Annotated in this window: 64 protein-coding genes; 21 read left to right on the top strand and 43 right to left on the bottom strand. The window is 31.6% G+C overall.

Features of this window, described 5'->3' with window-relative positions; all coding sequences use genetic code 11:
- Positions 1 to 140 precede the first annotated feature (140 nt).
- The 3 genes from CD111_RS06480 to CD111_RS06470 are packed head-to-tail and all read right to left on the bottom strand — an operon-like array spanning position 141 to position 2,293.
- Positions 141 to 383, bottom strand: a complete 243-nt coding sequence (locus CD111_RS06480) for a hypothetical protein (protein WP_095085902.1) — start codon at positions 381 to 383, stop codon at positions 141 to 143.
- A 10-nt stretch (positions 384 to 393) separates the two neighbouring features.
- The gene (trhA, locus tag CD111_RS06475) at positions 394 to 1,092 is read right to left on the bottom strand and encodes a PAQR family membrane homeostasis protein TrhA (protein ID WP_095085899.1); all 699 of its coding nucleotides are present in this window, start codon (positions 1,090 to 1,092) and stop codon (positions 394 to 396) included.
- Positions 1,093 to 1,105: 13 nt separating this feature from the next.
- On the bottom strand, positions 1,106 to 2,293 hold the full coding sequence (locus CD111_RS06470) for a UTP--glucose-1-phosphate uridylyltransferase (RefSeq protein ID WP_095085896.1): 1,188 nt from the start codon (positions 2,291 to 2,293) through the stop codon (positions 1,106 to 1,108).
- Between the two features lie 180 nt (positions 2,294 to 2,473).
- Here CD111_RS06470 and CD111_RS12625 point away from each other — a divergent pair, with 180 nt between their 5' ends.
- Complete coding sequence (locus CD111_RS12625) at positions 2,474 to 2,626, top strand: hypothetical protein (RefSeq protein ID WP_169711986.1); 153 nt, start codon at positions 2,474 to 2,476, stop codon at positions 2,624 to 2,626.
- A 209-nt stretch (positions 2,627 to 2,835) separates the two neighbouring features.
- Here CD111_RS12625 and CD111_RS06465 read toward each other — a convergent pair whose 3' ends face one another.
- Complete coding sequence (locus tag CD111_RS06465) at positions 2,836 to 3,327, bottom strand: metal-dependent hydrolase (RefSeq protein WP_095085893.1); 492 nt, start codon at positions 3,325 to 3,327, stop codon at positions 2,836 to 2,838.
- A 277-nt stretch (positions 3,328 to 3,604) separates the two neighbouring features.
- Positions 3,605 to 4,276, bottom strand: coding sequence for a hypothetical protein (locus CD111_RS06460; protein ID WP_095085891.1), 672 nt, complete (start codon positions 4,274 to 4,276; stop codon positions 3,605 to 3,607).
- 157 nt (positions 4,277 to 4,433) lie between these two features.
- Here CD111_RS06460 and hutG point away from each other — a divergent pair, with 157 nt between their 5' ends.
- Positions 4,434 to 5,423: a formimidoylglutamase gene (gene hutG / locus CD111_RS06455; protein WP_095085888.1), complete on the top strand. Its 990-nt coding sequence runs from the start codon at positions 4,434 to 4,436 to the stop codon at positions 5,421 to 5,423.
- Entirely contained in the window at positions 5,424 to 6,329 is a 906-nt protein-coding gene (gene rarD, locus CD111_RS06450; RefSeq protein WP_095085885.1) for an EamA family transporter RarD, read from the top strand.
- Between the two features lie 134 nt (positions 6,330 to 6,463).
- Here the strand turns inward: rarD and argF are convergent, their stop codons facing one another.
- Positions 6,464 to 7,465, bottom strand: coding sequence for an ornithine carbamoyltransferase (gene argF / locus CD111_RS06445; protein WP_095085882.1), 1,002 nt, complete (start codon positions 7,463 to 7,465; stop codon positions 6,464 to 6,466).
- 224 nt (positions 7,466 to 7,689) lie between these two features.
- Here argF and CD111_RS06440 point away from each other — a divergent pair, with 224 nt between their 5' ends.
- The 3 genes from CD111_RS06440 to CD111_RS06430 all read left to right on the top strand — a co-directional run bounded on the left by CD111_RS06440 (position 7,690) and on the right by CD111_RS06430 (position 9,156).
- Positions 7,690 to 7,950, top strand: coding sequence for a SunI/YnzG family protein (locus tag CD111_RS06440; protein ID WP_095085879.1), 261 nt, complete (start codon positions 7,690 to 7,692; stop codon positions 7,948 to 7,950).
- Between the two features lie 153 nt (positions 7,951 to 8,103).
- Entirely contained in the window at positions 8,104 to 8,826 is a 723-nt protein-coding gene (locus CD111_RS06435) for an SDR family NAD(P)-dependent oxidoreductase (protein ID WP_095085876.1), read from the top strand.
- A gap of 12 nt (positions 8,827 to 8,838) precedes the next feature.
- Positions 8,839 to 9,156, top strand: a complete 318-nt coding sequence (locus CD111_RS06430) for a heme oxygenase (RefSeq protein WP_095085873.1) — start codon at positions 8,839 to 8,841, stop codon at positions 9,154 to 9,156.
- A 109-nt stretch (positions 9,157 to 9,265) separates the two neighbouring features.
- Here the strand turns inward: CD111_RS06430 and CD111_RS06425 are convergent, their stop codons facing one another.
- Positions 9,266 to 10,624: a YjiH family protein gene (locus CD111_RS06425; protein WP_095085870.1), complete on the bottom strand. Its 1,359-nt coding sequence runs from the start codon at positions 10,622 to 10,624 to the stop codon at positions 9,266 to 9,268.
- A 360-nt stretch (positions 10,625 to 10,984) separates the two neighbouring features.
- Here CD111_RS06425 and CD111_RS06420 point away from each other — a divergent pair, with 360 nt between their 5' ends.
- The gene (locus tag CD111_RS06420) at positions 10,985 to 12,136 is read left to right on the top strand and encodes an MFS transporter (protein ID WP_095085867.1); all 1,152 of its coding nucleotides are present in this window, start codon (positions 10,985 to 10,987) and stop codon (positions 12,134 to 12,136) included.
- A gap of 247 nt (positions 12,137 to 12,383) precedes the next feature.
- Here CD111_RS06420 and CD111_RS06415 read toward each other — a convergent pair whose 3' ends face one another.
- The 10 genes from CD111_RS06415 to CD111_RS06370 all read right to left on the bottom strand — a co-directional run bounded on the left by CD111_RS06415 (position 12,384) and on the right by CD111_RS06370 (position 22,744).
- A complete protein-coding gene (locus tag CD111_RS06415; protein WP_095085864.1) occupies positions 12,384 to 12,890 on the bottom strand; it encodes an Asp23/Gls24 family envelope stress response protein in 507 nt (168 codons plus the stop codon).
- Positions 12,891 to 12,961: 71 nt separating this feature from the next.
- Positions 12,962 to 13,186 carry a DUF2273 domain-containing protein gene (locus CD111_RS06410; protein WP_095085861.1) on the bottom strand — a complete coding sequence of 75 codons (225 nt, stop codon included), beginning with the start codon at positions 13,184 to 13,186 and terminating at the stop codon, positions 12,962 to 12,964.
- A gap of 25 nt (positions 13,187 to 13,211) precedes the next feature.
- The gene (gene amaP, locus CD111_RS06405) at positions 13,212 to 13,751 is read right to left on the bottom strand and encodes an alkaline shock response membrane anchor protein AmaP (protein ID WP_188350559.1); all 540 of its coding nucleotides are present in this window, start codon (positions 13,749 to 13,751) and stop codon (positions 13,212 to 13,214) included.
- Between the two features lie 166 nt (positions 13,752 to 13,917).
- Positions 13,918 to 14,934 carry a FecCD family ABC transporter permease gene (locus tag CD111_RS06400; protein WP_095085855.1) on the bottom strand — a complete coding sequence of 339 codons (1,017 nt, stop codon included), beginning with the start codon at positions 14,932 to 14,934 and terminating at the stop codon, positions 13,918 to 13,920.
- A complete protein-coding gene (locus CD111_RS06395; RefSeq protein ID WP_095085852.1) occupies positions 14,931 to 15,935 on the bottom strand; it encodes a FecCD family ABC transporter permease in 1,005 nt (334 codons plus the stop codon). The genes CD111_RS06400 and CD111_RS06395 overlap by 4 nt, the downstream gene beginning before the upstream one ends.
- A 13-nt stretch (positions 15,936 to 15,948) precedes the next feature.
- Positions 15,949 to 16,752: an ABC transporter ATP-binding protein gene (locus tag CD111_RS06390; protein WP_095085849.1), complete on the bottom strand. Its 804-nt coding sequence runs from the start codon at positions 16,750 to 16,752 to the stop codon at positions 15,949 to 15,951.
- A 286-nt stretch (positions 16,753 to 17,038) separates the two neighbouring features.
- Complete coding sequence (locus CD111_RS06385; RefSeq protein WP_095085846.1) at positions 17,039 to 17,875, bottom strand: YitT family protein; 837 nt, start codon at positions 17,873 to 17,875, stop codon at positions 17,039 to 17,041.
- A 231-nt stretch (positions 17,876 to 18,106) separates the two neighbouring features.
- A complete protein-coding gene (locus tag CD111_RS06380; protein ID WP_095085843.1) occupies positions 18,107 to 19,069 on the bottom strand; it encodes an L-lactate dehydrogenase in 963 nt (320 codons plus the stop codon).
- Positions 19,070 to 19,087: 18 nt separating this feature from the next.
- Positions 19,088 to 20,686, bottom strand: coding sequence for an L-lactate permease (locus CD111_RS06375; RefSeq protein ID WP_095085840.1), 1,599 nt, complete (start codon positions 20,684 to 20,686; stop codon positions 19,088 to 19,090).
- A gap of 336 nt (positions 20,687 to 21,022) precedes the next feature.
- Complete coding sequence (locus CD111_RS06370; protein ID WP_095085837.1) at positions 21,023 to 22,744, bottom strand: ABC transporter ATP-binding protein; 1,722 nt, start codon at positions 22,742 to 22,744, stop codon at positions 21,023 to 21,025.
- Positions 22,745 to 22,927: 183 nt separating this feature from the next.
- On the opposite strand from CD111_RS06370, the gene pbp4 reads away from it, so the two are divergent.
- On the top strand, positions 22,928 to 24,301 hold the full coding sequence (pbp4, locus tag CD111_RS06365) for a penicillin-binding protein PBP4 (protein ID WP_095085834.1): 1,374 nt from the start codon (positions 22,928 to 22,930) through the stop codon (positions 24,299 to 24,301).
- An 80-nt stretch (positions 24,302 to 24,381) separates the two neighbouring features.
- A complete protein-coding gene (locus CD111_RS06360; protein ID WP_095085831.1) occupies positions 24,382 to 25,131 on the top strand; it encodes a M50 family metallopeptidase in 750 nt (249 codons plus the stop codon).
- A gap of 61 nt (positions 25,132 to 25,192) precedes the next feature.
- Here the strand turns inward: CD111_RS06360 and CD111_RS06355 are convergent, their stop codons facing one another.
- Positions 25,193 to 25,840 carry a metal-dependent transcriptional regulator gene (locus CD111_RS06355; RefSeq protein ID WP_095085829.1) on the bottom strand — a complete coding sequence of 216 codons (648 nt, stop codon included), beginning with the start codon at positions 25,838 to 25,840 and terminating at the stop codon, positions 25,193 to 25,195.
- A gap of 144 nt (positions 25,841 to 25,984) precedes the next feature.
- On the opposite strand from CD111_RS06355, the gene CD111_RS06350 reads away from it, so the two are divergent.
- Genes CD111_RS06350 through mntC form a run of 3 tightly spaced genes read left to right on the top strand, consistent with a single transcriptional unit; the run spans position 25,985 to position 28,442 of the window.
- Positions 25,985 to 26,701, top strand: a complete 717-nt coding sequence (locus CD111_RS06350) for a metal ABC transporter ATP-binding protein (RefSeq protein ID WP_095085826.1) — start codon at positions 25,985 to 25,987, stop codon at positions 26,699 to 26,701.
- Positions 26,694 to 27,515, top strand: a complete 822-nt coding sequence (locus tag CD111_RS06345; protein ID WP_095085821.1) for a metal ABC transporter permease — start codon at positions 26,694 to 26,696, stop codon at positions 27,513 to 27,515. The genes CD111_RS06350 and CD111_RS06345 overlap by 8 nt, the downstream gene beginning before the upstream one ends.
- 9 nt (positions 27,516 to 27,524) lie before the next feature.
- Positions 27,525 to 28,442, top strand: a complete 918-nt coding sequence (gene mntC, locus CD111_RS06340; protein WP_095085816.1) for a manganese ABC transporter substrate-binding lipoprotein MntC — start codon at positions 27,525 to 27,527, stop codon at positions 28,440 to 28,442.
- Positions 28,443 to 28,546: 104 nt separating this feature from the next.
- Here mntC and CD111_RS06335 read toward each other — a convergent pair whose 3' ends face one another.
- From CD111_RS06335 to CD111_RS06300, 8 genes are read right to left on the bottom strand one after another with little or no spacing between them, the layout of a single operon-like run.
- The gene (locus CD111_RS06335; protein WP_095085813.1) at positions 28,547 to 29,029 is read right to left on the bottom strand and encodes a Na+/H+ antiporter subunit G; all 483 of its coding nucleotides are present in this window, start codon (positions 29,027 to 29,029) and stop codon (positions 28,547 to 28,549) included.
- Positions 29,007 to 29,303, bottom strand: coding sequence for a monovalent cation/H+ antiporter complex subunit F (locus tag CD111_RS06330; RefSeq protein ID WP_095085810.1), 297 nt, complete (start codon positions 29,301 to 29,303; stop codon positions 29,007 to 29,009). Before CD111_RS06330 ends, CD111_RS06335 begins: the two co-directional genes overlap by 23 nt.
- Positions 29,300 to 29,782, bottom strand: a complete 483-nt coding sequence (locus CD111_RS06325; RefSeq protein ID WP_095085805.1) for a Na+/H+ antiporter subunit E — start codon at positions 29,780 to 29,782, stop codon at positions 29,300 to 29,302. Before CD111_RS06325 ends, CD111_RS06330 begins: the two co-directional genes overlap by 4 nt.
- Entirely contained in the window at positions 29,782 to 31,284 is a 1,503-nt protein-coding gene (locus CD111_RS06320) for a Na+/H+ antiporter subunit D (protein WP_095085800.1), read from the bottom strand. Before CD111_RS06320 ends, CD111_RS06325 begins: the two co-directional genes overlap by 1 nt.
- The gene (locus CD111_RS06315; RefSeq protein ID WP_095085796.1) at positions 31,277 to 31,624 is read right to left on the bottom strand and encodes a Na(+)/H(+) antiporter subunit C; all 348 of its coding nucleotides are present in this window, start codon (positions 31,622 to 31,624) and stop codon (positions 31,277 to 31,279) included. The genes CD111_RS06320 and CD111_RS06315 overlap by 8 nt, the downstream gene beginning before the upstream one ends.
- Positions 31,621 to 32,046, bottom strand: a complete 426-nt coding sequence (locus CD111_RS06310) for a monovalent cation/H+ antiporter subunit B (RefSeq protein ID WP_095085792.1) — start codon at positions 32,044 to 32,046, stop codon at positions 31,621 to 31,623. The genes CD111_RS06315 and CD111_RS06310 overlap by 4 nt, the downstream gene beginning before the upstream one ends.
- The gene (locus tag CD111_RS06305; protein WP_095085787.1) at positions 32,033 to 34,432 is read right to left on the bottom strand and encodes a DUF4040 family protein; all 2,400 of its coding nucleotides are present in this window, start codon (positions 34,430 to 34,432) and stop codon (positions 32,033 to 32,035) included. The genes CD111_RS06310 and CD111_RS06305 overlap by 14 nt, the downstream gene beginning before the upstream one ends.
- Positions 34,433 to 34,451: 19 nt before the next feature.
- Positions 34,452 to 35,003 carry a tyrosine-type recombinase/integrase gene (locus CD111_RS06300; RefSeq protein ID WP_095085784.1) on the bottom strand — a complete coding sequence of 184 codons (552 nt, stop codon included), beginning with the start codon at positions 35,001 to 35,003 and terminating at the stop codon, positions 34,452 to 34,454.
- 133 nt (positions 35,004 to 35,136) lie between these two features.
- On the opposite strand from CD111_RS06300, the gene CD111_RS06295 reads away from it, so the two are divergent.
- Both CD111_RS06295 and CD111_RS06290 read left to right on the top strand, forming a co-directional pair.
- On the top strand, positions 35,137 to 35,346 hold the full coding sequence (locus CD111_RS06295) for a DUF1659 domain-containing protein (RefSeq protein WP_095085781.1): 210 nt from the start codon (positions 35,137 to 35,139) through the stop codon (positions 35,344 to 35,346).
- A 31-nt stretch (positions 35,347 to 35,377) separates the two neighbouring features.
- Positions 35,378 to 35,593 carry a DUF2922 domain-containing protein gene (locus CD111_RS06290; protein ID WP_095085777.1) on the top strand — a complete coding sequence of 72 codons (216 nt, stop codon included), beginning with the start codon at positions 35,378 to 35,380 and terminating at the stop codon, positions 35,591 to 35,593.
- A 246-nt stretch (positions 35,594 to 35,839) separates the two neighbouring features.
- Here the strand turns inward: CD111_RS06290 and CD111_RS06285 are convergent, their stop codons facing one another.
- A complete protein-coding gene (locus CD111_RS06285) occupies positions 35,840 to 36,169 on the bottom strand; it encodes a MarR family transcriptional regulator (RefSeq protein WP_095085773.1) in 330 nt (109 codons plus the stop codon).
- A gap of 263 nt (positions 36,170 to 36,432) precedes the next feature.
- Between CD111_RS06285 and CD111_RS06280 the strand changes: the two genes are divergently transcribed.
- Entirely contained in the window at positions 36,433 to 38,613 is a 2,181-nt protein-coding gene (locus tag CD111_RS06280; RefSeq protein WP_095085769.1) for an AraC family transcriptional regulator, read from the top strand.
- Between the two features lie 456 nt (positions 38,614 to 39,069).
- On the opposite strand, the gene CD111_RS06275 is transcribed toward CD111_RS06280, so the two are convergent.
- From CD111_RS06275 to panD, 9 genes are all read right to left on the bottom strand, one after another.
- Positions 39,070 to 40,032: an LCP family protein gene (locus CD111_RS06275; RefSeq protein ID WP_095085766.1), complete on the bottom strand. Its 963-nt coding sequence runs from the start codon at positions 40,030 to 40,032 to the stop codon at positions 39,070 to 39,072.
- A gap of 246 nt (positions 40,033 to 40,278) precedes the next feature.
- Positions 40,279 to 40,581 carry a hypothetical protein gene (locus CD111_RS06270; protein WP_095085763.1) on the bottom strand — a complete coding sequence of 101 codons (303 nt, stop codon included), beginning with the start codon at positions 40,579 to 40,581 and terminating at the stop codon, positions 40,279 to 40,281.
- Positions 40,582 to 40,846: 265 nt separating this feature from the next.
- Positions 40,847 to 41,701, bottom strand: coding sequence for a MurR/RpiR family transcriptional regulator (locus CD111_RS06265; protein WP_095085759.1), 855 nt, complete (start codon positions 41,699 to 41,701; stop codon positions 40,847 to 40,849).
- A 1-nt stretch (position 41,702) separates the two neighbouring features.
- Positions 41,703 to 43,139, bottom strand: coding sequence for a PTS transporter subunit EIIC (locus CD111_RS06260; RefSeq protein WP_095085756.1), 1,437 nt, complete (start codon positions 43,137 to 43,139; stop codon positions 41,703 to 41,705).
- A 17-nt stretch (positions 43,140 to 43,156) separates the two neighbouring features.
- A complete protein-coding gene (gene murQ / locus CD111_RS06255; RefSeq protein WP_095085752.1) occupies positions 43,157 to 44,041 on the bottom strand; it encodes an N-acetylmuramic acid 6-phosphate etherase in 885 nt (294 codons plus the stop codon).
- Positions 44,042 to 45,091, bottom strand: a complete 1,050-nt coding sequence (locus tag CD111_RS06250) for a MupG family TIM beta-alpha barrel fold protein (RefSeq protein ID WP_095085750.1) — start codon at positions 45,089 to 45,091, stop codon at positions 44,042 to 44,044.
- A gap of 349 nt (positions 45,092 to 45,440) precedes the next feature.
- On the bottom strand, positions 45,441 to 46,157 hold the full coding sequence (locus CD111_RS06245; RefSeq protein WP_095085747.1) for an ADP-ribosyltransferase: 717 nt from the start codon (positions 46,155 to 46,157) through the stop codon (positions 45,441 to 45,443).
- 275 nt (positions 46,158 to 46,432) lie between these two features.
- The gene (locus CD111_RS06240) at positions 46,433 to 46,795 is read right to left on the bottom strand and encodes a DUF1304 domain-containing protein (protein WP_095085745.1); all 363 of its coding nucleotides are present in this window, start codon (positions 46,793 to 46,795) and stop codon (positions 46,433 to 46,435) included.
- Positions 46,796 to 46,807: 12 nt separating this feature from the next.
- Positions 46,808 to 47,191 (bottom strand): aspartate 1-decarboxylase, encoded by a 384-nt coding sequence (gene panD, locus CD111_RS06235; protein WP_095085742.1) that lies wholly within the window; start codon positions 47,189 to 47,191, stop codon positions 46,808 to 46,810.
- Between the two features lie 181 nt (positions 47,192 to 47,372).
- Between panD and CD111_RS06230 the strand changes: the two genes are divergently transcribed.
- Positions 47,373 to 48,206, top strand: coding sequence for an aldo/keto reductase (locus CD111_RS06230; RefSeq protein WP_095085739.1), 834 nt, complete (start codon positions 47,373 to 47,375; stop codon positions 48,204 to 48,206).
- Between the two features lie 61 nt (positions 48,207 to 48,267).
- Here the strand turns inward: CD111_RS06230 and CD111_RS06225 are convergent, their stop codons facing one another.
- From CD111_RS06225 to CD111_RS06210, 4 genes are all read right to left on the bottom strand, one after another.
- Positions 48,268 to 49,149 (bottom strand): 5'-nucleotidase, lipoprotein e(P4) family, encoded by an 882-nt coding sequence (locus CD111_RS06225; protein ID WP_095085736.1) that lies wholly within the window; start codon positions 49,147 to 49,149, stop codon positions 48,268 to 48,270.
- 157 nt (positions 49,150 to 49,306) lie between these two features.
- Positions 49,307 to 50,857: an L-glutamate gamma-semialdehyde dehydrogenase gene (pruA, locus tag CD111_RS06220; protein WP_095085733.1), complete on the bottom strand. Its 1,551-nt coding sequence runs from the start codon at positions 50,855 to 50,857 to the stop codon at positions 49,307 to 49,309.
- 234 nt (positions 50,858 to 51,091) lie between these two features.
- Entirely contained in the window at positions 51,092 to 51,292 is a 201-nt protein-coding gene (locus CD111_RS06215; protein WP_095085730.1) for a cold-shock protein, read from the bottom strand.
- A 197-nt stretch (positions 51,293 to 51,489) separates the two neighbouring features.
- Positions 51,490 to 52,176 (bottom strand): 2,3-diphosphoglycerate-dependent phosphoglycerate mutase, encoded by a 687-nt coding sequence (locus tag CD111_RS06210; RefSeq protein ID WP_095085728.1) that lies wholly within the window; start codon positions 52,174 to 52,176, stop codon positions 51,490 to 51,492.
- 152 nt (positions 52,177 to 52,328) lie between these two features.
- Here CD111_RS06210 and CD111_RS06205 point away from each other — a divergent pair, with 152 nt between their 5' ends.
- From CD111_RS06205 to CD111_RS06190, 4 genes are all read left to right on the top strand, one after another.
- Positions 52,329 to 52,715: a CidA/LrgA family protein gene (locus tag CD111_RS06205; protein WP_095085725.1), complete on the top strand. Its 387-nt coding sequence runs from the start codon at positions 52,329 to 52,331 to the stop codon at positions 52,713 to 52,715.
- Positions 52,712 to 53,392: an LrgB family protein gene (locus tag CD111_RS06200; protein WP_095085724.1), complete on the top strand. Its 681-nt coding sequence runs from the start codon at positions 52,712 to 52,714 to the stop codon at positions 53,390 to 53,392. Before CD111_RS06205 ends, CD111_RS06200 begins: the two co-directional genes overlap by 4 nt.
- Before the next feature lie 78 nt (positions 53,393 to 53,470).
- Entirely contained in the window at positions 53,471 to 53,872 is a 402-nt protein-coding gene (locus CD111_RS06195) for an SRPBCC family protein (protein WP_095085721.1), read from the top strand.
- Positions 53,873 to 53,892: 20 nt separating this feature from the next.
- On the top strand, positions 53,893 to 54,447 hold the full coding sequence (locus tag CD111_RS06190; RefSeq protein ID WP_095085719.1) for a DUF4256 domain-containing protein: 555 nt from the start codon (positions 53,893 to 53,895) through the stop codon (positions 54,445 to 54,447).
- A gap of 479 nt (positions 54,448 to 54,926) precedes the next feature.
- Here CD111_RS06190 and CD111_RS06185 read toward each other — a convergent pair whose 3' ends face one another.
- The 3 genes from CD111_RS06185 to CD111_RS12845 form a co-directional block, all read right to left on the bottom strand.
- Entirely contained in the window at positions 54,927 to 55,268 is a 342-nt protein-coding gene (locus CD111_RS06185; protein ID WP_095085716.1) for a hypothetical protein, read from the bottom strand.
- Positions 55,269 to 55,545: 277 nt separating this feature from the next.
- Positions 55,546 to 55,980 (bottom strand): (deoxy)nucleoside triphosphate pyrophosphohydrolase, encoded by a 435-nt coding sequence (locus tag CD111_RS06180; protein ID WP_268234634.1) that lies wholly within the window; start codon positions 55,978 to 55,980, stop codon positions 55,546 to 55,548.
- On the bottom strand, positions 55,928 to 56,923 hold the full coding sequence (locus tag CD111_RS12845; RefSeq protein ID WP_095085710.1) for an HNH endonuclease: 996 nt from the start codon (positions 56,921 to 56,923) through the stop codon (positions 55,928 to 55,930). Before CD111_RS12845 ends, CD111_RS06180 begins: the two co-directional genes overlap by 53 nt.
- Before the next feature lie 248 nt (positions 56,924 to 57,171).
- Between CD111_RS12845 and isaB the strand changes: the two genes are divergently transcribed.
- Positions 57,172 to 57,671 (top strand): immunodominant staphylococcal antigen IsaB family protein (isaB, locus tag CD111_RS06170; protein WP_103268491.1); only part of this gene is annotated, 500 nt, incomplete at its 3' end.

The following is a 57,671-nucleotide window of genomic DNA, read 5'->3' as shown; positions in this document are numbered from 1 at the left end:
CTTATCTTTACCCTATTTACTAAAAAGTAATGTTATAAATAAGTTAAATTAAAGAGAACGTTTCATTCATAAAAAATACCAACAAAGTCAGTGACCTTGTTGGCGTTTATAGGACGTATTATTTTTAGTATATTTAATATTTATTTCAACCTTCTATGCTCTCCATTTTTCAAGTGTTCATTGAATGTTTGTTGATCATTTCTTTGTTTATGTCTTCTTAGTAAAATCAAAATATAGATTAAGCACAGTCCAAATATTAAAGAAACAATGCCCATAAATTGCAAGCCACCTTGTTTACCTTCACCAAAAACAAAGTAATAAAAGAAATAACCTTGAATTAAAATAAGAACAACTAGAACCATATTATATAATCGATAGTTCATATGCTACCTCCTACATAAAGTACATAATTGCGAGAAAATGGAATATAGAAGCAATCAAAATAAAGAAATGCCAAATCATATGAAAATATTTTCTATCTTTTTGAGCATAGAACCATGCTCCAACTGTATAGCTGATACCACCTAATAATATAAATACCATAAATATAATTGAAGCTTTATTAAATATTGATGGTAACATCAATACACACATCCACCCCATGATGAGATACATAGCTAAACTTAATTTATGATTAACATTTTTAGCTGTAGATTTATAAATGATACCCCAAATTGTAATTCCCCATTGGACAGCCATTATAACCCAGCCTAACCAGCCGCCTACTAACGATAAGGCAATTGGCGTGTATGTCCCACAAATTGCTATATAAATCATACTATGATCAATAATTCTCAATATATATTTCTGAGGTGAAGATGACGACATCGAGTGATAAATTGCTGATGATAAAAACATAAGCATAATACTAATTATATATATTGAAACACTTGTCGATTTAAGCGCACCATCTTGTATATAACTTTCAACTGCTGCATACGGTAAGAAGAATAACAAGATAAACGCTGGTATACCATGAGACACAGCATTACCCACTTCTTCTCCAAAAGATAGTGGCATAATATCTTTGAACGCTTCTTTTACTTTTTCTGATTTTCCTTGATGTGATTGTGCATTTTTAATTTGATCCATTCAAGTACCTCTTTTATAATAAATGATTAATTTCTAAATCTCTTTTAGCTGTTTCAATACTATCTTGTCCTTCTTTATTCTTTAATGGACTGAACTCTTTATTTCTATCTACTTGTAAAGTCGAGAATGATTGAGCATATTGGAAAATATCAAAATAGAATAATTCAAATTTCAATGATTCTACTTCAACAACACTAAAATCTTCATCAAGTTGTTTTAATTTTTTAATTGCTAAATGATATGGCAATGCTTTCGAAGCTGATTCGATTAGAAAGTCAACTTTGAATACATGGATGCCAATATTTGCATTTTGAAGTCGATCTACATCTTCAGAGGATAACTCTGAATATTCTAGAACTTGTTTCTTACCATCTATAGAAACAAGTCTGCCCACTTTTTCACCTGGATGTGCTTGGATTGACTTCGTTGTTACATCCGCATTGTGTTCCACTGTGTATCCTACAAATTCAGGATCCAAAACTTTCACTAAAGCATTATCAATATTATTAAGGAATAAATATTCAATGCCCAGTTCTTTAATTTCTGATAATATTTTATTATTTTCTAGTGATTTAAACACACCACCATTTCCATTTGGTGTATGCATAATATGTTTGTCTGTATCTAAGATCAACTTACCTTCTGTAGTTAGTGCTACGATGTGATCTTGCTTAAAGAAATGAATATATGATTCATCATAATCAAAATAATTTTTTTCTAAGAAATAAGCAAGCGTATCTTTATGGTTTACATCACTAGTCATAATGTACCAATGAATTGGTGTTCCTGTTTCTTCAACTAGTTGTCGAAGCTGTTCAGCTTGACGTTCAAATAAACTTTTATCATTAAAAGTAAACGTCCCTTTCGGACCTTTATGACCTAATCTAGTTCCTTGGCCACCTGCCATGAGCAATACTGCAAATTTACCTTCTTTAATCGCATTAATGCCTAGAGATTTATATTCTTTTAAAGTTTTGTCATCTAAATTTTCTTTTTTATCATAATTGACTTGCTCAACATCTTCTGCCACTTCAATTGGTTTTCTATTCAAATATACTTCTTTATACAAAGCATCAATTTCATCTAAATCTAATCTATTTATATCCAATTCTAATTGTTCTTTTTCACTTTGACTCATCAATTTACAATACTCTAATAAGTGTTCTTGACCATGATTTTTCAAAATTGTTTCGTCCAACATTATAATACCTCCGAATATTTGTTTCATTCTCATTATACGACTTTAGCATGATTTGTCTAAAAATATCACAAAAATAATTAAATTTAAATGATTATTAATAATTTTAAAGGGTAAAAGTAATAATGTGTTGATTAAAAGCACAAATATTCCTATTTCTAATAGGCCAAGGAGGATTTTATTATGAGTTTAGGAGACAAATTTAACGACGCAAAAGACAAAGCAGTAGAAAAAGGTAAGGATCACGTAAACGAAAATAAAGACGAGTATACTGAAAAAGGTAAAGATTTCGCTAAAGACAAAGGCGAAGATTTAAAAGGTAAATTCGGTAAATAATAACGAAGCTGAACAAAAGCGTTTTTGACTTCGTACAAAAATGATGACACCCTTAAAATCGTAAGATTTGATAAGGGTGTCTATTTTTGATTAGAAGTAAGTTTAGAATAGCAGAATAACGAGATTGAATAAAAGTGAAAATGCGGACCACATAATCATTTATCTGGACCGCATTTCACGTTTATAAATAAATTATGTCCAAATTATATTTATATAAACATGGAATATATGTCTTTCCACCAAATCACAATTGTGATAACAGTAAAAGCAGTGGACAAACTTAAATCAACTACTCCCCCTGTTTTAAATACAATTGGTAATTTCACAGATTTATTTATAGGATAAAACAATTTAACGCCTCTAGGTGTTAACATATCTAAAACGATATGAGAAAGCATCCCCAACAAAATTGAGACAAGATATGGCTCTGGCGCACTGATTGAATTTAAACCTAAATATATAAGAAATAAAAACAGTATCGAATGTGTAAACGTCCGATGTCCAAAAATCAATCGAATAATAAAGCTTATTGGAAATATTTTCTTCCCAAGATTACTTTTGAAATGGCATATATCTGGCACTAAACTTGAAACGCCACATAAACTGATTATTGTAAATGTCGTAAAAATGTCCTCTCCATAATAAATACTTAATGATGACCCGATGAATATACCGCAAGCTAGATGTGTTTTCCCAGTCATATAAGGTGTGCCTCTTTTCTTATTTTTAATTATTTTTATTTTACCACAAAAGACGAACATAGACACGAACATATTGTGACATCAACGTGATTAAAGTCACGCGAACAAACCTCAGATGACAAAAATGTGAAAGTAATCACAAAAGTATTGATTTGTTTAACACACCTGTTAAAATGACATTGTAAGTCATATTAAACATAACCCTATACCATTGTTGAAATAACCCCCTTATTTCACACTAAAAAGCGTTCGTCTATTTTAGACGAACGCTTTTTGGTTAACTTGCTTCTTTATTTATATTTTGCTGAGCCTTATCATTGTATTGTTCATTTTTAGAAGGTTGATTTTGATTATTATTTTGTTGCGGCTCACGCTTATTATTTTGATTTTCTATTGTATTCTCCTCTGTAGAGATTTCATTTGAATTTGATTGAGTATTGTTATGAGGCGTTTCCTTAGTTGTGTTATCTTGTGTTTGATGTTGATTTTCTTCAGGCAAACTGCATCCTGTATCATCACATAAATAACCATCATGACTTAAGTTTTGCCAAGCTCTAGTAAATTCTATCGTATTCTCTACCTCATTACATTCCGTCTGTGAATTACCTTGATTCAGCAAACAATTTCTTGCTATAGTATATGTTCTCGGATCAATTTCATTCGGATCATAATTTTTATTAGGTTTAACGCTATTCACATTTTCTTCTACTGGTATTTCTTCTGATGTTTCACCTTTACTCGTTTCATTACTATTATCTTGTGATTGCTTGTTGTTTTTATTATTTGTACTTTTGCGCTCTTCTGTCGTGGTTTCAGTTGTTTTCTTCTTAGATATCTTCGATTCAGAAGAATCTTTATTCGTTTCACTTCCAGTACTCTTAGAAGTCTGATAATCACATGCTACTAGAAATAATAAGCAAATTGCTAAGAGACCATATACCTTTTTCATTGAATCACTCCTTGGCCTTTTTGCTTTATTTTTCTTTCTATTCATTAAAAGACACTTCTTTCCTATAAAAGTTAAGCAATTATTAAAACATAAGGATATCATACATGATAAACTATTATTAGTAAAAATTAATGTATTTATTGAGGAGGTATTATATATGTATAAAGATGTTCAAAAGGATGAATGGACTGGTAGAACTGATAGTGCAACTTTGCGATCAGCGTTTAGATTCCATCAAGTTGTAGATACAATAGATTTTAAAAAACAAAACATACAACCTAAACAAGAATTTGATAATCAAATAAACATGGCACTTATAGGATTTGAATGTGACGAAGGTGTTGCTAGAAATAATGGTAGAACGGGTGCTGTTGATGGTCCAAAACAATTCAGAAAATCATTAAGCCCTCTTCCTATTCATAATGAATATTTACATTTAACTGATTATGGTAATGTAGTCTGTAATCAAACAAAACTAGAAGCTGCTCAGGAAGAACTAGGAGATAAATTGTCACAAATTTTATTACATAATCAATTCACTGTCATTATAGGTGGTGGTCACGAAGTCCTTTATGGTCACTATCTTGGTGTTCGAAAAGCAAACAAGAATAAAAAAATCGGCATTATAAATATAGACGCTCATTTTGATATGCGTGATTATGACGAAAAACCTTCTTCAGGAACAATGTTCAAACAAATATTAGATCAAGATGACCAAGTAGGTTATTTTGTATTAGGTATACAGAAAAATGGAAATACTAAAGCACTTTTTGATAGAGCGGATCAATATGGTGTACATTATATTATGGAAGATCAACTAAGAAGCCATTTGTCGATTGAAACCATTACATCAATTAATGCCTTTATTGAAGAATACGATGAAATTCTAATAACACTTTGCACCGATTCTATTGATGTGAGTTATGCTCCAGCTGTAAGTGCACCTTGCATTATGGGACTACAACCTCACATTGTTCAGACAATTTTACAACTTGTCACTCAATCAAATAAAAGTGCTAGTTTAAGTATTGCCGAATTATCACCAAGATTTGATATTGATAATCGGACATCAAGACTTTTAGCTAACCTTGCATCAAATGTTTATCACGATCAAGCCGAAGTCATACAATCACAGATGGAGTTTTAAATGATACAAGAAACTAAAAAAGGCATAATTTATGCATCATTAGCATATGTACTTTGGGGTGTGCTCCCACTTTATTGGAACATCGTAAATGAAATAGGACCATTTGAAATACTTGCTCATCGTATTATTTGGTCTGCAGTTTTTATGCTGCTGCTACTTACTTTCACAGGGCAATTGACAATGTTTAAAAATGCGACGATTAAACTCTTTAAAAATAAAAAAATGTTTATAGCTATTATTGCTGCTGCTTATATCATAACGATCAATTGGGGTACATTTATATGGGCAGTAAATAATCACCATGTCCTTCAAGCAAGCCTCGGATATTATATCAATCCGTTGATGAGTATATTCCTAGCCTTTATCTTTTTAGGGGAAAGATTTTCAAAATTACAATGGATTGCGATATTCCTCGCATTTGTAGGCGTTATGTATATGACATTACAAGTTGGCGTATTCCCTTATACATCCATCCTATTAGCCTCATCCTTTGCACTTTATGGATTAATTAAGAAAGTCGTGGATATTGATGCATTTAGTAGTATAACCATTGAATGTATTGTCACATTACCAGCTGCTTTGATTTATATTTATTATTTATCCGAAACAGATTCAGTCACATTTGGTATGAATGCATCAAGTGGCTGGTTATTATTATCAGGCGTTGTGACAGCCGTACCACTTATACTTTTCAGTGCTGGCGCTAGAAGGATTCCGTTATCACTTACAGGATTCATCCAATATATTGGACCTACTATTATGTTTATTTTAGGCGTATTCTTACTAAATGAACATTTTGATATACAGCAATTGATAACATTTCTATTTATTTGGGCAGGTATTATTATTTATAGCTACTCAAAATATATCGAACTTTCACATAATAGAAAAAAACTCATTAAGTAAGCTATCAGAAGTCTATATCTCAGAATCTTATTTATATGTAGTGAGTAATAAATTATCAACTTATAATAAAAAAAGTATCCTCATTTGAATGAAATTAAATGAGGATACTTTTTTTATTGTACTTGTGTTTTACTTTAAAATAGTTCACCACATGTGATAGCTAATAATGCTTTTATTGTATGCATTCTATTTTCTGCTTGTTGAAATACTTTTGAATAATCTGACTTAAACACGTCATCTGTAACTTCCATGCATGTGACACCGAATTTCTCAAAACATAATTGACCCATTTCTGTGTTTAAATCATGTATTGCAGGTAAGCAATGTAGAAATAGTGTATTATTTTTACCTGTTAAATTGATTAAATGTTGGTTTACTTGGTAATCTTTTAATAACTCAAAACGCTTTTCTAACTGATCTTCCTCACCCATAGAGCACCAAACATCAGTATAGATGACATCACTTGAATAGATTCCTTCTTGAATATTATCCGTTACGACGACTTCACTCCCTGATGTTTTACTTATGGATAAAGCCATTTTTTGTACTTCTTCATCAGGTTGTAATGATTTAGGTGAAACGATATGTACATTCACACCTAAAATAGCACTTGTTACCAACAATGAATGCGCAACATTATTACGTCCATCTCCAATAAAGGTAACTGTTTTTCCTTCGTATGTTCCAAAGTGCTCTTTTATTGTTAAAAAGTCAGCGAGCATTTGTGTTGGATGCCATTCATTTGTTAAACCATTCCAAACCGGCACATTTGAATACTGTGCTAATTCCTCCACTGTTTTCTGTTCAAATCCTCTAAAAGCAATTCCATCAAACATAGATCCTAATACGACTGCAGTATCTTGTACTGATTCTTTCTTACCTAGTTGCAAATCATTTTTTCCAAGATACGATACATGTGCGCCCATTTTTGTAGCTGCTACAGTAAATGCTGAACGCGTTCTAGTAGATTGTTTTTCAAATAGTAATGCAAGATGTTTACCATTTAAGTAACGATGTGGTAGTTGATGACGCTCTTTAAATTTTAACTCTTCCGATAACTCAATGATGGATTCTAATTCATTCTTAGTAAAGTCTACTTCTTTTAAAAAGCTTTTCTGAGATAAATCTTTTAGTATAGATAACTTCGTCCCAACGAAACCAACTCCTTAATTTTTATAATCATAATACTACTACACAACAAAACTTTTGTAAATAGTTATACAATATATTGCATAAAAATACCGACATAAATAGTATGACACATTTAGTTTAAAAATATAACACATTTTTCATTTTATCGGTTGAAAACGGATTCATAATACGTTATGATGTACCTATCAAACAAAAGGATGTGTTAGATATGGCAATGAGAGTTTCTAAAGATGATAATCAAGTTCATATTCAATGGAGAGTAGCTGACATTACAATTCCAAATAATGAAATTAAAGACATTAGAGAAGATCAAGAAATTCACGCGTTAGCTAATGAAGATCAAGACAACATCGTAAGAATCGGATCAACATTTGGTAAAACAAACCGTGTAATAATTGATACAAATGACAAAGAATACATTATTTATACACATGCTGACAAAAAAGTTTATAACGAGTTAACTAAATAAATTTATTAAGTAAATTATGTTAATAATAAAGTACACCTGACACTTAGAATATTGTGGCAGGTGTATTTTTATTTCTTTACTGATTATCGATTTAAATGATTATGCTACATTTTCATAGCATGCTAAGATGTAAGAGAAGGAGTGATGTCATATATGTTAAGGGAATTAACTGGTTTAAATGCAATCATTACAGGTGGTTCAAAAGGAATTGGCAAATCTATTGCTATTGCATTAGCTCAAGAAGGCGTTAATGTAGCAATTGCAAGTCGAAGTCTTGATTTATTAGAAGAAACAGCAAATGAATTAAAACAATATAACGTTAAAGTTTTTTATAAAGACACGAATATCGCACATCAACAAGATGTTCAAAAATTCATAGAAGATTCTTATCATGCACTAGGTTCAATTGATATTGTTATTAATAATGCTGGCATTATGAAAAATAATCCTTTTCTAGATGTTAGTGAATCTGAATTTGATCAATTATTTGAAACGAATGTGAAAGGTATTTACTATGTCTTACAGGAATCACTACCTTATTTAGTTAAACAAAATAGTGGTGATGTCATTAATATTGCTTCAATGTCAGGACTTAAAGCAAATGCAAATAGTAGTATTTATGCAGCAACTAAATATGCCGTTATTGGCATGACAGAAGGTATTATGCAAGAAATGAGAAAGCATAATATACGTGTTTCTTACTTAACACCTTCTGCAGTGCTAACAGACTTAATTGGAGAAACACCATTAGAGGAAGATACAATGACACATCCTGAAGATGTCGCTGATGTCGTGATTGCACAACTTAAATTACAACCAAGAACATTTATGAAAACTGCTCAAATTTGGGCAACAAATCCAACACCAAAACAATAGGAGTGAATCAATATGTATATCGTTACAAATAGAATTAAAATGAAAAAAGGTTTTGCCGAGAAATTTGCACCAATGTTCACTAAAGGTGGCGCTTTACAAGAGATGAAAGGTTTTATTAAAGTAGAAACTTGGAATATACAAGACATCGAAGACAATGACGAATTACATGTTAACATGTGGTGGGAAACTTTAGAAGACTTTGAAGTATGGAAAAATAGTGATGCTTTCAAACAAGCGCATAATAGAGGCGATTCTAGTAAAGATCAAGGTGAATCACCAATGTTAGGTTCAGAAATTGTTGTTGCTAAAGTTGAAACAACTACTGAATAATATACATTCATAGTAATTATATAATATAAAACAGTCATGCTACGACTACTCTTTATGAGTAAGTGCGAGGCATGACTGTTTTTGTATGTAGATCATAACTACAATATTGTTAGAAGAATATATGTGCCATAATCACGATTATCGGTAATGTAATGATTGTTCTAATAAAATAAATCATAAATAATTTACCCAAACTTACTGGGATTTTTGAACCTAATATTACGCCCCCTACCTCAGATAAGTAGATTAATTGTGAAATACTAAGCGCACCGACAATAAATCTTGTCATATCACTCGGTACATCGCTTATCAGTAATGAAGGTAAGAACATATCAGCAAATCCAATAAGTAAAGTTTCAGATGCTTCTTTTGCATATGGTATTTGCATAAGTTCTAGTAAAGGTACAAAAGGTGCACCTAAAATACTAAATAGTGGTGTATATTCTGCAACAATCGTTGCTAAAGTACCTATTGTCATAACGACTGGCAAAACAGCTAACCACATATCTAATACTGTTTTAATACCATTTATAAAAAATTGTTTAAGATTTGGTGATTTAACAGCTTTTTCAGTTGCTTTTTCAAAGCCCCAAGTTATTGGATTATGTGTTTTAGGAATTTTTTCATTTAAAGTTTCAGTACTTCCATTTGAATATTGATCTGGAATTTGTTTAAGCGGCCAAATTCTCGGCATCACAAATGCTGCCACTAAACATGCTAAAATAACTGAAAAATAAAATTTAAAGAAGAAATCTAATAAACCTATCGTTTGAGCAATTACGATTGCAAAAGTTATTGAAACAACTGAGAAAGTTGTTGCAATGACGGTCGCTTCTCTTCTCGTGTAGAATCCTTGCTCATACTGCTGACTTGTTATCATAACACCAACAGTACCATCACCTATAAATGATGCTAAATTGTCTACTGTAGATCTCCCAGGTAGTTTAAATAAAGGTCTCATAATTGGTGCGAACATAGGTCCTAAAAATTCAAGTAACCCAAAATCCATCAACAATGGTAAGAATAATCCTGCAAAGAAAAATACTGCTAATAATGTTGGGAGTAGATCATTGTATACCATTAAACCTGTATTTTCGTTTACTACTATTCCAGGTCCAAGATTAAAGTATATGCATACCGCAAAGATAGCACCTATTAATCTTATAACTACCCATATCCAGTTCACATTGAATAATTCGTTTGTAATAGATCGTTTAGTAGACGCGCTAAATACAGTTGAAAATATAAGCGTCATTACAGCAGAAATGACAATCAATAACATGATGATTAAACCAGCTGAATCACCTATCAAATCTAATGTTTTATTTGCTAAAAATGCTACAGGTAAACTCGTTTGAGTTTTACCTTCTTCATTCGTAACTGTTATAGGAACTAAAAATAAATAAATACCTAAAATTGATAATATAATAAACTTCAATCTACCTACTAATATACTCGTTTCTTTCATATGTATGCTCCTTTTCGCAAGACTAACTATACACAATAATTAATAATTATTCAATACTATTCTTTACTAATTATATTATATAATTTATTGTAAGCGCTGTCATTATAAATTCACAACAACAGAGATAATATTATAAATAAATAGATTAAAAATATTAATCATAAACAATTTTAACTTTTTAAATATTCTTATAACTACTGTATTTACGGATGTTCTTCAACATATCAAGCGGAATTACAATAATTTTACAGTCAATTTTTATAGGTAGAAATCTATCGTTCGTGAATTAATTTTTATCTGTATTTTTACAAATTGCACTGTTATAATCATGATTATATGAAAAAAAGAAGGAGTTATTAGATGTCAAAATCACGTTTAATTACATTTATGTTAAGTGTATTCGTTGTCGGTATGGTTGAATTAATGATTGCAGGTATACTTACATTGATGAGTGCTGATTTAAATATATCAGAAGCAATTATCGGGCAACTTGTAACTGTATATGCAATAACTTTTGCAATAAGCGGTCCTATTCTAGTCAAATTAACTAAAAACGTTTCTCCAAAAATTACTTTACTAATAAGTATGGTGTTATTTGTCATCGGGAATGGCATTATTGCAATCTCACCGAACTTTACAGTACTCGTATTAGGAAGAATTCTATCTTCAGCCGCTGCAGCAATTATTGTAGTCAAAATATTATCACTTACTGTAGTTTACTCAAAGCCAAATCAACGCGGGAAAATGATTGGCCTAGTTTATACAGGATTTAGTGCAGCAAACGTTTTGGGCGTTCCATTAGGCACTAAAATTGGTGACTTAGTAGGATGGAGAATGACATTCGTATTTATTTGTCTTGTCGGCGTTCTTGCTTTTATATTAATTATCTTTAATGTTTCTAGTGACAAATTAGATACTATCAAATCTGAAGCAGATCACAGTAGTTATAAAGTATTAAGACCACTTGAAGTCGTGAAATATTTAAGCATTACATTCCTAATCCTTGCAGCAAATTATGTCGTCGTAACTTATATCAGCCCACTACTTTCTGTATATGGGTATGACTTAAATATCGTGTCACTTGTTCTATTAGTAGCAGGTTTAGGTGCTATTTTAGGAACTTCTCTAGGTGGTTATATTACTGATGCATTAGGTAGTAAAAAATGGTTGCTTATTTCATTAAGTACCTATACTGTTTTAATGTTCGTCTTTCAATCATTTTTACCCATACTTGTTATAACACTCATCGGAGTATTTGCATGGAATATCGTACAATGGGGCTCTAACCCACCAATTCAAATAGGTATAATATCTCAATTAGAAGGTGATACAAGTGCCGCAATGAGTTGGAATATGTCTAGTTTAAACGCTGGAATAGGTGCAGGATCACTACTTGGCGGTATATTTGTTACTTACTTCGATGTTGTCTCAAGTTTGTATGTAGCAGGAACTTTAAGTTTCTTAGCATTATTAATATGTTTAACCTTAAAAAAACAACCCAAAACATCATAGCATGATGAAACAAAAGCCAAAAGTCGCGGACTTTTGGCTTTTTACATATCTTATTTGTCATCCTGGACCTCTACATGACAAGTTCGCACGCTAAGTTGCCAGACTGATGAATCTAGCAACTTAGTATATAGAAAAAAGAGCTAATCCAAAAAATTATGGATTAGCTCTTTAAATTTGAGAATGGATGATTTATATCCAAAACCCGTTATATTTGAGGGATGATAATCTCTCAATTTCTTCCTCTTACTTATTGTAATTCTTTACCACTTTTACCTTGGTCTTCCTCTTTAGATGCAGCATTTTTTTGTTCGTATTCTTTTTTGCTCATTACATCGTCAACGTGCATGTTAACTTCAACAACTTCTAAGCCAGTCATATGTTTAACTTGCTCTTTAACTAAATCAGCAACTTTTTTGAAGATTCTTGGAGCTGATTCGCCATATTCTAATACAACTTTCAAGTCAACAGCAGCTTGTTTTTCCCCAACTTCTACTGTTACACCTTGTGTTACATTGTTACCAGAAGTAAAACGATCTGTTAGGCTTGAAGCAAATCCGCCTTTCATATCTAGGATACCTCTTACTTCTCTTGCAGCGATACCAGCGATTTTTTCAACTACTTCATCTGAGAAAGATAATGTGTTTGAAAATTGTTGTTCTAGTGATTCTTGTTGTTGCGCTTCACGTGCTTGTTCATTTACTCCAGTTTGTTCGTTATAACTTGTTTTTGCTTTATTGTTGTCTACATTTGCCATAATAAATTCTCTCCCTTGTGTGTTTGTTATTTAATAGTTTTTTATATGTTTTGTATTACTAATTAAGCAGTTTAACTTATTCGGTTTAAGAAATTTAAAAACTGCTGAGTACAGTCTTTAATATACCCAAGTCCAATTCCAATTAAACATAAAACAAGAATTAAAACGGTTTTCCAAAAACCAATTGATAAGAATAAAACTGCTAAAATTAACATTGCGATAAAACCAACGATTCTCCATTTATATTCTTTAATAAAATTAATGAATTGATTAGGATCTTGATTTTCATTTGGCATGTTCGGAACCTCCTATCCTTGGATCTTATAATACTCTTGTATTACTTGTTTTTTGATCTTTGACATTAATCTCGATATTTTTAACCGGTATTTCTGAAAAATGTTCAACATTTTCTTTAATATCTGATTTGATTCGATCTGTTAATGTCTGTACCCCGTTTGTATCTGATACTACAAAGAAATCTGCTTTTATCGTTGCATAAGATTTATTTTTCTTATTATACAATTTAGCAATTACATTCGGTTGTCTTACCTCATCGTATTTTTGTATTGTACGGTAAACACATTTCTCAACTGAATTTCTTGTAATGTAAATATGTCCATCTTCATAATCTCGATGTAAGCCGGGTTTCTTATGTGTTGGTTTAAATGTTGCGAAGAACATCAATAAACCAAAGAATATTAATACACCAGCACAAGTAATCAACGTTGGTTCGAACCAACTATATTTCAATAATTTTTGTTGATAACTGGCAATCTGGCTAATATCCAAATACATAAAAAGAAGTGTGCCTACTACTACAATAATGAACAAGCCTAGGATAAAATTCTTTAACCTTCTCACTGGCAACTGCACCTCCTATGTAAAATTATATTACTATTAATAGGTATACCCCTAAAGTAAATAAAAAAACCTATCTTGTTAAATATTTATTCTAAAATAACCTTATGTACTGATTTTCATTATAAAAATTAAAAAACTCAAACATGACAATCATCATGTTTGAGTTTTAAATATGTGTTGATTTTTGCATTAAATATAAGAAATACGGTGCCCCAACAATTGCTACAATAATACCAGCTGGTAGCCCATTAGGTTCCAGCACAATTTTCCCAATCGTATCTGCAAGTACAAGTAATATTGCACCATTTAATACAGCAATTGGTAAGTAAAGTTGATGTCTCGGTCCTACAATACTTCTTGCAATATGCGGACCCATCAAGCCTACAAATCCAATACCACCTGCTACTGATACTGCTGCAGATGATAATACAACTGCTAAGAACACAAGCACGATACGCTCTTTGTTACTATTTATTCCAAAGGATACTGATATTTGTTCGTTTGTACTTAATACATTTAATACATTTGCTTTATAAAATAAAAACGGCATAACAATCACTAACCAAGGTACAAATGCAAATACGAATGGCCATTCATCACCCCAAATATTCCCAGCGAACCATCTAGCTATAAATTCCATCTGTTCTTGGTCAAATGTAGACATAATGGTTATGGAGCCACCAGAAAGGGCTGTAGATAAACCTACACCAATTAGTACCATACGTACTGGATTTATACCTTCACCTTTTTTGTAACTAAACATAAAGATAACCATGGCAGTTGCAATACCACCTATCATACTTACAATAGGTAATACATAAACAAAATCCCCAGCCTTAATTGTACCTATTACTAGGAATAGTGTAATCATAAATCCGCTTCCGGCATTTATACCTAATATGCCTGGTTCGGCTAGTGGATTCTTTGTCACACTTTGTAGTATAGCCCCACTTAATGCTAAACTCGCACCTGCTAATATTGTGATAAGCATTCTTGGCATTCTAAATTCAAATAGCACCATAGTATCTAGTTCGTTACCATTACCTATTAGTGTTTTGAAAAACTGAATAAATGACATTTTAAATTCGCCAGTTGTCATAGCAAGTCCCATCGATGCAATAAGGACTACAATCAATACAACAAATGTAATACGTTGTTTTTTTATTATTTTGGGATGTATCATAATATCTTACCATCCCTTCTCACAAGATAAAGGAAAAACGGTACACCTATAATTGAAATAACTGCTCCGATCGGTGCTTCACCTAACAATCTGGCAATCATATCCGCAAATAGTAATACAAACCCACCTAATACGGCTGACAAAGGTATAACACGTTTATAATCCGTGCCAACCATAAACCTCACAATATGAGGTACCATTAAACCAACAAAAGCAATTTGGCCGACTATTGAAACGGCGATACCCGCTAAGAACATAGTCAATATGAGACTCGTATATCTAATAACTGTGCTGTTTTGACCAAGGCCTTTTGAAAGTGTGTCACCTAAACTTAAAATTGTGAGCTGTCTACTCATCACAATTAACATGATTAAAATAACAACAACAATTGGCATTGCGATAAAAATTTGTTTCCAAGACGTGCCACTAACACCACCAACGCTCCAGAATGTTAATGTCTGATTTAATTTAAATATAAGTGCAATACCTTCACTAGCAGCTGTTAACATTGCTGAAACCGCAGCGCCGGCAAGAACGAGCCTCATAGGGCTAAAACCGCCTCTTTTAGAGGAGCCAATACTCATCACAAGTATGCCACCAATTCCAGCACCAATAAATCCAGCTAACATTAACGTGAAGTATCCAGCATTAGGTATAACGGCAAGTGTTAATGCAAGCATCATACTCGCTCCTGCATTCAAACCAAGTAAACCCGGGTCTGCTAGTCCATTTCTTGTGACACCTTGCATCACCGCACCTGAAACTGCTAAAGCCATACCTACAACAACAGCACCAATTTCTCTAGGTATTCTTATTTCTCTTAATATATTATGCGCTTCTATTTTGGGGTTATAGTTAAATATCGCATCATAAACTACTTGAATCGACGTTTCTTTCGCTCCAAATAAAAAAGACAGAAGTAAAACAGCTACAAGTAAAATAATTGTAACTGTTAGGATGATAGGATAGCGATTTTCTTTAACAGTTTTTTGATATGTCATCGTTGCCATCCTTTTATAACTTTGTATAATGCTTGCACAATAAATTATATGTTACGAGCATTGGTTTGCCTGTTCTTGGATCAGTAGATAGTTCAGCGTCAATATTGAATACTTGTTCAAGTATTTCATTAGTAAGCACTTCTTCAGTCTCACCTTGAGCAACAATATCTCCGCCTTTCATAGCGATCAAATGATCAGAAAAACGAATTGCTTGGTTAATATCATGTAAAACCATGATAATCGTACAACCTTGCTCTCTGTTTAATTCTTGAACAAGTTCTAAAATTTCTAATTGATGTGAAATGTCTAAATAAGTTGTCGGTTCATCTAAGAAAATAATATCTGTTTTTTGAGCAAGTGCCATTGCAATCCAAACACGTTGTCTTTGTCCACCACTTAAATCATTGATAGATCTATATTTGAATTCATGTGTCCCGGTAACTTTCATAGCCCATTCAATTTCTTCTTTATCTTGCTTTGATAATCTACCGAAGCCTTTTTGGTGTGGGAATCGTCCGTATGATACAAGTTCACCAACAGTTAATCCATCAGACACTTCAGGTGATTGTGGTAATATCGCAATTTTCTTTGCTATTTCTTTCGTCGAAGTTGAGTGTAAGTTCTTACCATCTAATATGACTTCACCTGTTTGAACATTTAATATACGACTGAGTGCTTTAAGCAATGTTGATTTACCGCACCCATTTGGCCCGATGATAGACGTTACTTTCCCATCAGGAATTTCTAAATTTAAATCATTAACTATTAACTTTTCACCATAACCTATTGAGATAGCTTCTCCCGTTAATCGATTCATAAAGAACCCTCTTTTCGCTATTAATCAATCTATATATAACTGAGTAATTGAATTTTTAAGTAAATGATAATCATTATCATCACTGATACTTACGTATTATATCATTTTATATTGTTTTTTTCTATAATATTGCTAATATTTTCACTTTGATTTCACATTTGTAAAAATTTAATTATAGCAATAAATTACACTCAAGTTTTGTACTCAATATCAAAACAAAAAGTCCTCTGTCTCACATTCCTAATAGATTACGAGCACAAAAGACTTTGTTATATAGCTTATTCACTTAATCGTCTACTAAAAATCCATTCCCCAACACATCTCTTACATCATGGACGACTACAAATGCATTTTCATCGAATTTTTTAATCATTCGTTTTGTTCTTGATAACTGTGTTTTTGCTATCACAACATATAATACATCAGTATCTTTTTTTGAATAGTATCCTCGACCATTTAATATAGTACAACCTCTTCCAATTTGTTCATCAATCATCTTAGCTATTTGGTCTGGGCTTTGCGAAATAATGGTAACTGCTTTTTTAGGATTTAAACCTTCAATTACAAAGTCCATAACTTTAGTACCTACGTACAATGAAATAACAGTTAATAACGCTTTTTCTAAAGGCATTACAGATAATGAAATAATAACAACGATAAGGTCAAAGAATAATAAAGCGTATGAAGTATTCACATCTAAATACTTATGTGCAATTCTTGCTAATATCGTGGTACCTGCAGTCGTGCCACCTGACAATACAATTAATCCAATTCCTAATCCGACCATAAATCCACCAAAAATAGTGTTAATTAAAATTTCATGTGTTTCTACTGCCCAAGATTCAGTTAGTCCTAGGAATACCGAAATAGCAATCACCGCTATTATTGTGTATATTGTGCTTCTCTTACTAAGAAATTTATAACCTAACGTGATCAATACTGCGTTTAATATAAATGTTGACCAAGCTGGTGATATATCAAATGCATAAAGTAGGATTAACGATAGACCTGTAACGCCACCTTCACCTAAGTTAGCAGAAATAACAAAGGCGTTGACGCCAACTGCGAATATAAATGATCCTAACATTATTAAAAGCATATCTCTTAATAATCTATTCTTCATGACCTTACCCCCTTTTATTTTTATCAACAGACATATTGATACTATCATAATAGCGAAATCCCCTCAACATGCATTTACAAGGCGAAATAATATAAATTCAGAAGTAAACTTATTACTTTGATGTTTAAAGGTTTTCTAGAAATTTATGAAATAAATACATAACAAAGACTGCCAACATAGATTTACATAACTATGTCGACAGTCCACACATTAACAATTTATATTTTAAGATTACTTATTCGCTAATTCTTCTTCAAATGGCGCCTGGATATCCTTCAATACCAATACAGATCGGTCGAACAATGATTTTTCTTCTTCATTTAAAGGCATTTCAATAATTTCTTTGATACCTGTTCTATTTATAAGTGCTGGAACACCTATATAAACACCTTCATTTCCATATTCTCCCTCAAGGTAAGCGGAAACTGTTAATACAACATCTTGATTGTTTAATATTGCTTTTGTAATGCGCATTAAGCCCATTGCTACACCATAATATGTTGCACCTTTTGATTCAATAATTTGATAAGCTGCATCTCTTGTTTCTACAAAAATTTCTTCAACTCTATGTTTTCTAGATTCATCATTCTCAATGATGCTTCGAAGTGGTTTACCTGATATATTGGCATGTGACCAAACTGGTAGTTCTGAATCACCATGTTCTCCTATAATATTTGCATGAACACTCTGTGGTGCCACGTTAAATTCTTCACTTAATAAATATCTAAATCTCGCTGTATCTAAAATTGTACCAGAACCGATTACGCGTTCTTTTGGTAATCCTGAGAATTTCATAGTTGCGTATGACAATACGTCAACTGGATTTGTAGCAATCAAGAAAATACCATCAAAACCAGATTCCATAACTTTAGTAACAATAGATTTAAATATTTTCATATTTTTAGCTACTAAATCTAATCTTGTTTCACCTGGTTTTTGAGCTGCTCCTGCACAGATAACAACTAAATCTGCATCTTTACAATCTTCGTATTCTCCAGCTTTCACTTTAATTGGAGATGCCCCATATAAAGTACCGTGGTTTAAATCCATTACATCGCCAATAACTTTCTTTTTATCTAAGTCAATGATGACAAATTCATCACAAATACCTTGATTTATCATTGAAAAAGCATAACTAGATCCTACTAATCCATTACCTACTAACGCTACTTTTTTACCTTTAAATTTATTCATTATTATCTCTCCCTTTTATTATAAAATTAATGTTAATATAAATGTCCAAACACAAATGAATACTAAAAATCCAATGCTATATTTCAATGTCATTTTTAGTAATTCAGATTCTTTACCAACTTCTCCAACTGCCGCAGTCGCTATTGCAATTGATTGTGGTGAAATTAATTTTGCTGCTACACCACCCGCAGTGTTTGCAGCTACTAATAATGGTCCACTTGTACCAATTTGGCTAGCTACAGTTGCTTGTATTGGCGCAAACAGCGTATTGTTATTAACTACAGAACCAGTCATAAACACGCCAATCCAACCAAGTATCGGTGAAAGCAGTGGAAATACATTTCCAGCTTTCGCAATTCCTTGCCCCATTGCTTGAGTTAAACCTCCATAAGTCGTTATCTTCGCAATAGCTAATATGAAACAAATTGTTAATATCGGTATCCACAATTCTTTAATTGTTATGCCTAACAAACGAATTGCCTCACTAAATCTGAATTCTTTTGACAGAAAAATTGTAATCAATACTGATAGAAGTATCGCAGTCCCTGTTGCACTAAACACATCTACTTTTAAAGTAATCAGTTTATGTGTTATTTCATTTAAAGTCCCTGGTATACTGATATGCCACACTAACTTAGATAATGCTCCGCCTTCAGCAAACAATGCTTTAAAGAATGGTGCGCTCCAAATCATGACAAAGAAAGTTAGTATATAGAAAGGACTCCATGCGTATAATATAGTTTTAATATTTTGTTGTTTAGGTTGTACTACTTCTGAATCAGACACTCTGTAAATATGTTTAGGTTGATAATATTTAGAGAATATCGCAATTGCAACCATTGATAATAATGGTGGAATAATATCGGCTAATTCAGGACCTTGGAAATATGTGATTAACAATTGTAATCCTGAATAAGTTATACTCACGACCAATATCATCGGTAATATTTCTTTGACACCTTTAATACCATCTAAAATCATAATCAATATAAATGGAATGACAAAGTTCATAATTGGTAAAGTTAATGTTGATAACTGTGATACTTCTAAAGCAGTTATATCACCATGTAACCCTAAACTATTAATGATACCAACCGGTATACCTATTGCACCAAATGCACCGGCTGCGCCATTAGCAATTAAACATAACATCGCAGCTTGAAGTGGTTTAAATCCTATTTGAATAAGTAACACACTACAAATTGCAATGGGTACTCCAAAACCAGCCGCACCTTCTAAAAATGCATTAAAACTAAAACCAATTAATAATAACTGAATGCGTTGATCTTGAGAAATACCAGAAATACTATCTTGTATAATGCTAAATTGTCCTGTACTATTTGTAACTTTATATAACCAAACAGCCATTACGACAATATAGCCAATTGGTAAAACTCCTTGAAAGAATCCTTCTATCGTTGCTCCGACTGCAACAGTTTGTGGTAACTTGAATATAAATAAAGCAATGACAAGTGTAACAACAAGTGTCGTAATCGATGCGTAAATACCTTTCATTTTAAAAAGAGTTAAACATAATAAAAACAATATGATTGGAATACTTGCAACAATTGCAGAAAGTGCAATGTTGTCAAATGGATTAATATTATTTATTACCACAATAAACAACTTCTTTCTTCTTTTATTTTAAGATGCGCATCTTTAAAGTTTGTGATGTATTTCACACTTAAAATATAACACCCGTTATTCGCGTGGTCAATAGCGTTTCACGATTTTATGTGAAATATTTCACATAAAATTTTAGTATGTTTTTTATAATTTTTTGATATTGTTGATATAATCAATTTGGTTGCGTTTACATAAATTTTTAATATTTATTTTAATGAATATACGTTTTTTCCTCATTATAAATCTATTTGTCATCTGGACTATAATATATGTCTAAATATATAAAAATGAGGCCTAGACATTAATATGTCCAAGCCTCACCTTCTCTTATTCATTTAAACTTTGTGTTTTTACAAAGTGTCTATATTTATCGTGATTTTCTAATAGTTCTTGATGTGTGCCAATTCCGGTTACAACACCTTTATCTATGAAGATAATTTGACTTGCTTTTTTAATTGTGGCTAATCTATGTGCAATCACAACAGTTGTTCGATCCTTCATTAATTCATTTAGAGCCTCTTGTATGTAGAACTCACTTTCACTATCTAAATTCGCAGTTGCCTCATCTAATAATAGAATGTCAGGATTTTTGATAAAGCTCCTCGCGATATCAATTCTTTGTCTTTGTCCACCCGAAAGCTTAGTACCTCTTTCTCCTATTTCAGTATCAAATCCTTGTGGGAAGTCCATTATAAAATCATAACAATGAGCCATCTTAGTGTAATGAACAAGCGTTTCGTCACTCACTCTTTCATTAATTCCATAAGTTAGATTATCTCTTATTGTTCCTGACATCATCGCATTCGACTGCATAACATATCCTATTTTTTGTCTCCAAAATTTCAGGGAAATATCATTAATTGGTTGGTCACCATATAGGATTTCACCTTGTTGCAGCGGATATAAACGTTCTATCAAACTGAACAATGTACTCTTTCCCGATCCTGAAGGGCCAACAAATGCTGTAACCTCTCCAGAATGAATAGACAGTGACAAATCTTTGATGATTGTTTCTTTATCGTAGCCAAAAGAAACATTTTTAAAGATAATATCTTGATTTGTTGAAACTGGTTTATTATCGTCATTTCCTGTAGGTTCAACATCTTCATGATAAATTTCATAAATTCGTTCACTAGCACCGACAGCTTTTTTGTAATCTGTAATAAACATTGAAAAGCTAATAATCGGTCCTGAAAGTTGAACAACGTAGAAAACCATTGCCACTAAAGTACCCGCTGTAATCGCACCACTAGATACGCGAATGCCACCAAACCCTAATATAATTGCTACGGTAAGCATCATGATAATGCCAGATAAAGGAGAAATAATCGCTCTAATTTTCGCTTCTCTTAACCCCAGTTTATATATATCAAGTAATGTTATTTTTGTTTTATCTAATTCATTTTCTTCTGATGCTGTGACTTTTACTAAACGCATTTCAGTTAAGACTCTACCTAATAAACCACTGAATTTAGCGATTTCTGTTTGTGTTTCTTTTGAGATTTTACCCATTTGTTTTCCAAGCGGTATCATTATTATGATAAATATTGGTAAAATAATAAAAGTAATTAAAGTCATTTGCCAATCTAGTATGAACAGCATGATAATAGACCCTATTAACGTTAATAAAGAAGGAAGCACACTTGGCGCCTTTTCAGATATGAATAGATTAATCACATTCGTATCATCAGTGATTCTACTCATCAATTGTCCACTTTCACTTTTATCAAAAAAGCTCATATTCAGTTTAATGAGATGTTTCCATAATTTAGCACGGATAGAATAAATTGTTTTTTCACCAATTTTACTTAGTAAGTATGAACCAAAACCACTTAATATAGCATTTGCTAAAAATATCCCAAGAAATACCCATACCATCTTCAAATCTAAACTTTTCGTATTAAATGTATCTACTAATTTACCGGTAAATAATGGTACGAGCAATCCACTAAGACTACCTAAAATTGAAAGAGTCATTGCAACAAATAACAATCTTTTTGGCCAGTCTACCTTTTTAAGTAAATAGAATAAAGGGTTTTCTTTCTTCATATTCCTACCTCTCATCTAAATAATTTCGCTAGCTTCATATATTATTATATCCTAAATTTCTCCAAATTACATGACTTTCCATCTTTTAACTATTTACATTTGTATTATAATTCTTCGATAAGTGGGTATTTTATGTTAAAATGATAAAGTTAATTTCAATCTAAAAACAAAGAGGTCTTTTTAATGAGAAAATGTCTATTATCGCTATTCACAATATTACTTCTAAGTATTCCATTTAGCCAAGGAATCTATGCGGCTGATAACCCAAAATCACCAACTCAAGTTGCTAATGACGCTGGGTATGGATTAGGTGAAATATATGAACCAGAAGGTGCTATCAATTATAGTTCTGAAACTGGTCAAATTATGTATGAATATAAAATAGACGCAAAATGGTACCCTGCCAGCATGTCAAAGTTAATGACACTTTATTTAACTGAAAAAGCCATCAATAGTGGCAAATTAAATAAAAATGCAAAAGTAAAAATGACAAACGAAGAATATCGCTTATCTACACTACCTGAATTAAGTAATACAAAACTATATCCAGGTGATGTTTATACAATTTCTGAAATTATGCAAATCACTGTATCTAATTCTTCAAATGCTGGGGCCATGATTTTAGGAAGAGAAACGATGAAAGCTGAAAACCTTGCTTCAGCTAAGAAAATTGATAAAAAAGATAAAGATTCAGACAAAAATACGGCATCTAAAAAACAAAAACAAGATTTAGACTCTGATTTTGTTGATTATATGAATGAAACTGCTAAAAAGCTTGGTATGACAAATACCAAATTCTATAATTCGAACGGTGCATCTAACAACTTATTATTAGAATACAAAGCTAAGAGATATCAGTCAGATGAAGATAATTATTCAACTTCTCGTGATTATGCTATATTAACGCAACATCTTGTTAAGCAATATCCTGATATTTTGGAATATACAAAACTAGTAGCACCTACAGTACATAACATTACTTATTATACTTATAATCATTCTTTAGAAGGTGCTGATATGGCCCTAAAAGGTACTGATGGTCTCAAGACAGGGTCAAGTGACACCGCTGATTATAATCATAGTTTATCAACTAAAAGAAATGGTTTAAGAATCAACCAAATCATCTTCGGAGCTGGTGACTACAATAGTGTCGGTGGCGAAAAAGAACGTAATATGATTGGTAATAGTTTAATGGAAAAATCATTTAACGAATATGAATGGAAGAAAGTTCTATCTAAAGGATCACAAAAAATTAACGGCAAAAAATATTACGTAACACAAGACCTTTATGATGTTGTTAGAAAAGGTGAAAAATACAAAGTTGTTCTAAAAGATGGTAAAGCGCATATTGAATATAACCGTTCATTTATTAATGATAGTTATGGGCCACCATCAGTTGATGTAGAAACACCTTCAAAGCATAAATTCAATCAAACTAAAGAAAAAATAACAAATAAAGATAATAGACCAATTGCAATTACAGCAAGCGTCATTTTATTAATAGGTATTTTGCTATTAATAACTTGGTTAATCCAACAAAGAAAAAAATCTAAATAATTGTAAGTCTTAAGCCCGACAACAAAAACGTCACACTCGTGTACAATAGAGATAATCTATAGTACATGAGGTGACGTTTTTTGATTCAATACTTACCGAATTTTTTATCAGAACCATTAAATTTATCATTAACAGTCATTGTTATGATTGCTTTATTATATGTTTTTGTCCACCATAGAAGGCACAATCCTATATTGAGTTTAATTGATATTATTTTAGGTTATTTCCCAATTTTAATACATGAAATGGGACATGTTATAGCGAATAAATTGTCAGGGGGCAAACCGAAGGATCTCGTGGTTGTATGGCGTAGAAAAGAACGTGTAGAAACTGGTAGACAAGGTTATGCCATTACAGGTTCCAAATCTAGATTAAACCAATTTGTTACCACATTATTTGGATACATCATGCCTCCGCTAATGCTTATGATTGGTGTTTGGATGAAGCATCATACTTTTGGACCTGTATTCATCATTATTTTACTTATTATGTTTTTATTTTATGTCATGATAACTTCAAAGAAATTTATTCCAATTATCATTCTAGCTGTAATCATATGTGCCTTATACGAAATTATGTCTGCACCAAATGTTCATGATTTTGCTCAAATCACAACATATATTTATCATTTAAGTTTAGGTACTTTACTAGGTGAAGTTGCTCAATCTAGTATTACAATATTCTTATTGACCTTCTCGAGAGATCGTAATGAATGGGACGGTAGCCAGTTAAGACAACTCACTAAAATACCTACAATATGCTTTAGTACATTATGGATAGTTATCAATGTATATGCCGTTATGTATACATTCACTATATTATGGCCATAAATAAATAGCGCAACTTAGAAGTTAGACTGAACATCTACTTTCTAAGTTGCGCTATTATTTTCTATTTCTTTATTCCAAATATATATGATGCATTCGTATCACTGATCATAACTGTTTTATCATGAACAGTTAACTCTATCAATTGATTTAGACTATCTTTTTTAGTGATTTTAACTGTGTCTCCAATTTGTAATGCTTCGCTACTTAAATAATCTAATAAAATAACATAATCCATAACGCGTTTAATTTCTACATTATCTCCAACCTCATATGTGTTTAGAGGTATCGTATAAATTTCTTCAACTTGATTTTCTCTCGGAATGATACCACCATGCGGACATGTATCAGGATACCCCATCATTTTATCAATTTTATTTATAAAGCGATCTGAAACACGATGTTCTAAAATTTCCGCTTCCTCATGCACTTCGTCCCAAGCATATTCAAGTTCTTCAATTAAAAACCGTTCAATAAGTCGGTGACGTTTAATAATATTCGTTGTATGTTGTAAACCCTTTGGTGTTAACTTCACACCTTTGTATGGCCTAATATCTACATATTCGTCCTTTTTAAGACGTAGCATCATTTCACTTACTGATGATGGTTTTATCCCTAAGTCATGAGCTAAATTCTTATTAGATACGAAATCTGTCGTGCCGTTTAATCCAAAAATTGCTTTTAAATAATCTTCTTGTTCTTCAGTCAACATTTCATCTGACCTCGCTTTTTTTAACTTATTTTTATTGTACCATGATTTATTTTCACTCGCTATCTCTTGACTTTATCAAAAGTTATAATATAATCAAATTATGTTTTAGGTTAGCCTAAACTTATTTTTTAGAAAGGAGAAGACATGTTAAGTATAAAGGGTTTAAATTTATTAATTGGGCATCAACAAATTTTAAAGGATATTCATTTGAATATTGAAACAACCGGGGAAATGATAGGCATTATGGGTCCAAATGGTGCGGGTAAATCCTCTTTCTTAAAATCTATTTTGGGAGAATTTAAAGCGACTGGCGACGCACTATGGAATAAGATTCCTATCAAACAACAATTAACGAATATCACTTACATACCCCAACGAAACGAACTTGATTTGGACTTTCCAATCACTGTGAACAACGCATTACTTACAGGTTACTATCAAACATCAGGTTGGTTTAAACCTTTAAAGAAAGAAGCATATATCAAAAGGGAAAAATTATTACACGATTTACAATTAACTAACTTAAAACATAAAACCCTGAACCAATTAAGTGGTGGCCAATTACAAAGAGTGTTATTAGCGAAAGCCTTGATGAAAGATAGTAGCTTAATGTGCCTAGATGAACCATTTGTTGGGATAGATTTCAAAAGTGAAGAAATTATGCTTAATTTACTAAACAAATTAAAAAGAGAAGATAAACTCATTTTAATTGTTCATCATGACATTCATAAAGCCAAACGTTATTTCGACAAAATCATCCTCCTCAATCAATCGTTAATACAGTTTGGACCAAGTCATGATGTACTTACAGAAGAAAACATTAAGCAGACTTTCTTATATGGTGGTGTCAATAATGAATGAGTTCATTTCTTCGCTCGTTAATTATAATTTCTTAAGTAGAGCGCTTATCACTTCGATTATCGTTGGTATCGTGTGTGGTGTCGTTGGAAGTCTCATCATCTTAAGGGGACTTTCCTTAATGGGAGATGCTATGAGTCATGCGGTATTACCTGGTGTCGCTTTAAGCTTTTTATTTAATATTCCTATGTTTATTGGTGCACTCACTACAGGAATGATAACAAGCTTTCTCATCGGGTATATCTCTCAACATTCAAAAACTAAAAATGATGCTGCTATTGGAATTATTTATACAGCATTTCTTTCAATTGGGATTATTTTGATTAGTCAAATAAACTCGGCAACAGATTTATATCATATATTGTTCGGCAATATATTGGCTATTACGACAAATGCATTTTATACGACAAGTATCGTTAGTATCATTGTCATTTTAAGTGTCATTATATTTTACAAACCTTTACATTTATCAACATTCGACCCAATTGCAGCAAAGATGAGTGGTCTTAACATCAAATTGATTCATTATTTTATTATGATGCTATTAGCGTTAGTAACTGTCGCAAGTTTGCAAACTGTAGGTATTATATTAGTTGTCGCACTACTCATTACACCAAGCTCTACAGCTTATTTAATAACAAACTCTTTAAAATCAATGATGATTACAGCTAGTATACTGAGTGCTATAAGTGCAGCAATAGGAATGTATGTAAGTTATTTATTTAACTTCCCTAGTGGTGCGAGCATCGTTTTAATTTGCTTTTTCTTTTATGCATTCATTTTTATAATAAACAAAATTAAATTAAAATTGATTTAGGAGGACAACATGATTAAACATATTTTATGCATCATATCTATCGTATTTATTTTAGCTGCTTGCGGAAATCAAAGTTCAAACGACAATCAAAACTTAAAAGTCGTTACTACCAATTCAATCCTTGCAGATATGACTAAACAAGTTACAAGTTCAAAGGATAATGTCACAAGCATCGTTCCTATAGGTCAAGACCCACATGAATACGAAATTAAACCTAAAGATGTAAAAGCATTAACAGATGCAGATGTTATCATCTATAATGGTTTCAATTTAGAAAGTGGTAATGGCTGGTTTGAAAAAGCATTAGAACAGGCAGGAAAAAGCATCAAAGACGATAACGTTGTTCAAGCATCAGAAGACGTTAAACCTATTTACTTAAAAGGCGGCGAAGGAAATAAAAACAAAATAGATCCTCACGCTTGGCTTAGTCTAAAAAATGGTATTACATATGTTGAAACGATTCAAAGCCATTTAAGCAAATTAAATAAAGAACACGCAAAAGAATATAAAACAAATTCCGAAAAGTATATTAAAAAACTGAAAAAGCTGAATGTCGAAATGGACAAATCATTTAATGATATTCCTCAAAACAAGCGTGCATTTATTACAAGTGAAGGTGCCTTCAAATACTTTGCAAAGTCGTATGATATTACACCAGGTTATATCTGGGAAATCAATACGGAAAAACAAGGAACGCCAGAACAAATGAAGCAAGCCATTCAATTTGTTAAAAAACATAATTTATCATCATTAGTAGTTGAAACGAGTGTTGATAAAAAAAGCATGCAAACATTAGCAGAAGAAACTGGGTTAAAAATTAAAGGCGAAGTTTATACCGATTCAATTGGAAATAAAAACTCCAATGGTAACTCTTACTATAATATGATGAAACATAACTATAAAATGATACATGAAAGCATGAAGTAATCATTAAAACTTATAACCATTTGTCATGACTCAAAAAATAGCTCATATGACTAGAATTATTTCTAGTCATATGAGCTATTCATATTTCTTAATATTTAACTTGTTTATTTATCATCTTTTTTCATAACTTGATTGTATTTGCTGAAAGCTTCTTTGTCATTTTTAGCAAAAGCTTCGTTCATGACTTGTCTCTTTGCCGCTCTTTTTCTTCTATCTTTTTTAGTTTCATCTCTATCGTATTTATAATTCAAAGATGTTCCTTTTTTAGTAAATTCTTTCATATACATATATGACCCTGAATTATATGCTGCTCTAATAATCATATGTCCAGCTACTGGTGATGTTAAATATAAGAATAATATCGTTAGTAATGTTCGAACACTAAAATATCCTTCAGTAAAAAGAAAATAGAAGAACACCCCTGTTAATGTCAGTAATACGGATAAGGTAGAACTTTTAGTAGCAGCATGACTTCTTAAAAATGTATCTCTAAACCGAACGATACCTACTGCACTGATGAGCGCCGAAATTGATCCAAAAAGTATTGAAATAGCGGCTATTAAACTAACGATCTCGTTTAGATTCAAAAACACGACCCCCTTCTATAAAATGGGATATGCCAACAGTACTCAAAAACGACAATATCGCAATAATTAAACTAGCTTCTAAATAACTCAGCGTCCCATATATAATACTCAAAATACCAACAACTGATACTAAAATTGCGCCAATCGTATCAAATGCTATAACTCTATCCGCAGTTGTTGGCCCAAAAATCGTTCTAAGGAGTACAACAACAATGGCAATTCCATATATGACAAGTGCTGTTTTTATAATTGTAAGTATAATTACTGACATCATTTGAGTACCTCCCAGATTAATTTTTCGTATTTTTTAATTTGCTTCGTCAAAATTTCTTTTTCTTTTTCAGTAACATCAATTGCATGTATAAAAAATCGACGCCCATCTGGTGAAAGTCTTAGTACGACTGATCCAGGTGTAAGCATAATTAACAGCGTCAATAAAGTTATGGCCCAATCGTGTCTTAAAGTTGTTTCATACGTAACGAGGCCTGGGTTCACTTTGTTCGGTTTAAACAATATATAATTAATTGTTGTCATGCTTGAAGTGAATAGTTGAAAATTATAAACACAAATAAATTTAAAAATAACCCACACTTTCTTTAAATAGAATACATGACCAAAGAAACGATGCATTAAATAAACGATAAGTATCCCAATTAAATATCCTCCGATAAATGTCGATAGATGAAAAGTATCTTCATCTTGGAGTAATGTCCATAAGAAGGCAATTAAAATATTCAATAATAATTGTGCCATTATTTTTTAGCCTCCGCTTCTACATTTGGAATAATTTCCTTGAAATAAGTATTTTCATTCATATTAAAATGTGCCGCGACTTCTGAAATATTAAGAATGTATTGAGAGAATATACCTACAGTAATCGTAGCTACAGTTAAAATCATCATGGCATAAAGTTTGTTTTTAGTAAGTATGACGTGTTGGGTAGCTTGTGGAACCGTTTCTCTTCCAAAGTACATAACTAAAAATACTTTAAGCAAACTATACATAGCGATGATACTTGAAATAATCATAACCATTACACCAATCGTATAACCATTCGCTAATGCGCCTTTAATAATTAATAATTTCCCAGGAAATCCTCCAAATGGAGGGACGCCACCAATTGATAAAATTGTAATAAAGAAGATGATACCTAATCTTGGATAATATTTAATTAATCCCCCAAATTGATCATAATACCTCGTACCTGCTAACAGCACTAAAGTACCGATTACTAAAAATAATAATGTCTTTATAATCATGTCGTGACTAACATAAAAGATAGCGCCCGTTATGCCATCGCTATTATTCGCACTTAAGCCCAGCACTGCAATACCTATTGAAAGAATAACTTGGTATGCTGCTATTTTCTTTATATCTTTAAACCCAAGTACACCAATTGAACCAATTATCATTGTGACAATGGCCATAATATATAATAGGAAATGTGTAACTTCAGGTTTTTCATCAAACATGAGAACCATGACACGTATCAATGCATAAACACCAACTTTAGTCATCAAGCTAGCAAACAAAGCGGCTAATTCCGTATTCAATGCCGCATAGGCTTTTGGTAGCCACATAAACATGACTAAGGAAGCTTTACCACCAAACACAAATATCATAATAATTGCGACTAATGTTACTGTTGGAGGTTGCCCACTCTCACTAATTCTCATTGCGATATGACCAAAATTCAACGTTCCTAACGTTCCATATAAATATGCTACTCCCATTAAGAAAAACCATGAACTCACAACATTTATAACTACATATATAATACTCGCCCTTAATTGTTCAATTGATTGACCTAGTGTTAATAATACAAATGAAGCTAATAACATAATTTCAAACATAACATAGAGATTAAATATATCAGCAGTTAAAAAACTACCGTTTACCCCACTCAGTAAAAATAATATAAATGATGGTAAGAAATAACGATTGGCTACTCTTTCTCTCTTACCGAATCCAAAATATATAATAACTGTCACGACAAAGCACGAAACAGCTGTAAACAGTAAACCAAGTTCATCGCCAACAAATTGAATTCCAAATGGTGGTTGCCAGTCCCCAAAATTTATAACTAATGGTTTATGAAGTGTAACTTCGATAAGCAACCAAATTGTGATACATGTTGTTACACATAAACTTGTTATGGCGATACGCCTTGTTAAGGTCAAACGTTCTTTAAAGAAGAACAAGATTAAGCCTGTTAATAATGGAACAAGTAAAGGTACTAATATTAAATTATTCATCTATATCTTCATCCTCACCGCGTAACGCCTCTATTCTATTCACTTTCGTTAATTTAAAGGTTCTGTATACAAGAACGAGTAAAAATGCCGTTACCGCAAACCCAATTACAATAGCTGTTAATACAAGTGCTTGAGGTAAAGGATCGACATAGTCATTTCCTTCTTTATTAATAAGTGGTACATTTTTACCACCAGCTCTACTCATAGCTAAAATCATTAGGTTGGCTACGTGTGTGTATATGGCTGTACCGATAACAATTCTAATTAAATTTTTTGATAAAATCATATAAGTCCCTACAAATGTCAGTACGCCAATGATAATCACTAATATTAAATTCAACTGTTATCACCACTTATCGCAAGCATGATTGTTACAACAGCACCAACTACAGTTAATAAAATACCGAGTTCAAACAGCGTAACACTTGATAAATGTATTTCACCTAATAATCCGACTTCAACATAACCATCCTCATGGCTCAACATTGGATGCCCGAAAAACATCGGTATAACCGCTGTACCTATTGATATGAGACACCCTATAATCGTAACCGCTCGAAAATCTAAAGGTAAGGAATTGACTACCGTTTCAACATCAAAGGCTAAAAACATCAAGATAAAAGCAGAGCTGAATACTAAACCACCTATAAATCCACCACCAGGGTTATTATGACCCGAAAGAAATATATAGAACCCAAATGTTAATATTATAAAAATAGCTATCTTAGATATTGTCTCTAATACAACATCATTTTCTTTCATTAGGATCACCCTTTCTTATCTTAAATTTAACCAATGTATAAATACCTAATCCTGCAATAAGTATGACAATACCTTCTAACATCGTATCCAGTGCTCTGAAATCACCTAAAATACCATTTACAATATTTTTTACACCTGCTAATTCGTATGCGTCTGAATAGTAGTAAGATATTTTTGTGAATAAATTTTCCTGTTGCATAATGATGACAAAGATTACAACAAACACTGCCATAAGTAGTGCTATCATTAATTTCACAATTTCACCTAATACGTGAGGTTTGTCTTTTTGAACATTTGGTAAATGATAAAACACTAATAAGAACAACACGGTTGTTATAGTCTCAATTACGAGCTGAGTTAAAGCTAAATCTGGTGCTTTCATAAAGATAAATACAACTGCAATCGAATATCCAATCACACCATTTAATATTGTCATCGTCATTCTTTCTCTAATAAACATTAATGCAATCGAAGTAATGATTATATTGATAAGAATAATTATCTCAAATGGTGTCACTTCGGTTATGTTGTAATAAGAAATATCATTAATACCTACTTTATAGATACCAAACCCTATAATCACAAAGAAGATAATATAAATGATATGCAAATATTGATTTAATCTATTATTCATAATAAGTTGAATAGATTGTGCACTTAATTGATCTAACATATCCATTGTTTTTTCATAATACGTATTTATTTCTAGTTTCTTAGATATCTTTGTATATATAACCGTCCATTTTGGTAAGAGAATGAGCAGTGTACCAATTATATAAATACTTAACGTCAATAATAACGGGATAGTAAATCCATGCCATGCCGATATATGTGGTAAGTACGCGTTTACGTTCGAAGTTTGGAATATATCGCGAATTGCTGGACCAATTAAATATTCACCAAGCACATTAGGTATAAAGAAGAATAAAGGAATACACAATGCAATCATGGTTGGTGCTATTAACATTCCTCCACCATCATGGTGTGGCACTTTCGGTAACAATTGTTTCTTCATTTCGCCCATAAACGGAACTTTAATTAATTTAATACAATAAACAAAAGTAAAGATACTACCTACAAAACCAGCTAAAATCATAACAATTGAAAACACTTGATTATAAATATCCACCTGGCTTGTTTCTACCAAGCTTGTTAAAAATTGTTCCTTACTTAAAAATCCATTAAATAATGGAATCCCTGCCATCGATAATGCACTCACCGTCATCATAATTGCAGTGAATGGCATTACTTTTTTTAATCCGCTTAATTTGTTAATATTTCGCGTTCCTGTTTCGTGATCAATAATGCCCACACCCATAAACAACACACTTTTAAAAATTGCATGATTGATCAAGTGAAATAATGCAGCAAACAAACTCGCAATATAAATTTCATTATGATTTTGAAATTGGTTATTTAAAGACAGCACTCCTAAGCCTACCATCGTCATAATCATACCTAGCTGACTAATCGTAGAATATGCTAATAACGATTTTAAGTCTTCCTTACTAATTGCAAAGAAGGAACCGACTAACATCGTAATAAGACCTACAGTTACAATCGTATACACGACCCATTCGCTTTGTCCGATAATTGGTGTAAATCTAAGTAATAAATACAAACCTGCTTTAACCATTGTAGCTGAATGTAAGTAAGCACTAACCGGAGTTGGTGCTTCCATAGCATCAGGCAACCAAATGTGAAACGGAAACTGAGCAGATTTAGTAAATGCACCGAGTAAGATTAAAATGACTGCAAGTACAAACCAAGGTGATTGAAACACCTGATCGACCATTTGAACTTGTTCAGTAATTGTATTCGTACCCGTAATGCTATATAGAATAATGAGTCCTACAAGCATCGCCATACCGCCAAATACAGTGATTAAAAATGATTTAAGTGCACCTTCTTGACTCTTTTCTCGATGATACCAATAAGAAATAAGCAAGAATGAAGAGATACTTGTTAACTCCCAAAACGTATACAATAAAATGGTATTATTTGAAAGCACAACACCTAACATTGCAAACATGAAGATTAATAAATAAGCATAAAATCTAGGCAGATTCTCTTTCTCTGGTGATAAATAATAAATAGCATATAAGAAGACGCCTGTACCAATTACAGAAATAAGCAGCGCGAAAAGTAAAGATAGACCATCTAATCTTAAATCAATATTCACATCTATAATGGGCATCCATTCTTTAAAAAAAGTAACGGCCTCACCTTTATATACATACTTAATTTGATTTATAAAATAAATGGAACTTAGTAATGGGGCAATTAAACTTAACCAGCCAGCAAATCGGCTAAATTTAGTATTCATCGTCATAACCACAATTGAAATTACGACAATGATCATAAGAAACAGCCACAACAAATTCATATAAGAACTCCCTTCCTATTTATATATTAAGTTCTATTGTTGTTTCTTTTTTAATTGTTGTTACATCTATAAACTTTAATGTTTCAAGTAACGATTGATGTCCTAAATATTTTTGAATAATCGATACTGAAATGCCTGATTTAAATGCGTGATACGCAAATGTTTTCCTAAGTGAATATAGGCCAATGTTGTGAAGACCAACCTCTTCGGCCGCAACATGAATAATGCGATAGGCTTGTTGTCTAGAAAGTTGCTTTTTTGTTTTTATAGATCTAAACACAAAATCATCACGCTGAAGCATCTCATATTTAATGTATGATAGTAAACTTGATCTTAGATGTAGCGGAATCACAACTTTAATAAAATCTTTATCTTCGTTAGACCAGTTATATTTAATATCATTATCTTCGTCCAGCAATTCTTGAACTGTTAAATTTAATATTTGATTCACTTTAAGTCCTGTATGTATTGCTAAACTGAATAATAAATAATCTCTTTCACTATGTGACTTCAACACTTCATACATAGCTCTAATATCATCTTTATTCTTAATTGGAGATACTTGTTGCATAATATTTTCAATCCTTCCTAATTAAGATACATATTAATAATAATATATATTTGAGTAACATGAAAGGAATTTCACTTTTTATTGTCGATTTTGCTTAGTCATTTCGATATATAAAGTGAAAGGAGGTTATAACATGGAAAACATCAAAAACATTACTATTATTTTGTCGCATCAGTACGTCGACGAAAACGCCAAAGTTAAAACTGTTCATAGAAAGTTTAATGCCATCAATTTGAATGTTACTAATGAACATGTTAGAAATTTCAAAAATATCATTGAATCATTAACAGTTGAAAAATTTAAAGATGCGTACATCGTCAAAACAATCCAAATTGAGGATTAATAGTAACAAATTTAAAGTGGAGGTGATTTTAATGAAGCGAATATTGGAACTTGTTTTTAAAACTGCAACCGACAAAACGTTTACACTACAAATTCAAGAACCTAAAAATGATTTATCAGAAGAAACTGTGAGACAAGCAATGAATGATCTCTTAAAGTTAAAAATATTTGATTTATCAAAGGGAGAATTAGTATCTATTCATTCTGCACAATATGTAGAACGCAACACACATTTCATCGTTAAATAATAAGCTATTACTGTCTTGAAAAAACTGAGAAGATCAAGAGACATAATATGTTTCATCCTTAATCAAAACGAGAAAATCATGATAACAAGTGATTTTCTCGCTTTTTAATTATGATTGAAAACATAAGGTTATGCTTTAATTAAGATGGCGTGCATAAGCGTAAAATTCAATCAAAAAATAGACTACTTATATCCTAAATAACTTAGGAAATGAGTAGCCTAGAAAATTGTGTTCATATTAAATTCTTTAAATATCTTTAACCATCTCTACATAGTTTTCTTTTTGTTTATCTTCCATATAATAATAAACTTTTCTTTCATCAGATTCGCTTCTATATTTCTTAAGCAATCCTTTTCTATATAATTTCGCTAAATTAGTCCCGATATTTGATGGTCTTGAGTATAGTTCTGTCAATTTCCCATTTAAAATTTCCCTTATCGTAATCTCTTCAGATCTATATATTTCTTCTAAAATTATAAAATCAACTAAAGATAATCGTTTTTCATTTTTTAAGCTTGTTAGCTTATTCTCATAATTTACCATTTCTTGTATTGATTCGTTAAACCCTTCCGCCATTTTATATTCCTCCATTTTCAAATTATCCCGAATTTTAATAGTTTGCAATTCAACACTCTTATTTATTTTAATTGTATATTGTTTTTTAAACAATTTTTGATTAAATATATTATTATTCTTGATTTATACCAATATTTTCAAGTTCAATTAATATAAAAGGTAACAAAATACTGTATTTTTTGATATAATTACGTAATAATGAACATAAAAGTGACGATTTATGATATTTAGTATCGTTTTTACATAATGAATGAGGTGATAATTTGTATAATTACGAAATTACATTGCATAAAGAAAAAATTTTAAACCCTAAAAAACTCGGCTGCGGTGCTTTATGCTTTGTATTAGAAGGACAATCTTTGTTAACGATAAACAATAAAGATTATACATATAGCGTTGGTGATTTGTTCTATTTGCAAGACAACGATAATTTTCTACCAATCATAAATGATGGACTAGTTGCTATCTTACAAATTAGTTATTCAATGATGGAAAGTTTGAGTGGTGAATCTTCATTTCTTTATTCAATTGTGAAAACTACTACATCTGATCCGTTAGATAAATACAAACAGGAAATAAAAGATTTATTTATTAGAGCAATTTTGGCGGATTTAACTGGTATCAAAATGAGAAGAAGTCAGTATGTTGTTGGTATTTTCAAAATTATGTTTGAGCGATTTAAAAATAATACATACCATTATGGACAAACTGATACAGCACTTACCCCTCTTATTTATAAAGTTAAACAATATATAGAAGAACATTATCAAGAAAAGCTCTCTCTAAATTTAGTGGCGGATTATTTTTATATTTCCCCTGAACATCTGTCTAGGGAATTTTCACGACAAATGGGTGTAACTTTCATAAATTACTTAAAAGAAAAACGATTATTCCAAGCAACCCATGCATTATTGTTCACCCCATTTAAAATAGAACAAATAGCACACTATCACGGGTTCTCTAGTTATCATAATTTTAATCGTCAATTTAAAGAACGATTCCAATCAACACCTAAACAATATAGGCTACAATATCAACAAGGGAAAATGAATAAAGACTTAGATGTTATAACGAGTGAAGATAAATCTATTCTTATTTCTAAATTACAAAAATTGATGCATAACAGATCTTTAGTTCATAAATATAAACATTTGTCATTTAAAGATAATGCATTAAAGAAAATCTCCTCAAACTATAAAACGTATATTCATTTAGGTGATGTAAATGATTTCTACACACCATTTTTAGGAACAGATCTTGAAACTATTGAAAAACTTTCAAAATCACCTATCATTGTCATCCATTGCTCTTTAAAATCATTCTTTTATGATGATACTAATAAAAATTACAAACAAAACTTAGCTTTTTGTTTAAGTATGTTATCAAACACAAAAATTATACCATCCATTAAACTATATGATTTTGATGTACAAGATAAAGTAATAAAAGATAATTGGCATCAGTTTATCGATGTAATACATAATTATCTTGAGAACAAGAATGGCGAATTATACTTCGATATTGATCATAACGAATTTATACATTTACGCTCGCAAGTTAAAGAAACAAGAAAGAGATTACCCGATATACAGATTATGATCAATGCACCATGCCCATTTGATCACGATTATGAAGATTTAAATATCGATATGGAGTTATGTCAAGAAGTTGATCATTTTGCTGTGAATTATGATTTCAATAGTCTATACCAATTAGATACTATGAATAACTATGATATTGATAATGTTACGACCTACTACACTAATAAACTAATAAATAATTTAAAATATTTAAAACACCACGGCAAAAACGTAGCTTTAATGGAGTGGAATATAATAAATGGAGACACAAAAACAAACAGTGATTTCTATTTCAATGCAGCCATCATATTAAAACATTTAAATCATGTAACATCATATATATCCGGGCTTGGATTTTGGTTAATAGAAGAATCTTCTAAACATTACGCATCCATAGAAAAACCATTATCACTATATTTAAAATATAATTGTAAAAGTCCTATGAATTATTTACTATTCATATTGACCCACTTTAATGGTCATGAATATATCGAAGGGTCAAATTATATTAAATTCGAACAACATAACAAAATATTTATGCTAATCTATAATTATGAACTTTATAATCCACGTGACATCAATTATCAAAGTAATATTGGTGTCGTATTATCCTATCGAGATATACCTTTCGATGCATTTAGAGTAACAAAAATTACTTTCGACCAAGACAATGGCAATATCTATAAAGCGATAAGAAAACTCGATCAAAATCATGAAAGCTTAGATTATTTGAACACCAAATTGTTAGACAAATATTGTTCACCAGACATTGAAATGATAGATTTTAAATCAAAAAATGTAGACGAGACGTATTATGTTAAGACGAATGGCATTAAGATGCTCATCATACAAAAATTAAGATAACATACTGAGCTCCCCTGACTTTTATAATACAAAACATAAGGAACCCACCGAGATATTTCTCGGTGGGTTGATATTATTAAAATCACAGTTAAGTAAATCTTGGGATACCATTATTTCATTCATGCTGTAAAGATGTTTAATATTATGCGAATTTTTCAACGAAGAATTTGATTAAATCGACGATGCCTTTTACAATTCCAACTACATCCATTTAAATAACCTCCTTTACTTTCTTTCTAATTACATCATAACCTAATTAATGTCATTAAAGTTATAAATTTCCTAGTTTGTGGTAATTAAGTCAAAACTGTTTGCTAATTAACCGTTAACAACACTTTGGAATGCAAAAGTGCATTTTACTTTACTTAATACAATGTTTATATAATATGTTGTTTAATGAAACGCTGTATCCATTATTTTGTGAATAACTAAAGAATGATACACAAAAAACCAGTATTAGTCCAAATCTAGGTTACTTCTATATTTATCTACTACTTCTTTCTTACTAGCATCATTTGGTAAGAAGTAATATAACCCGTCGTCTAATATTGTATCTTGACCTTCTAATTGATTGCGGTCTACATTATCTAAGGCATCGCTATACTTAGATCTAACATTGTTGATTTCAGAAATTTTTAAATCTGTTTTAACATTATCACCGAGTGTATCTGTAATTTGATTGATTTTTGGTAGTGATCCAATGCTTACTAATTCATTCGCTAATGCTTGAATAACTAATTGTTGACGTTCTTGTCTTCCGAAGTCTCCACCAGCACCATCTTCTTTTCTACTTCTAATAAATGCTAATGCTTCTTCCCCATCTAATTTATACTTTTGGCCTTTTATGTATGATTTATCTTTCACAGTAAATGTTGCATTACTTTTAACTGTAACGCCACCTACGTGATTTACTAAATCTTTAACACCATCCATATTAATTGATGCATAATGATCGACTGGCACATTCATTAATTTTTCTAACGAATTAATTGCCATTTTCGGGCCACCATATGCATATGCATGATTAATCTTCTCTACTGAATCATGACCAACTATTTGAGCTCTTGTATCTCTAGGGATACTGACCATAACAGTCTTCTTCTTGTCTGGATTAATAGACAATAATACGATAGAGTCCGATCTTTCCCCTCCACCTTCAGCTGCTCTTGTGGAGTCAGAGTCTATTCCAAATAAAGCAATAGAAATTGGGTCTCCATTTGTATCAACCGCTTTATCTCTTAATTCTGATTTATCTCTACCAAGTGGGTTATGTATGGAGTTACCTAAAGCAAAAAACTTATACACAAAAAATGCAACGAACAATAAAAATACAATTAATAAAATAATAATAATTGTAGTAACAACTTTGAAAGCTGCAGATTTAGGCTTCTTCGCAGAACGTTCATATTGGTTTGGCACGTTTTCTCAGTCCATTCTTTTTCTCTTTATTATACATTTATTCATATAATTTTGCCAATAAGCACTTAAATTTTTTTATTGTTTAAACACTTTTCTATTAAATAACGAACGTTACTCACCTTTGAATATTATTTCTGGAAAATCTATACATCTTATGCTAAAGTGAGATGTATAAATCTATAGCGTAACTTGTTTTAATTTTTTTTAAGACATATTAAACGGGAAAGAGGATGAGATTCGGCGATCTCATCCTCTCTTTTTATGTTTTCTTCTTGATTGTTTAGACTTAATAATTTTAGGTGTTATTTGATAATCTTGTTCTTCTGGATATCTAATTCTTACGACATCTCCATAGAACAATCTTTGTTCACCATACCTTTTACATAAAGATAAACCAGAATAAACTTCTTCTACTTTTGCGATGTATTTATACGATTTATCTTTCTCTAATACATCAATAAATAACCCTGATTCAATGTTTCTTTCAATGCCTGCATTTATAATAAATGTAGAGTCATCTAAAATTCGTATTATTTCTACTTGTTTCATAATTCACGCTAACTTTCTTTCATTCTTAATATATGAAGTGTGTGACGAATACGTAGTTGACTGTTATGTTATTTCATAAAATTGGAAGAACATTATTATAAGATTACTCACTTATTTCTATCATTTGTTATTTTACTAATTTATTAGGAATATTTCAAATTACATAATTTTACAATTTATAGAATAGTTAAATTATACTCTTTTAATGTTGTTCTTTCAATAAGAGATTTCAAGAAAGATACATATCAAGCTTATTTCACATACATCATTCTAAAAATAATTCTACTGCATCTCTTGTTTTACTCATTGTTTCTACATGCTTATTATAGTCTTTAGATAAATAACTATAAAATAATATATCTATAGTCATCAGTTGTGAAATTAACGAACTTGTCGCGGCTAATCTTAAACTTTCCTCTGAACTTGCATCATGAACAAGCATATAATCCGCTTCTTTTCCTAATGAGGTGTTTTCAGATTGTGATAATCCAATCACTTTCACTTTATATTTTTGGGCTACTTTTGCTAAAGATAATATTTCAGCATTTTCTCCAGAATTAGAGATTCCAATCAGTACACATCCTTCTGAATGTGAACTAATAGCCGTAGCTAAAAAGTGTGTATCTTGTGATTGTATTATTTGTTTTCCAATTCTAGTGAATTTTTGGCATAAATCTGATGCAACTAAGCTCGATGCGCCTATCCCGAATACAATAATCGTTTCTGCTTTATATATTTCATGTACTATTTTGTTGACACTTTTCGATGAAATTTTATCTTCTGTCATTGCTAAAGTGTGTGTAGCCCTCGCAATTAATTTCTTACTAATTGATTCTACAGTTTCATCTTGCGTTATTTCTTGATAAATACTACTTTCATGTTGAGGTAAATATCTCGAAATAGCCAATTTCAAATCAGTAAAACCTTTAAAATCCAACTTATGTGTACAGCGAATAACTGATGATGCACTCGTATCTGTTAAACGTCCTAATTCTTGAGCACTTAAAGTTATGATTTTTTCCGGATTATCTATAAAATATTGTGCTATGCGTTTTTCATGTTTAGTGAGATCTTCTAACTTTTCTTGTATATATAATAGTATATGCTGATTATCTGTCATATTAATCTTCATCCAATTCTTGTGCTGCGGTCATTTCTTTATTTGTACCAAATAAATAAGTTGCTACAAATCCGCCTAAATAAGCTGCTAACAATCCTGCTATATAACCTAAGTACATATTATCTGAAATAAGTGGGAGTAGTGAAACACCACTTGGGCCAATCGCTTTTGCACCTATATGACCAATACCACCTATAACAGCGCCTCCAATACCACCACCTATACACGCAGTTATGAAGGGTCTACCTAATGGCAGTGTAACACCATAAATAAGTGGTTCCCCGATTCCAAGTATACCTACTGGCAATGCACCTTTTAATAAGTTTATAATTTTTTTATTTTTTCTACATTTAACCCATAATGCTAATGCAGCACCAACTTGTCCAGCACCTGCCATCGCAAGAATTGGAAGTAAGTATGTTGCACCAGACTGGTTAATCATTTCAATATGAATAGGCGTCAATACTTGATGCAGTCCGAACATTACAAGTGGTAAGAACGTTGCACCTAATACAAATCCACTAAACGCGCCACCTATATCTAATACCCAATTAATCACACCTAATAAGCCATTTGAAATAAAGCCTGCTATTGGCATAATAAAGAATATTGTTGCTAATCCCATGATAAATAACGTGATTGTCGGTGTAACAATAATATCAATAGCGTCGGGTATGATTTTATGAAGTCGTTTCTCTATTAAAGATAAAATCCACACAGCAATTATGACACCAATAACACCACCTTGCCCTGCAGCAAGTGGTTCTCCGTTAAAGATATTTTGAATAGGTGCTTTCAGGTCCATACCTGTCAACATTGTCGTACCACCGATTACACCACCTAATCCAGGTGTAGCACCAAACTCTTTCGCTGCGTTAATACCAACGAAAATAACTAAATATGCAAAAATACCATTTTTAATAATATCAAAAACAAGTACAAATTGTTCCCAAGTCGCACCATCTATCGTACCAGCAACTAATAAATTAGATAGTACAGCTGAAATACCACCAATTAACCCTGCACCAACAAATGCTGGAATAAGTGGAACAAATATGTTTGCGATTGATCTTAATACTCTTTTAAAAGGCGTATTATGTTTACTATTCATATTTTCTTTGAATATATTTGCTTCTTGTTCAACTTGTTCTTTACTACTTTGTTTATGTTTAATGGGCTCACCTAGCGGAACATCAATTATTGCACTCATCTCATTCGCAACTTTATTTACTGTTCCAGGACCAATAACAACTTGAAGCATATCATCTTCAACAATCCCCATTACACCTTTAATATTTTTCAATCCTTCAATATCAACTTTACCATAATCGACAATCGACATTCTTACACGTGTCATACAGTGAATCACTTTATCTAAATTCTCTTTCCCACCGACATGTTCTAATATTGCTTCAGCAATTTCTCTCTCTTTAGACATCTTCCATCCCCCTTATCTTACGTGTTTCTCACAAACCCTTTTGCTTGTTTTAATTTTTCGATAGCTTCAACTTTAGTTACATTATGCATCCCCATTACGATTGCTACCTTAACTTGACCATCACTCTCTTTATACAACTTTGTACTTTCTTCATCTGAACACTCTAGAACTTCTTGAATCATATTAATCGCTCTTTGCACGAGTTTTTTATTTGTAGGTTTCACATCAATCATTAAGTTCTCGTACACTTTACCAATTCCAACCATCGCACCTGTTGAAATCATATTAAGTATGAGTTTTTGAGCTGTCCCTGCTTTAAGCCTAGTCGAACCTGTTAACACTTCAGGACCAACATCTACTTGAACTGGATAATCTGCAAATTTTCCTACTTCAGAATTTTTATTACACGTAATACAACCAGTAGGTACATTTAAATTTTGTGCATATTTCAAACCACCAATAACATAAGGTGTACGACCACTTGCTGCAATACCTATTACGGTATCATGTTCATTAATATTCAAAGATTTTAAGTCGTTCTCTCCTAAGAAATTATCATCTTCTGCACCTTCAACAGCTACTGTCATCGCTTGCTGACCTCCTGCGATTAAACCAACTACTACATCCGGCGTCACCCCAAAAGTAGGCACACATTCTGCTGCATCTAGAACACCTAACCTACCACTTGTGCCTGCCCCCATATAAATGAGTCTTCCACCGTTCTTCAAACCTTTAATGACTTGTTTGATTAAATCTGCAATTGCTTGATTCTCTCGTTGAATGATATTTGGTACTTGTTGATCTTCTTTATTCATCACTTCAACGAATTGTTCAGGTGTTAACGTGTCTAGCTTTAGAGAATCTTGATTTCTCGATTCTGTAGTAAGTTTACTTATATCCATCTAATCTTCCCCCTTGATAAACTGAAAAGCACATCCCGCTTCAATCATATCTATACAATCTTTATCTCGATCCTTTACGTAACCAATAACATTCACTGCTTCATTGCTTGGTAATGCTACTTTTGTTATTTGTAATTCATTCATATAACGACCATATAATGAATTATCAACGGTGATACTACCTTTATTTCTATCAATCACATTGTATGGTTCAACCTCATCATGATTATGTTTTCTTGCTTCTTCAGCTCTAATTACATCTCTTGCTTGATCTTGTCTATTGTGAAAAACAGTACCTAACATTTTATCCAAATGCTCTGACACATGTTCTACATGAAGCGACACGATCCCATCATGAAAGTATGTGTTGAACTGAAATATCGTTTCTTGATCTATGCTTGAATCACCTATACATACATCATCAACACCTAACTTTAATAAATCATATGTTGCTTTTAATGGGTGGACTGCTCTGTGATTTTCAAGTGTAGGTAGACCTTTAAATACTGGTCCTCTCATCGAAGTACCTGGAACAAATGCCATGATAGATACTTCGGGGAATTCATTTTTAATATTTTCATTCTGTTTAACGAAAAATTCTTCATCTAACCCCGTTTCAGGTCTAGGGTAATAATTATGTGCCACCATTACATTTTGTAAATTAGTATTCTGTACTCTTAAAGCTTTCAGTAAAGCGATCGCATCAGTACTAGCATTACACACTACTTTCATGTCTGTTAATAATAGTGCAATATCTTCTGGATTTAACGAAATATCCAGTCTAATTAAATCGATACCAATCTCCCTTAACTTCTTAGGCTCTTTATAGGATAGCCCTAAGTTTTCAAAAGTACTCGGATTCACATCGGCAATAATTTCAGCGCGCCCATCAATAATTGATACAAGTTCTTTCAATTTAGATAAATATATACGTGGATCATCCTCAGGCATTTGCAAAGAAGTAAATACATATTTAAATCCTTCACTTAACATTGTCTCAATATACTTTTCATCAAATGAATCACCCAAAAACACAGAAAATCCTAACATGACAGCACACCCCCATTGGAATCGCTTACATTATCTCACTAATGAAATATAATTTCAATATTTATTATTTTTAATGACAATATTGAAATTATATTTCTCTACATAGTATTTGATGTGAAAACAATAAAACACTCATAAATTTGTTTTGTAGATACTAAAATATTTATTTCGTATGTCATTTAATACGACTACTTTTATTGTTTGATTTGGTTAGCTAATCACATACCATTATGGCCTGTAGAATACTTTATTATTAAGATGAACTATTCTGAAATCAAATAATGCCATCAGATTCTATTTTATATCCAATAGAATCTGATGGCATTATTTAATATTTATGCTTAATTTTTTAACCTTTTGGAAGTATATCAACTGTTACTTCTACGTATTCTTTACCGCCATTTTCTTTTATATTAAAAGTATTATATCTGATTTTATATCCTCTGTTAACCAATAATTCTAGTTGCTCTGGATATTTACTGATACTAGAAACATTCATAATCTCAGTGCCTTTAGGCGCTTTTATTTTTAATAAAATAGCTTGCCTTCCTCCAAAAGATTGATGTGGGTCTCTAGCCAAAGAAGTACTCATAAAGTTGTGATGATCAACTATTTGATGCTCATATTTATCTTTAATTTCTTGTAATTTATCTTTATTGATCTTAAAATTCCCTGAAGTTGGTCTTAAATCTCCGTAATCTAATCCGAATTGTTGTTCAGTAACTCTTCTATATAGTACTAAATCATCTGGAGCTTTAGATTTGGAAATTGATGTAGTTATAGAATCAACAAACGTATTTAATTTGTTATCCGTTCCTTTTCCACTATTCTCACGTAAATATGTATTTACTTCATCATACTTTGCACCTGTATAACGCTTTAAGTTATTTATCTCGTCGTTCGACAATCCCTCCGTTAACTTAAAAGCATTATCCGCCCAAGCTCTTGCACTCGCTATATCTTGATCAAAATCAACCTCGGCTAAAGATATATTTGGCATAAAACTAAAAGATAAACTAAATAATAACAAAAACGAAATAACAAAATTCATGATTTTATTTTTCATAAATAAACTTCCTTTCCACTTTTTATATTTTGGATAATTATATTATATATTAATGGAAAAAATTAGGGAAGTGTTTTTTCAATTAACATAATCTGCCCTCATATTTTTATTATAGTTCTTTTGCAAAGTTGCAAGAAATGAATGTTACACACTATTATTTAAATTCTAATCTCCACACATCTTATTTGTTTCTTTATATAAAGTACATTTATATCCGGCTCCTTTACTCTCCATAAAAAAACCTCTCAAATCATAAGCTTGAGAGGTTTCATAATTTATAAAAACACAACGAGGAGTAATGCAATAAATGCTGGTCCACCTTGCTTTAAAATGATGGAAGTCGAACTAGTAATACCACCATATATCGATGCTAAAATGATAAATATTAATAATATAACAACCATTTCTTTAGAATTATGCGACAAAAGTGCACTATATAATAGCACAAGCGCGATTAACCCATTGTATATACCTTGATTTTTCAAAAGTACTTGAATATTTTTATTTTTTAATACATTTTGTTTTAATTTAAAAGTTTGGGCTGTTTTCTTTGAAGTTGTCGCAAATGTTTCTAAAAACATAATGTATAAATGTTCAACTGCAACAATCACTACAAAAATAGTTGCTATTATATTCATAATGAATCTCCTTTACAAGACAATTTCGCTTTCTTTTTCATGAATCATTTCAACTATTTCATTTCGTTCATTCATAACTGCTACTTTTGGTGAGTGGTTTCTTGCTTCTTCGTCATTAAGTTGTACATAGTTCATTATGATAATGACGTCGTCAACTTGTACTAAACGTGCTGCTGCGCCATTCAGACAAATTTTCCCACTTCCACGTTCTCCTTCTATTACATACGTTTCCAAACGAGCGCCATTATTATTATTAACGATTGCTACTTTTTCATTTGGCAATATATCTACAGCATCTAAAATATCTCTATCTATCGTTATACTACCTACATAGTTTAAATTGGCTTCAGTTACTCTAGCGCGATGAATTTTCCCGTTCATCATTGTTCTAATCATGATTTCATCTCCAATATTTTTATTAAGTGACTTCTTATTATCATACAATGTTTTCTTAATCAGTCAACTATTACTTCCTATAGGTACAAATAAGTGCCTTCACCACAAAAAAGTGCGTACTTCCCTAAACTATATACACCTACTATAATTCTCTATACATCAACTTAAAGGAGTGCTTAAAATGGCATATACAAATTTTTATAATGGTAACCAAATGCCTACTATAGGTCTTGGCGTATTTAGAGTAGAGAATGACGATACTGCAAAAGAAGCTGTCAAACACGCGATTGTTTCCGGATACAGAAGTATTGATGCAGCATATATTTATGGGAATGAAAGTAAAGTCGGCGAAGGTATCGCAGAAGGCATTAAAGATGCGAACATTAAGAGAGAAGACCTCTTTATTACATCTAAATTATGGATAGATGATTATGGTCAAGAAAATGTTAGTGATGCTTATCATAAATCTTTAAACTTACTAGGTCTAGATTATTTAGACTTATATTTAATGCACTGGCCAGGAACAAACGAAACGCTATTATTAGAAACGTGGGCATCACTAGAATCACTTTACAATCAAGGATTAGTCAAAAACATTGGTGTTAGTAACTTTAATATTAAACATTTAGAAATGTTATTAAACCATGCTCAAATTAAACCAGTTATTAACCAAGTAGAATTTCATCCAAATCTTATCCAAACAGAACTACGTACTTATTTAAAGGAACAAAATATTAAAATGGAATCATGGTCTCCACTCATGAATGGTGAAATTTTAAGTAATCCAGTTATAAAAAATATTGCTCAGGAAATAAATAAATCTCCAGCACAAGTCATCATTAGATGGAACATTGATCATGATGTTATTACTATTCCTAAATCAATCACACCATCAAGAATAGAAGAAAATTTAAATGTATATGACTTTAAATTAACTCACGATCAAATAGAACAAATCGATGCGTTAAATCAAGATAAGAGAATTGGCCCAGATCCTGCAGAATTTAATGGCTAAAATATCAAATATATATAAACAGCAGAGGACCATTCATTAAGTCCTCTGCTGTTTATTATGCTTATTTAATTTCTGATTTTTTAGTTGTTTTTGTTTTTGGATCAAAATATGTTAATTCTTGTTTTCTTAATTTGTCTAATTGTTCTGGGCTTTGACCGTAGTCACCGCCATATAATGTTGCTTCCCAACTTCCGTACATTGGGTTTGGCAAGATAATATATTTGTCTCCGAAGTCTTTTTTATGTTTTTTAACAAATTCTGTTCTAGACTTTAACGTACTTTCTTTTGGTTCATCAAAATCAAGTATATTATCGCCAAATAGCATTATTAAGTCATGATTTTTTCTAACTTTAGCTCTTCGTGCGTCTTTACCGTGTTCACCTTCTTTTTTCAGTAACAGGTGTTCTTTATTAACTTGTGGCATACCTAGGTCTTTCATATTTTTATATGTACCTTTGTAATCTTGTTTATGATCTCTATCTGTTACATAGAAGATTTCAACGCCTTTTTTATCAGCATATTTCAAAAATTCTTTGGCTCCGTATACAGGCTTAGCACTTCCCATTGCAATCCACTCGTGCCAACCTTCTGGAAATGATATATGTTCTTTAATTGCATATGCTTGATATGGAGAATTATCTAGTACTGTTTCGTCCAAGTCTAATACAATCGCTGGTTTCTTCTTACCTTTGTGATGTTTTAACTTTTCATCTAATTTGTCTTTAGCTGAATTATATCCTTGTAAATATAATGCTTTTGCTTCTGCAGATGTTTGATACCAAGCTACGCTCATCACACTTTGTTCTGTTAAATTTTTCTTTGTTATTTCTTCTTGTTGTGGTGATTTTGTTGCTGTGTTAGCAGATACTTGTTCTGTACTAACAACTCCTGAAGTCCCACCCAATAATACAACTAATGCCGAACTTGCAATTAATTTTTTCATATATGTATCTCCTCTTCAAAATATTTACATATTTACTTTACATCTAATTAATCATTATCTCAAGATAAGAAAGAATGAATATTCACATAATTTCAGAAAAAATACATTTCAACTTTACTAAAAATAAAAAAAGTGCCTCGAAAGGCACTTTTTTATATTAAAACTGTTCGGATAATATTTTTTGTTCTAAGAAGTTTAGCATGTAGTCTGGACTACCCGTTTTAGCATCCGTACCGGACATTTTGAATCCACCAAATGGGTGATAACCAACTACCGCTGATGTACAACCTCTGTTTAAATAAAGGTTACCTACATCATAGTCTTCACAAGCTTGTCTCCAATGTTCACGATTGTTCGTAATAACTGCTCCTGTTAAGCCATAATCTGTATCATTGGCAACATCCATCATTTCTTCAAAATTCTCGCACTTCGTGAAACCTACTACTGGACCAAATATTTCTTCTTGCATAATTTGATCTCTAGACTTCAGGTCTTTAATAATAGTTGGATGGACGAAATATCCAATACTGTCGTCAGTCTTACCACCTGCTACTACCTTTCCTTCTTTAGACCCAATTTCAATATAATTTTTAATTTTATCGAATTGTTTTTGATTGATAACCGGTCCCATATATACATCTGAACCTTCGGCAGTATGACCTATCGTTAATTCTTTCGTAAGGTTAATTGATTTTTCTAACACTTCATCATAAACATCTTTATGCACAATTGCACGTGAACATGCTGAACATTTTTGTCCAGAAAAACCAAATGCTGAATCCACAATGGATTGTGCTGCCAGATCAGTATCCGTATTCTCATCTACTAGAATTGCATCTTTACCACCCATTTCAGCAATTACACGTTTCAAGAAGTTCTGACCTTCTTGTACTTTGGCTGCTCTTTCGAAAATTCTTGTCCCTGTTGCTCTTGATCCAGTAAAAGTAACAAAATGTGTATCTTTGTGATCAACTAAATAGTCACCAATTTCTTTAGGATCTCCGGGTACGAAATTCACAACACCTTTAGGTAAACCTGCTTCTTCTAATATTTCTATTAATTTATACGCTATTAATGGTGTATCTTCTGCTGGTTTTAACAATACTGTATTTCCGGCAATAATAGGTGCTACTGTAGTGCCGGCCATTATTGCAAACGGGAAGTTCCATGGTGGTATTGTTACGCCAGGACCTATTGGTTTATAAATATATTGATTATGTTCGCCTTCTCTATCTAATACTGGTTTACCATTAGCCAATTCCATCATAGAGCGGGCGTAATATTCTATAAAATCAATTCCCTCATTTGTATCTCCATCTGCTTCATTCCAAGGTTTACCAGCTTCATAAACCATTAAAGCTGATAGTTCGTCTTTCTTTCTTCGAATAATAGCAGAAACCCTAATTAATAATTCTGCTCTTTCTTTTGGTGTCCATTTTCTCCAAGTCTTATAAGCTTCTTTTGCTGCATCCATTGCTTGATCGACTTGTTCCTTCGAAGCTTTAGAAATACTACCCAGAACTTGTTTATGGTTTGCCGGATCAACAGAAACATATTTATCATCTGTATAAATCTTTTCACCATTAATGACTAGCGGTATTTCTTTTCCAAATTCTTTTTTTACCTTCTTAAGTGCTTCTTTAAAATTTTGTTGATTCTCTCGATTCGTAAAATCTGTTGCAGGTTCGTTATGAAATGCTACTACCATCTTTCATACCTCCTATATGTAATCAACTATTCAAAAGGCATATTTGCCTCTTACTCACATCTTACTATTCTCTTTAATTTATTATCAAGTAAAGGGCTTTCATTTGCATATTTCCAAATAATCTTCATATCCATTCAGAATTATTTACATTAAAAAAGCACGAAATCATCTTTTGATGATTTCGTGCTTTATATTTAGAACGATAACGTCCCAAACAGATTATTAACAGAAATATTAGTTTTTGTTAACGTTAACTGCTTGAGGTCCACGTTGACCTTCTTCGATTTCGAAAGTAACTGAAGCACCTTCGTCTAATGATTTATAACCTTCAGTTTGGATTGAAGAGAAATGTACGAATACGTCGCTTCCATCTTCTCCTTCGATAAATCCGTAACCTTTTTCTGCGTTAAACCATTTTACTGTACCTTTATTCATATAAAAGTCCTCCTAGTGCTTATGCACAATATATTTGCAATAATCAATCTTCAAACTTAAATGGACTTTCATTAACAATGAATAAAACTACCATAAATTTAATCTCGAAATATCACTTGACACTTACTATACGCTATATTCTTTAAAATGTAAAGGTTTTGTCTTAATTTATTTTAATTTTTTTAGTAAATGAAGCATTACAAATAATATTTATTTATAACATTCAAATCGTTATCTAATTCATAAACGAGAGGCGCCCCTGTTTTAATCTCCAATTGTGAGATTTCATCATCGGGTACATCTTCTAAATATTTAATTAATGCTCTTAATGAATTTCCATGCGCTGAAACCAATGTCGTTTGATTATTTAATAAACTAATGGATACGTGATCAATCCAAAATGGTATAACTCTTTCCATAGTATCTTTCAAACTTTCCGATACTGGCATGATTCTTCGATCCAACATGGCATATCGTCTATCATTCAAGTATTCTTCTCGTAACGATTCTTGCGCTTCTGGTGGTTTTGTATCAAAAGAACGTCTCCAAATATGAACTTGTTCTTCACCATATTCTTCTCGTGCTTCGTCTTTATTTTTCCCTTGTAACCCACCATAATGGCGTTCATTCAATCTCCAATGTTTATACACTGGAATCCAAAGTTGATGTGAATATTTTAATAACAAGTATGTAGTCTCAATTGCCCTAGTCAAAAGCGATGTGTATGCTACATCAATTTCAATCCCTTGATCTAGTAACTTTTTGCCAGAAGTTCTTGCCTCATCATAACCTTGTTCGGATAATTCGACATCTGCCCAACCTGTAAATAAATTCTTCTTATTCCACTCACTTTGTCCATGTCTACACAAAATTAAAGTTGGCATATTTATCCCTCCTATTCTTATTACTTATATTGAAACACTATTTCTAAAAATTTTAAAATGATACGATATACACTTTTTGTTAATTTAGCATTTTAAAATTGTTATACAATCTCTATAATTAATAAGATAAAGTATTTAAAGGATTGATTTAAATGATATTAAAATGGATAAAGGTTGTACTTCAAATATGTATAATTTATTTGATTACATTAACCGGGAATTGGATTCAACAAACATTTGATTTACCCATAGCAGGTAGTATAATCGGACTCTTGTTATTTTTCTTGTTATTACAATTCAAAATAATTAAGACAGAATGGATCAATGATGGCGCAAATTTATTACTTAGCACGATGATTTTCTTTTTCATACCTTCAATTGTTGGTGCTATGGATTTAGTAGAGTCGTTTAATTCAAGCTTTCTTGTCATTATTGTTTTAATACTCGCTAGCACATGTATCGTTGCCTTATTATCAGGATACATCGCCGAAAAAATGATGAAACATAATTATATAGAAGAAAGTAGTGACAAGTTATGATTATTAAAGCCATTCTAATGATTGCTTTGACAGTTATCATGTACTTGTTCGCATTATTCATTCAGAAAAAATTCAAAATCGCTATTTTACATCCTGCACTCGTCTCATCAATTGCCATTATTTCTGTACTGCTCTATTTCGGATATGACTACAAAGATTATATGGTTGGTGGTCATTGGATTTACAACTTCTTAAATTGCACCGTTGTTTGTTTAGCTTATCCACTCTATTTATATAGAAAAATGATCATTAAATATTCTAAAGTGATATTAACGAGTGTCATTGTTGGGATTATAACGAATATCATTCTAATATTCACAACGCTAAACCTACTCGGATATTCAAAAGAAATGATAGCATCCTTGCTTCCTCGTTCAATTACCGCAGCAGTTGGTATACAAGTGTCGCAACAAATAGGAGGTATTGATAGTTTAACTGTATTATTTATCATCGGAACAGGCTTAATAGGCAGTATACTTGGAAATTATTTAGTTAAAATGGCTAATTTCAAAACATCCATTGCTAAAGGTCTCTTATATGGCAACGCATCTCATGCTATAGGAACAGCTAAAGTATTAGAGACTGATATAGAATCAGCTGCTTTTAGCTCTATCGGTATGATTTTAACTGCACTCATTAGTTCGATTGTTCTACCATTGTTTATTTTATTTATATAATAGGCTATGTTTAGACATTTTCAGCACAAAACTTTAAAATAGAAACAAATCATTCAATTCAAAGTGGAGGAATTAAACATGAACCATGAACTTGAAGATATTATTAAAACAGTAAACTTAAATGCCCCAATCGAAGAAGTTTGGGAAGTTGTTACAACATCTGAAGGTATCGCGTCATGGTGGATGGACAACACTCTAGAACCTGAATTAGATAACCATTTCGTCTTACATGCTGGTCCTTACGGAGATTCAGAATGTAAAGTGAACAAATATGAACCACATCATCTATTCCAATTTAGTTGGGATACAGATTGGACACTAACTTTTGAATTGGCAAAAATTGATCATTCAAACACTCAATTCACCTTAATCCATTCAGGCTGGCCAATAGAAAAAGAACGTATACGCGAAGTCATGAATAGCGGCTGGGATAGTATTATAAATGAAAATTTACCAAAGGCAGTAAACGAATACAAATAAATAAGTGAAGGAGTCTTGTTATGACATCTTATAAACTGTCACAAACAGAACAAACAGAGCTCATTACGACTTTAAAGAAACGTTTCGAAACATTTACTGAAAGACATCCCGATATACAATGGGAAGATGTTGAAAAACAATTATTATCAAATCAAGAGAAATTATGGTCATTAAACGAAATGGAACGAACTGAAGGAGAACCTGATGTAATAGGATTAGAAGATGGACAATACATCTTTGTTGATTGCTCTAAAGAAAGTCCAAAAGGAAGAAGAAGTGTTTGCTATGATAGAGCAGCATTAGAATCCAGAAAAAAACACAAGCCAGAGACAAGTGTTATGGACATGGTAAGTGAAATGAAAGTCGAACTCCTAACAGAAGAACAATACAGACACTTACAAACATTAGGCAACTTCGATAACAAAACATCTAGTTGGATCTTAACACCCGATAACATTCGCAGTCTAGGTGGTGCATTGTTCTGTGACTTCCGTTACGACACTGTCTTCACGTACCATAACGGCGCAGATTCCTACTATGCAGCAAGAGGATTTAGAAGTATGTTAAAAATATAAAGCCATCATAGCAATTGTGGTAGAGAGAAGTTTAGAATGTTGGGTATATCATGAATGCAGACAATAAACATAATTAACTCAAAACTTAGAACACACAACACAAAATAAGGCAGAGACAACAATCAATGTCTCTGCCTTATTTGGCAGTAGATGACTGATTTGAAAAATCCTGCTAAAGAAGTTTTTTCTAATGATAGTCATCTCACCGTATGGGACTGTGAAATATTTATTGAAATACAATTTCTTTTATCTTCCCAAAGTTGCTATTCAAGTTTAAGAGTTGTTAAAGTATGCCATACCACATTCATCAATTCACCAATAATTATACACAACGATTATCCATGTAACCTGCATTTAACACAATATTAGAAGTTATATATGAATAAATTCATACGCACATATTCTCTTGCTGAAAATCCTAGAAAAGATTTGATTTAAAACGAGGATTTAAGAAGTATGTTGAATTTGCTAAACCTTTATTATTTAGCGAGGGTGGTTACATCACGGAATTTCTCACCTAAATATAGGCAAATTTCATTCATTCTACAAATGCTAGCATTAACAGCATTCGAATTATGCTTTAAAATTGTTAAACATTGTTTGTGCTTCTCCTTATGGAGCCAAGCATGTATATAAACAGAGTTTAATAGATCATCCGGGCTATTAAGTGACTCATTATACCGCTCATGCAAATCGTCCATAACATCCATGACTTTGACATCATCTTGAACATCTAATACTACCCTTCTTGTAACACCTCCTTTACCTTGAGTAGTAAATGCATAAGTATCTGCAAGTTCCACAAAAAGTTTCTTGTTCATTAATATCCCTCCTATATAAATTGTGCCAAATACAGGCTACACCTTTATTATATGAATTGAATATTGTATGTCAAGTATTTTTATAAATATTTTATGGAATATAATGGGTTATATTATTTACACCGAAATTAAGAAGGCGAATTTTTAAAATTCTTTATTTAGAAGTATTGATATAACTGGTTTTAATAATATAAAATCTAAAAAAAACACCCACAATTTCTCAAAAAAATTGTGGGGTTATTTTTAAAGTATTTTTCCAAATATGGGATTGATATTATTACAACCATTCTAAAATTTCTATATCTGCAGGTGCAAAGTCTAATTTACTTAATTCTTCTTTTCTTAACCATTTACTATCTTGATGTTCTATTAAGCTATATTTATTTTCTGCTAACTCACAAAGAAACACCTCAAGAATTACTCGCCCAAATTCATAATCATATTGAGATTGACCTAGAAATTTTATAACATTTATATTTGTATCTAACTCTTCTTTGATTTCTCTTTTTAATGCATTAACCGGATCTTCATCTTGCTTAATTTTCCCTCCCGGAAATTCCCAATATCCTCCCATTGTCTTATTTATCGGTCTTTGACAACAAAAATATTCTTGATTCTGGTTTACCATAACTCCTGCTGAGACATGTATAGTTTTTATGTTAATCACTCGCTTTTCTATTTTCAATAATATGAAGAAGCTTATTTTTATCATTCTCATCTTCAAGTTCATGTATTTTCGCATGACAATTCGGACATAATGCAATACAGTTATCTACTGTATCAGTTCCACCTTCTGACAAATATTTAACATGATGAACATGTAAGAATGGTTCACCATTTTTCTGTTTAAATGGTGCATCTTTCATACATAATTGACAAATACCATTTGCCAAATTCTTTATGTAAAGATTTATATCTTTATTTCTATCATAACTTCTAGTTATTACTTTTCTAAAAGATGCAGTTTCACCTTTTATTGATTTATTTAAGTTACTCGCCGCAAATGCTTTCTTTTTTATATCCTCTTCTGATTGTCTTGGTGTTTTTTCTTCTTTATTAATGACGTCTTTTTCTATTATATAATTTTCAGTTTGAATTTCTAAAGGAAACTTAACCACATTCCTATTTATACCATCTATATCCATTTCTTTAATTATATAAGGTTTGATATTTTTACTTAATTTTACTGGACCTATGTATTTATATTTGTTTTTAGTTAAATATTCAAATAAATATACATTTACTTTATTAATGTCATTATTTTTTAACACTTTGTTTTGTGTATATTCAAAGCTTTGATCTCCTTTTTGACCCATACCAGTATAATGCAATGTGTCACCAAACCATTTATCTTGATAAATGATGTTCGCCTTTTTTTCAGCTGTAATTAAAACTAGTGAATTAGTATAATGAGAACGCCTCATTCCACCTTGGCTAGTACATGCAAATGTATCAACTAATTCTTCATTTTTATAAATTTTACCAGCCACTAGTTTTTTTATTTTTTCTTGGTTTGTTGTCTTCTTCCATTTAATAACTTCATCCCAATCAAAGGTCTTTTGCTTATCATCAACACTTGGTAAACCTAACTCTATTAATTCATTAAATTTAGCTGGAGGAATATTCAATTTCTTAATTAATTCACTTTTTTTCATAAAAATCCACTCTCTTTATTTAGATTTTATAATTATTTGAATTTTATCATTTTTTAATTTCTTAATCTATTACATTATACTATTATCCCTTTCTCTTATCAGAATACTAGATTTATAATTGCTCATTTGAAGTTTTATATTTTTGTATATCCACAACCTATTTGCATTCCTCGTAACAATACTGTAATATATGAAATATAATCGTAACATTGGAGCACAGGGTATTAAATCTATTGGAGGTAAGGTATATGAAGAAAACGTTCAAAGTTTTGTCTTCTGGCGCACTTGCATTCGGGATGATATTTAGTACTACTGCAATATCTGCTAATTTAACTGGTAACGAGGCTGAAGCAGCAACTGAACCTTGGTATAAGTACACGGGTAACACTGGTCACGATGGTAGCTTTATTCTTGATCAAACTTTTCTTAATGCAGTTACTTACAGCAATGTGACAATAAATGGCTATCGAATATATGGTTCTTACGATGATTTTATGAACCATCAAAATACAACAATGATGAATGTCTATGACCAAAACATTATGAAATTTGCTAACGGAAAAGCTGTAGGAGTTAAATTCCCTGTTAAAAAGGGTGCTGTTAGTAAACAACAATTATTTGATGTTTATGGCAAAACTAAAAATGTGGCTCCATCTGATGGTGTCTCTAGTGCTGTTTATTTCTATAATGTAGCTGACCAACGTATTAAAGTTAGCATGACCGATGGATATGTCACACAATATCAACT

Origin of the sequence: Mammaliicoccus stepanovicii, from assembly GCF_002902525.1 — a bacterium.
GTDB classification, from domain to species: domain Bacteria; phylum Bacillota; class Bacilli; order Staphylococcales; family Staphylococcaceae; genus Mammaliicoccus; species Mammaliicoccus stepanovicii.
This window is presented reverse-complemented; position numbering and strand designations above follow the sequence as displayed.

Excerpts from the sequence above, each read along its gene's own strand:
- CD111_RS06480 (WP_095085902.1), bottom strand. The coding sequence starts at position 383 with ATGAACTATCGATTATATAATATGGTTCTAGTTGTTCTTATTTTAATT.
- trhA (WP_095085899.1), bottom strand. The coding sequence starts at position 1,092 with ATGGATCAAATTAAAAATGCACAATCACATCAAGGAAAATCAGAAAAA.
- CD111_RS06470 (WP_095085896.1), bottom strand. The coding sequence starts at position 2,293 with ATGTTGGACGAAACAATTTTGAAAAATCATGGTCAAGAACACTTATTA.
- CD111_RS12625 (WP_169711986.1), top strand. The coding sequence starts at position 2,474 with ATGAGTTTAGGAGACAAATTTAACGACGCAAAAGACAAAGCAGTAGAA.
- CD111_RS06465 (WP_095085893.1), bottom strand. The coding sequence starts at position 3,327 with ATGACTGGGAAAACACATCTAGCTTGCGGTATATTCATCGGGTCATCA.
- CD111_RS06460 (WP_095085891.1), bottom strand. The coding sequence starts at position 4,276 with ATGAAAAAGGTATATGGTCTCTTAGCAATTTGCTTATTATTTCTAGTA.
- hutG (WP_095085888.1), top strand. The coding sequence starts at position 4,434 with ATGTATAAAGATGTTCAAAAGGATGAATGGACTGGTAGAACTGATAGT.
- rarD (WP_095085885.1), top strand. The coding sequence starts at position 5,424 with ATGATACAAGAAACTAAAAAAGGCATAATTTATGCATCATTAGCATAT.
- CD111_RS06440 (WP_095085879.1), top strand. The coding sequence starts at position 7,690 with ATGGCAATGAGAGTTTCTAAAGATGATAATCAAGTTCATATTCAATGG.
- CD111_RS06435 (WP_095085876.1), top strand. The coding sequence starts at position 8,104 with ATGTTAAGGGAATTAACTGGTTTAAATGCAATCATTACAGGTGGTTCA.
- CD111_RS06430 (WP_095085873.1), top strand. The coding sequence starts at position 8,839 with ATGTATATCGTTACAAATAGAATTAAAATGAAAAAAGGTTTTGCCGAG.
- CD111_RS06425 (WP_095085870.1), bottom strand. The coding sequence starts at position 10,624 with ATGAAAGAAACGAGTATATTAGTAGGTAGATTGAAGTTTATTATATTA.
- CD111_RS06420 (WP_095085867.1), top strand. The coding sequence starts at position 10,985 with ATGTCAAAATCACGTTTAATTACATTTATGTTAAGTGTATTCGTTGTC.
- CD111_RS06415 (WP_095085864.1), bottom strand. The coding sequence starts at position 12,890 with ATGGCAAATGTAGACAACAATAAAGCAAAAACAAGTTATAACGAACAA.
- CD111_RS06410 (WP_095085861.1), bottom strand. The coding sequence starts at position 13,186 with ATGCCAAATGAAAATCAAGATCCTAATCAATTCATTAATTTTATTAAA.
- CD111_RS06400 (WP_095085855.1), bottom strand. The coding sequence starts at position 14,934 with ATGATACATCCCAAAATAATAAAAAAACAACGTATTACATTTGTTGTA.
- CD111_RS06395 (WP_095085852.1), bottom strand. The coding sequence starts at position 15,935 with ATGACATATCAAAAAACTGTTAAAGAAAATCGCTATCCTATCATCCTA.
- CD111_RS06390 (WP_095085849.1), bottom strand. The coding sequence starts at position 16,752 with ATGAATCGATTAACGGGAGAAGCTATCTCAATAGGTTATGGTGAAAAG.
- CD111_RS06385 (WP_095085846.1), bottom strand. The coding sequence starts at position 17,875 with ATGAAGAATAGATTATTAAGAGATATGCTTTTAATAATGTTAGGATCA.
- CD111_RS06380 (WP_095085843.1), bottom strand. The coding sequence starts at position 19,069 with ATGAATAAATTTAAAGGTAAAAAAGTAGCGTTAGTAGGTAATGGATTA.
- CD111_RS06370 (WP_095085837.1), bottom strand. The coding sequence starts at position 22,744 with ATGAAGAAAGAAAACCCTTTATTCTATTTACTTAAAAAGGTAGACTGG.
- pbp4 (WP_095085834.1), top strand. The coding sequence starts at position 22,928 with ATGAGAAAATGTCTATTATCGCTATTCACAATATTACTTCTAAGTATT.
- CD111_RS06355 (WP_095085829.1), bottom strand. The coding sequence starts at position 25,840 with ATGTTGACTGAAGAACAAGAAGATTATTTAAAAGCAATTTTTGGATTA.
- CD111_RS06350 (WP_095085826.1), top strand. The coding sequence starts at position 25,985 with ATGTTAAGTATAAAGGGTTTAAATTTATTAATTGGGCATCAACAAATT.
- CD111_RS06345 (WP_095085821.1), top strand. The coding sequence starts at position 26,694 with ATGAATGAGTTCATTTCTTCGCTCGTTAATTATAATTTCTTAAGTAGA.
- mntC (WP_095085816.1), top strand. The coding sequence starts at position 27,525 with ATGATTAAACATATTTTATGCATCATATCTATCGTATTTATTTTAGCT.
- CD111_RS06330 (WP_095085810.1), bottom strand. The coding sequence starts at position 29,303 with ATGATGTCAGTAATTATACTTACAATTATAAAAACAGCACTTGTCATA.
- CD111_RS06325 (WP_095085805.1), bottom strand. The coding sequence starts at position 29,782 with ATGGCACAATTATTATTGAATATTTTAATTGCCTTCTTATGGACATTA.
- CD111_RS06320 (WP_095085800.1), bottom strand. The coding sequence starts at position 31,284 with ATGAATAATTTAATATTAGTACCTTTACTTGTTCCATTATTAACAGGC.
- CD111_RS06310 (WP_095085792.1), bottom strand. The coding sequence starts at position 32,046 with ATGAAAGAAAATGATGTTGTATTAGAGACAATATCTAAGATAGCTATT.
- CD111_RS06305 (WP_095085787.1), bottom strand. The coding sequence starts at position 34,432 with ATGAATTTGTTGTGGCTGTTTCTTATGATCATTGTCGTAATTTCAATT.
- CD111_RS06300 (WP_095085784.1), bottom strand. The coding sequence starts at position 35,003 with ATGCAACAAGTATCTCCAATTAAGAATAAAGATGATATTAGAGCTATG.
- CD111_RS06295 (WP_095085781.1), top strand. The coding sequence starts at position 35,137 with ATGGAAAACATCAAAAACATTACTATTATTTTGTCGCATCAGTACGTC.
- CD111_RS06290 (WP_095085777.1), top strand. The coding sequence starts at position 35,378 with ATGAAGCGAATATTGGAACTTGTTTTTAAAACTGCAACCGACAAAACG.
- CD111_RS06285 (WP_095085773.1), bottom strand. The coding sequence starts at position 36,169 with ATGGCGGAAGGGTTTAACGAATCAATACAAGAAATGGTAAATTATGAG.
- CD111_RS06270 (WP_095085763.1), bottom strand. The coding sequence starts at position 40,581 with ATGAAACAAGTAGAAATAATACGAATTTTAGATGACTCTACATTTATT.
- CD111_RS06265 (WP_095085759.1), bottom strand. The coding sequence starts at position 41,701 with ATGACAGATAATCAGCATATACTATTATATATACAAGAAAAGTTAGAA.
- CD111_RS06260 (WP_095085756.1), bottom strand. The coding sequence starts at position 43,139 with ATGTCTAAAGAGAGAGAAATTGCTGAAGCAATATTAGAACATGTCGGT.
- murQ (WP_095085752.1), bottom strand. The coding sequence starts at position 44,041 with ATGGATATAAGTAAACTTACTACAGAATCGAGAAATCAAGATTCTCTA.
- CD111_RS06250 (WP_095085750.1), bottom strand. The coding sequence starts at position 45,091 with ATGTTAGGATTTTCTGTGTTTTTGGGTGATTCATTTGATGAAAAGTAT.
- CD111_RS06245 (WP_095085747.1), bottom strand. The coding sequence starts at position 46,157 with ATGAAAAATAAAATCATGAATTTTGTTATTTCGTTTTTGTTATTATTT.
- CD111_RS06240 (WP_095085745.1), bottom strand. The coding sequence starts at position 46,795 with ATGAATATAATAGCAACTATTTTTGTAGTGATTGTTGCAGTTGAACAT.
- panD (WP_095085742.1), bottom strand. The coding sequence starts at position 47,191 with ATGATTAGAACAATGATGAACGGGAAAATTCATCGCGCTAGAGTAACT.
- CD111_RS06230 (WP_095085739.1), top strand. The coding sequence starts at position 47,373 with ATGGCATATACAAATTTTTATAATGGTAACCAAATGCCTACTATAGGT.
- CD111_RS06225 (WP_095085736.1), bottom strand. The coding sequence starts at position 49,149 with ATGAAAAAATTAATTGCAAGTTCGGCATTAGTTGTATTATTGGGTGGG.
- pruA (WP_095085733.1), bottom strand. The coding sequence starts at position 50,857 with ATGGTAGTAGCATTTCATAACGAACCTGCAACAGATTTTACGAATCGA.
- CD111_RS06215 (WP_095085730.1), bottom strand. The coding sequence starts at position 51,292 with ATGAATAAAGGTACAGTAAAATGGTTTAACGCAGAAAAAGGTTACGGA.
- CD111_RS06210 (WP_095085728.1), bottom strand. The coding sequence starts at position 52,176 with ATGCCAACTTTAATTTTGTGTAGACATGGACAAAGTGAGTGGAATAAG.
- CD111_RS06205 (WP_095085725.1), top strand. The coding sequence starts at position 52,329 with ATGATATTAAAATGGATAAAGGTTGTACTTCAAATATGTATAATTTAT.
- CD111_RS06200 (WP_095085724.1), top strand. The coding sequence starts at position 52,712 with ATGATTATTAAAGCCATTCTAATGATTGCTTTGACAGTTATCATGTAC.
- CD111_RS06195 (WP_095085721.1), top strand. The coding sequence starts at position 53,471 with ATGAACCATGAACTTGAAGATATTATTAAAACAGTAAACTTAAATGCC.
- CD111_RS06190 (WP_095085719.1), top strand. The coding sequence starts at position 53,893 with ATGACATCTTATAAACTGTCACAAACAGAACAAACAGAGCTCATTACG.
- CD111_RS06185 (WP_095085716.1), bottom strand. The coding sequence starts at position 55,268 with ATGAACAAGAAACTTTTTGTGGAACTTGCAGATACTTATGCATTTACT.
- CD111_RS06180 (WP_268234634.1), bottom strand. The coding sequence starts at position 55,980 with ATGATAAAAATAAGCTTCTTCATATTATTGAAAATAGAAAAGCGAGTG.
- CD111_RS12845 (WP_095085710.1), bottom strand. The coding sequence starts at position 56,923 with ATGAAAAAAAGTGAATTAATTAAGAAATTGAATATTCCTCCAGCTAAA.